The following is a 55,837-nucleotide window of genomic DNA, read 5'->3' as shown; positions in this document are numbered from 1 at the left end:
TCAGCGCCAGAAAGTTGCTGGGCGAGGCGGCGGCCACCCATTGCTCTACCGCAAAGCGCACGCGCTGGCGGCTTTTCTCGTCGCCCTCGGCCGCCTCGGCCATGGCCATCATCGTGCGGGCGTTGAGCAGGTAGGCGGCTGCGGTGAAGGCGGCCATGGGGTTGTCCGACCAGGCTTTCGACTTGAAGCGGCGGTCTTTCACCAGCGGGTTGGCCTGCAGCGTCTGGTTCCACAGCTCGCTGGCTTCGCGCACGTAGTTCTGTTGCAGCTCCAGCAGCTTTTCGGGGGGGAAGGTCAGCTGCGGCAGCTCGGCGCCGGGCGCGCCCTGAGCCATGGTGCTGAAGGCGCCCAGATCCATGTTCTGGAATTGCTCGAAAGCCTTCTTCCAGCCCTCGACCAGACCCATGTCCATGGCTGAAGGCATGCCTTGCGGCATCTTGCCCGCCATGCCTTGCCACAAAGAGGCGGCTTGCTCAGGTGTCATCGTTGTCTCCTGCGTTGTTATGGGCGCCCGTTGGCGCAGGGGGCTGGCTCGCCGCGGTAGCGTGGCGTCGTGGCGCGCCTTTCTTGACCCTGCACCGAAGTATGTTCAAACACCGTGACGGCGAACTGACATGGCGCCAATATACGCTGACTCTGACCGTGCCAACCCGCCCTGCGAGCACTTGGCCGCAGGGCATTCGCGCTGGCACGGGCCGCTTAGGCGCGGGAGTGGGTGCGAGCCGGCTGGTCCGTCAGCCACACGCAGGCGGCCATGCGGCCACTGCCCCCCAGCGCGGCCTGGTCGCGCCGGTAGGAGAAGAATCGGTCGGCACGTGCCACGGTGCACCAGTCGTCGCTGCTGTCGTTGCCGTAAATGGCGGCGACGCCCTGCGCGGCCAGCACCCGCCGCGCCAGCGCCGGCAGGTCGGCCAGGTATTTGCCAGCGCCGTGGGGCGCAAAGCAGGCAGCGGCGCCGCTGTCGGCGTCGACAAAGGCGGCGCGGACTTCGGCACCCACCTCAAAGGCGCGCGGGCCAATGCACGGGCCCAGCCACGCCAGCACGTCGTCTGCTGTATTTTTAATAGCGCCTGGCGCTGGTGCAGCGAGCGCCGCAGCCCGAAAAGACACCAAGGCGGCTTGCAGCACACCCGCCGCCAACCCCCGCCAGCCGGCGTGCGCCGCGCCAACAACGGTGCCGGCCCGGTTGGTGAAAAGCACGGGCAGGCAATCGGCCACCATCACGGTGCAGGCGCGGCCCGGGTGATTGCTGACGGCCGCGTCCGCCGTGGGCGCCGGCGCTGGCCCGGCGGCGCTGGGCTCGTTGCCAGGGCTGCAGCCGTCGCGCACCACAGTGCCATGCACCTGGTTGAGAAAGCCCGGCTGCGCCCCGCCCAGTGCGCGGGTCAGGTGCGCCCGGTTGGCCGCCACGGCCACCGGATCGTCACCCACGTGGTCGCCCAGATTGAAAAACCCGTAGGGCCCGCGCGAGGCGCCGTCGTGCTCAGACGCGCCGCGCGTGGTGAACAGCGCCCGCACGTGGCCGGGCGCCGGCCAGTCGGGGATCAGCCAGGGGGCGGCGCTGGCGGCGATGCTCATGGCTCGGCGTCCGGGCAGGCCGAGGGCTGCGCCTGCTGGAAAGCGGGCAACTGCATGCACGCCTGAAAAACGGCCATGGTGAGGGGGTATGGCGTCAGGTCGGAGTCAAAACGCTGGGCGTTGAAGATCTGCGGCACCAAGCAGCAGTCGGCCAGGGTGGGCGCGTCGCCGTGGCTGTAGATGCCACGGGTGCCCTCTGCCATGCGCGCTTCATAGGCTTGCAGGCCCACCGCGACCCAGTGGCGGTACCAGTCGGTCTTGGCGCCGTCGTCGGCTTTCAAGTCGTGCACCAGGTACTTGAGCACGCGCAGGTTGTTCAACGGGTGGATTTCACACGCCACGATTTGCGACAGCGCACGCACACGCGCGCGCCCGGGCGCGTCAGCGGGCAGCAGCGGGGGTGTGGGGTGGGTTTCGTCCAGGTATTCGATGATGGCCATCGACTGCGTCAGCCGAAGCCCGTCGCCCGTCTCCAGCATGGGCACCAGACCTTCCGGCGTCAGCGCAGCGAACTCGGGCTGCTTTTGTTCGCCTTTGGCCAGGTGCACCGGCACGTAGTCGTACTGCAGCCCTTTCAAAGCCAGGGCGATGCGCACCCTGAACGACGCGGAAGACCGGAAGTAGTTGTAAAGCTTCATGCCAAACCACTATACGTGAGCGGCCGGCCAGCAGGCCTGCGCGAAAAGGCGCGCTTCACAAAGCAAAACGCGCCACCTTTTGGGGTGGCGCGTAAGGGCGAAGACCACGCTGGTGCCGCACAGGCGGCGGCGCTTGGCCGATCAGCGCACGGGCTGGCCGCCCACGGGGGTGTTGTACGGCGCGTTGTAGGGCGCTGGCTGAGGGGCTGGGGCGGCGGGCGCCAGCTCGGCCAGGAAGATTTCCACGCGGCGGTTGTGCGCACGGCCCGCTTCGGTGCTGTTGCTGTCGACAGGTTCGCGCGAGCCACGGCCGTCGGTGCGGATGCGGCGCGTGTCCACGCCGCGCGTGGCGATGTAGTCGCGCACGCTGTTGGCGCGCGCCACGGACAGCGGGTTGTTGATGGCATCACTGCCGGTGGAATCGGTGTGGCCGATGATGGTCACTTCCAGATTGGGCTGCTGGCCCAGGCCCTGCGCGAACTGGTCCAGGATGGGGCGCAAGTTGGGCTTGATGTCGGCGCGGCCGGTGTCAAACGAGATATCGCTGGGGATGTTCAGCTTGAGCTGGTTGTCCGGCGTCTGCGTGACTTGCACGCCCGTGCCGGCGGTTGCAGCCTGCATCTGCTGGCGCTTGTTTTCCATGTAATGCGACCATGCGTAGCCGCCGGCTGCGCCCACCACGCCGCCAATGGCTGCGCCCTTGCCGTGGCCGATCAGGCCGCCGGCCGCCGCGCCCACACCGGCGCCAATGGCGGTATTGCGCTGCGCTTCGGTCATGTTGGCGCAACCGGTGGTCAGCACCGCTGCCGCCGTGGCCAGCACCAGCAGGCCGCGCCCGAAGATTTTTGAAGAGGGTCGTTGCATGAGAGATATTCCTTTAACGATGACGTTCAGTGGAACGCCGCAGCACGTTGGCATGGCGGCTTTCCCGAGGAGCAGGCGCCCCAAGGCGTCTACGAATCTAACGCTGCGGCGTGGCAGGCCGCTGTAGGACGCTTTCGCGTGCCCGATCAGTCAGGCGGCGCACTGCCGTGATGTGCGACCAATTTGGCAAGCAGGGCTCTCAACTGTTGCCGCTCCGCCGCATCCAGGCCGCCCAGCACGCGCGCCTGCACGTCGGGCATCAGCGCGGCGATACCCGCCAGCGCCTGCTCGCCTTCGGGCGTCAGCCAGAGCAATTTGCGGCGCCGGTCGCGCTCGGCGGGTTGGCGGTGCACCCAGCCCTTGGTGATGAGCCGCCCCACGACCGAGCCAATGGTGGCCGCGTCAAAAGCCGCGCGCTGCGCCAGCGTGATCTGGTCCACGCCCGGCGCATCGCTCAGCACGCTGAGCACGGCGAACTGCATGGGGGTGGCGTCGAAGCAGACGGTGTGCTCGGCAAACACCGCCACCGAGATCTGGTGCGCGCGCCGGATGAGGTAGCCAGGGGCCTGCTCTAGAACAAAAGCGTCGGGTTGCATGCCACCAGTTTAGAGGGCGCGGCGCACGTGGGCCGCCTGCGCGAGCCACTACACTGTTCAGCCCATGCAGCGCCGAACCATCAAGCACTGCCGCGAATGCGGAGCCGCGGTGGACTACCGCATCCCCGAAGGCGACACGCACGAGCGTGCCGTTTGCCCGGCCTGCGGCACCGTGCATTACGTCAACCCGCTGGTGGTGGTGGGCACCGTGCCCTACATCGGCGATCGCGTGCTGCTGTGCAAGCGGGCCATCGAGCCTCGCTGGGGCAAGTGGACGCTGCCAGCGGGCTTCATGGAGTTGGATGAGACCATGGCCGAGGGCGCGGCGCGCGAGACCGACGAGGAAGCGGGCGCGCAGATCGCCATAGGCCCGCTGTTCAGCACGCTGAGCATCCCGCGCGTGGGTCAGGTTCATGTGTTCTACCTGGCGGCGCTGCAAAGCGAGGCCTTCAACCCCGGCCCCGAAACGCTGGAAGCGCGTTTGTTCACCGAGGCCGAAGTCCCCTGGGACGAGCTGGCCTTTCTCACGGTGCGCGAAACGCTGCTGCGCTACTTTGAAGACCGGCGCCGGGGCCACTTCGGCATGCACGACATCGACATACCCTGGCCACCGCGATGAGCGAGCTTTCCCAGCTGGCCATCTTGGCACCCGGCGAGCCTTTCCCGCCGGTATCGCAGGCGTGGGGGCCCTCCAGCAGCGCGCCAGGTTTGTTGGCGGTGGGCGGCGAGCTGGATGTGCGTACGCTGCGCGCCGCCTACAGTGCCACCGTTTTCCCCTGGTTTAGCCACGGGGAACCCATTCTCTGGTGGAGCCCCGACCCCCGCATGGTGCTGCAGGTGGATGCGTTTCGCCTGCACCGCTCTTTGCGCAAGGTGATCGAACGCTTTCGCATCAGCCCGGCGTGCGAAATCCGCTTTGATACCGCGTTCGACGACGTGATGGCCGCCTGCGCCGCCTCGCCCCGGCCGGGCCAGGACGGCACCTGGATCGGCCCCGAGATGCGCCGCGCCTATGGCGAACTGCACCGCGCCGGCTATGCCCACAGCGTGGAAACCTGGGTGGCGGGCGAGTTGGTGGCGGGCCTGTACTGCGTAAGCATCGGCCGCGCGGTGTTCGGCGAATCCATGTTCACGCGCGTGACAGACGGCTCCAAACTGGCCCTGTCCGCACTGGTCGCCTGGTGCCGCTACCAAGGCCTGCCGCTGATCGATTGCCAGCAGAACACGGCGCACCTGGACTTCATGGGCGCGCGCGAAATGCCAAGGGCCGAATTCGCCCGCGCCGTGGCCGAATTGGCGCCCCAGCCCGCCCTCATTTGGAAATTCGATCCCGTATACTGGAACGCATTGCTGCCACCCCGCCCGGCCCAGCGTTGACCCACCTCAAGGACCTTCCCTTTCAGGCGCTGCAGTTCTACGCCACAGCGCCCTATCCTTGCAGCTATCTGCCCGGCAGGCAGGCCCGCTCACAGGTCGCCACGCCCAGCCACCTGGTCAACAGCGAGGCCTATTCCGATCTCGTGCAGCGCGGCTTTCGCCGCAGCGGCATGTTCACTTACCGCCCCTATTGCGACGGCTGCCAGGCCTGCGTACCGGTGCGCGTGTGCGTGAACCAGTTCCAGCCCGACCGCAGCCAGCGCCGCGCGCAGGCCAGGCATGGCGCGCTGGAAGTGCGCATACTCAAGCTCTGCTACGTGCCAGAGCACTACCAGCTGTACCTGCGCTACCAGACCGGCCGCCACACGGGCGGCGGCATGGACCAGGACAGCGTGGATCAATACACCCAGTTCCTGCTGCAAAGCAACGTCAATTCGCGCCTAGTTGAGTTTCGCGAACCTGCTGGCGCGCCCAGCGCCGGCGCGCTGCGCATCGTTTCCATCGTGGATGTGCTGAGCGACGGGCTGTCGGCCGTCTATACCTTCTACGACCCTGCTGACGTGCGTGCCAGCTACGGCACCTACAGCGTGCTGTGGCAGATTGAGCAGGCGCGCACGCTCGGCCTGCCTTACGTCTATCTGGGCTACTGGATCGACGGCAGCGCCAAGATGGCCTATAAAGCGCGCTTTCGCCCCTCCGAGCGTCGCATCGATGGCCAATGGCAAGCCGCACCCGCGGCGACCGCCAGCCCCCCTGCCCCTGCCGCCCCCCAGCCAACCTGAGTGCCCATGCGACGCCCCCATCCCGACGCCCACCCCACGCCCACCATCCAGGTGCTGGAGCGCATGTTCGCGCTGATCGACGTGCTGGCGTCGCGCGAAGAGCCGATTTCCCTCAAGGAAATCGCCGAGCAGACCGGCCTGCACCCGTCCACCACGCACCGCATCCTGAACGACCTGACCCTCGGCCGCTTTGTCGACCGGCCCGAGCCGGGCAGCTACCGGCTGGGCATGCGCCTGCTGGAGCTGGGCAATCTGGTCAAGGGCCGGCTGGACGTGCGCGACGCGGCCCTGGCGCCCATGCGCGACCTGCACCGCCTGATCCAACAGCCCGTCAACCTCAGCGTGCGCCAGGGCGACGAGATCGTCTACATCGAACGCACGTACAGCGAGCGCTCCGGCATGCAGGTGGTGCGTGCCATTGGCGGGCGCGCGCCTTTGCACCTGACATCGACGGGCAAGCTGTTTCTGGCGTCCGACGAATTACCGCGCGTGCGCGCTTACGCCACACGCACCGGCTTGGCCGGCCACACGCGCAACAGCATCACCCAACTGCCCGCGCTGGAGCGCGAACTGATCCGCGCACGCCAATCCGGCGTGGCGCACGACAACGAAGAGCTGGAAATGGGCGTTCGCTGCATGGCCGCCGGCATCTACGACGATCAGGACAAGCTGGTGGCGGGCCTGTCCATCTCCGCCCCGGCCGACCGGCTGGATGACAACTGGCTGCCCAAGCTGCAGCATACCGCGCAGGAAATCTCGGCGGCGCTGGGCCACACCGGGTCTTTGGCGCGCGGCTGACGCTCGGGGCTCGGCGCCCGGCCAGCAAGGCCAGCGCCCTCGGATTCAATACCCAATTGGCCTCTGGCGCCCGCTGTACCTGCGCTGGCAGCTATTCAATCAATAGCATTCAGGTGATGGCTACGGCCAACGGCGGGTGCTCCGGCAGGTCGCCGCGTTGGCTTGTCGCGTCGCCTTCACGCACCAAGGCGGTGCTGGCGGGCAGCCGGTCGGCCGCAACTGCCCAGCCAGGTCTATCAACAAAAACAGCTGCCAGCGCAGGTGCAACCTGCGCTGGCAGCTATCAAATTCATAGTCTTTGGTAGGCTTGGGATGCGCGGCACGCGGCCGTGGCGCTCACCGCCCCGCGCGCTCAGCCGGCGTAGCCGTTGCCTGCAAAGGTGGCGGCGGGACGCTCGTTCTCCACCCAGCGGCGCACGCGCTCGGCGTCGGCCAGGCGGCTGTATTTGCCGGTGGAATCCAGGAACACCATGATGACCTTGCGGCCCGCCACGCGCGCCTGCATCACCAGGCACTGGCCCGCCTCAGAGATATAGCCCGTCTTTTGCAGGCCGATCTGCCAGTCGGGCTTGTGCACCAGGCGGTTGGTGTTGTTGTACTGAAGCACGCGGCTGCCCACGGCCACTTCGTAGCCTTGCGACGTCGTCAGCTGGCGCATCAGCGGGTCTTGCGAAGCCGTGGCCACCAGCGTGGCCAGATCAACGGCGGAAGAACGGTTGGAGCTGGACAAGCCGGTGGGCTCCACATAGCGCGTGTCGCGCATGCCGAGGGTCGCGGCGCGGTTGTTCATCAGCGTGACGAAGCGCTGCAGGCCACCGGGGTAGCTGCGGCCGAGCGCGTGTGCGGCGCGGTTTTCGCTGGACATCAGCGCCAGGTGCATCAGCTCGCCGCGCGTCAGCGTGGTGCCCACGGCCAGGCGCGAACTGCTGCCTTTTTCATAGTCCACGTCTTCTTCGGTGATGGTCACCATCTCGTCCAGCGGCAAACGCGCTTCCGAGACCAGCAGGCCGGTCATCAGTTTGGTGATGGAGGCGATGGGCAACACCGCATGATCGTTCTTGCTGAACAGCACTTCACGGGTATCTTGATCGAGTACCAGTGCCACGCTGGATTTCAGGTCCAGTGGGTCGCCCGAATGGTGCAGGCCGGCCATCTGGGCCATGGACAGGCGCGGCGCGGGCGCCTCGCGCTGGGTGTGCACGGCGCTGCGCAGAGCGACGCGGTTTTCGCGTGCAGCCAGCCGTTCGGCACGTTGCTGCGCGCGGCTTTGGGCCTTGGTGCCGCCGACTGCGACCTTCAGGCGTTCGTTGCCTTTGGCACCGCTCTTGCCGCCCTTGGCATGGGCGGCCACTTTCTCGGCACCCTTGCCGGCGGCCACGGCGCGTTTGGAGTTGTTACGGCTGTCTTTGCGCGAATCGGCCTTGGCGACGGCGGCGGATTTGGCTGCGGGGGCTTTGGCAGCAGCAGATTTGGTGGCCGATTTGGCTGCCGGCTTGGCCGCAGCCTTGTGGGTTTCGGCGGACTTGGCGGCTTTCTTGGGCGCCGCGTGGGCGTACATCGCGGGGGTGGCGGCCAGCGCCAGTCCTATGGAAATGGCGCCAATGCCATCGCGCCACAGCCGAGTCCAACGATTTCCCAGTGCAGCCAGCGCCATCTTTTCACTCCAACCCATACTTCAGACAGGGCGCAAGTGTACTAAAACAAAAAAAGAGGCGCAATAACATAGACTTGCACCTCTTTTCTCATTTGTTTCTAGAGTTATACGGGTTAACCCTAGCCTTGTGCAGCCACCCTGTCAGCTTTGCTGTGTAACTTGTTGAGGGCACTCAGATAAGCCTTCGCGGAGGCGACCACGATGTCGGGGTCTGCGCCCACGCCGTTGACCACCCGGCCCGAGTTCTGCAGGCGCACCGTGACCTCGCCCTGGCTCTCGGTGGAGCCGCTGATCGCGTTCACCGAATACAGCACCATCTCGGCGCCGCTCTTGACGTGAGATTCGATCGCCTTGAGTGACGCGTCCACCGGGCCGTTGCCGTCGGACTTGCCGTGCACCTCTTGCCCCCCCACGGTGAAAACGACTTCGGCTTCGGGGCGCTCGCCGGTTTCGCTGCGCTGCGACAGCGACACAAAGCCGTACTGCTCTTTCTCGGTGGCCACGCTTTCGTCACCCACCAGCGCCAGGATGTCCTCGTCGAAGATCTCGCTCTTGCGGTCGGCCAGTTCCTTGAACTTGGCAAACGCCGCCATGATCTCGCCCTCGGACTCCAGCACCACGCCCAGCTCTTGCAGGCGCTGCTTGAAGGCGTTGCGCCCGCTCAGCTTGCCCAGCACGATCTTGTTGGCGCTCCAGCCCACGTCTTCCGCGCGCATGATTTCATAGGTGTCGCGCGCCTTCAGCACGCCGTCCTGGTGAATGCCGCTGGCGTGGGCAAAGGCGTTGGCGCCCACCACCGCCTTGTTGGGCTGCACGACGAAGCCGGTGGTCTGGCTGACCATGCGGCTGGCCTGCACGATCTGCGACGCATCCACGCCCACGTCCAGGCCGAAATAGTCGCGGCGCGTCTTGATGGCCATCACCACCTCTTCCAGCGAGCAGTTGCCCGCACGCTCGCCCAGGCCGTTGATGGTGCATTCGATCTGGCGCGCCCCGCCCAGCTTCACGCCCGCCAGGCTGTTGGCCACCGCCATGCCCAGGTCATTGTGGCAATGCACCGACCACACGGCCTGGTCGCTGTTGGGCACCTTTTCGCGCAGCGTCTTGATGAAGTTGCCATACAGCTCGGGGATGGCGTAGCCCACCGTATCCGGGATGTTGATGGTGCGTGCGCCTTCCTTGATCACCGCTTCGCACACGCGGGCGAGAAAGTCGATGTCGCTGCGGTAGCCGTCTTCAGCGCTGAACTCGATGTCGTCCATCAGGTTGCGGGCGAAGCGCACGGCCAGCTTGGACTGCTCGAACACCTCGTCGGGCGTCATGCGCAGCTTTTTCTCCATGTGCAGCGGGCTGGTGGCGATGAAGGTGTGAATGCGGCCGCTGGCCGCGCCCTTGAGCGCCTCGGCGGCGCGGGCAATGTCGCGGTCGTTCGCGCGCGACAGCGAGCAGATCGTCGAATCCTTGATGGCGTTGGCAATGGCCTGCACGCAGTCGAAATCGCCGTTGGAGCTGGCGGCAAAGCCCGCCTCGATGACGTCCACCTTCAGGCGCTCCAGCTGGCGGGCAATGCGCAGCTTTTCGTCCTTGGTCATGCTGGCGCCGGGCGACTGCTCGCCGTCACGCAAAGTGGTGTCAAAAATGATGAGCTTGTCGGTCATGGGTATCAACTCCTGTGTTTTTGGTATGTGGCGTTCATGGCTTAGGCTGCGCTCAGGCAACGACAACCGCGCATTGTGCGTCCTCAGGGGCCGACTCGGTCGCCCAACCGGCTGCGTGGGCACGGTGCAGGCCCGAGATCAAGGCCTGCATCGCCGCGGCAGAGGTGTCGCTGTCGGTGCCTACGCCGAAAAACGCGGGCGAATCGCCCAGGCGCAGCTCGACATACGCCATCGCGCGGGCATCAGCGCCTTCGCCGATGGCGTGTTGCTGGTAATCGATCACGCGCACCGGGCAGCCCACCGCCGCAGACAGCGCGCTGGCGAAAGCGTCGATGGGGCCGTTGCCCTGCCCTTGCACGGTGCAGGGCGCGCCTTGCCAGTCGATGTTGGCGCTCAGCTGCACGCGCCGCTGCCCGTCGTCGCCCGCGGCGGCTTCCCACACGCGGTGCTGGATCACGTTGCGCGCGTCCAGGCCGTACTCATGGCGAAACAGTTGCCACAGGTCGGCGGCGGTCAGCTCTTTACCGTCTCGATCCATCACGCGCTGCACGACCTGGCTGAATTCGATCTGCAGGCGGCGCGGCATGGCCAAGCCGTATTCGCTTTCGAGCAGATAACTCATGCCGCCCTTGCCCGATTGGCTGTTGACGCGAATCACCGCTTCGTAGCTGCGGCCCAGGTCTTTCGGGTCGATCGGCAGGTACGGGATTTCCCAGACATCGCCTTCGCGGCGCGCGGCAAAGGCTTTCTTGATCGCGTCTTGGTGCGAGCCGGAAAACGAGGTGTAGACCAACTCACCCACATACGGGTGGCGCGGGTGCACGGGCAGATGGTTGCAGTGCTCCACCGTGCGGCGCACCGCGTCGATGTCGGAGAAATCCAGCTGCGGGTCAACGCCCTGCGTATACAGGTTCAGCGCCACGTTGACCAAATCCAGGTTGCCGGTGCGCTCGCCATTGCCGAAGAGGCAACCTTCCACGCGGTGCGCGCCGGCCATCATGGCCAATTCAGCCGCCGCCACGCCAGTGCCGCGGTCGTTGTGCGGATGAACCGACAGAACCACTTCGGGCCGGTCGGCAAACTGCCGCACCATCCATTCGATCTGGTCGGCAAACACGTTGGGCGTGGCGTTTTCCACCGTCGTGGGCAGGTTCAGGATGATCGGCCGCCCGGCGCCCCAGGCGGTGATGGCGGTTTCGCAGGCCTGATGCGACACCTCCAGCTCAGCCAACGAAAAGGTCTCGGGCGAGTACTGCAAGATCCATTCGGTCTGCGGTTGTGCGTCGGTCAAGCGGCGCACCTGGCCGACGTGGCGCGCGATCAGCTCCATCACCTGCGGCACTTCCAGGCCGAACACCACGCGCCGCCACACGGGCGCAACGGCGTTGTAGACGTGAACAATCGCGCGGCGGGCGCCGGCCAGGGCTTGCACCGTGCGCTCGATCAACTCCTCTCGCGCCGGGGTCATGACCTGGATGGTCACGTCATCGGGAATGCGGCCTTCCTCGATGAGCTTGCGGACAAAATCGAATTCGGTCTGCGACGAGGCTGGAAAGCCGACTTCGATCTCTTTAAAACCCACCTGCACCAGCAGGTCGAACATGCGCAGCTTGCGAGCGGCGTCCATCGGCTCGATCAGCGCCTGGTTGCCGTCGCGCAGGTCGGTGGACAGCCAGACCGGCGCTTTCGTCAGCTGCGCGTCGGGCCAGCGGCGGCCTTCGAGTTGCACGGGCGGGAATGCGCGGTACTTGGTCTGCGGTTGCTTGAGCATGTCGATCTTTCGGTCAAAAGTGGATTCGACCAGCAACCCCCCAAAACACAACGGCCCGTTGCTGGTGCTAACGGGCCGTGGTTGGGTGCTATGGCTTTTTTTGCGCGCGCTACCGTCTCCGCCCGAAGGAGGTGGCTAGTAGGTTCAGAGCCATGCGTGTCATAGGAAGGCGCACTCTATCACAAAGCCACGCGCTTTCAGTCGTGCAGGCCGCGTTCGTCAGGCTCATCCGTCGACGTGCTGACGATGCTGACCGGCACACCCCGCCAGCGGCGCCAGGCATACAGCACGTAGCCGGACAAGCCGTAGCCCACGAACAAGATGAACAGCATCGTGGCCGGCTCGATGCTGATGACGGCAAACAGCAGCGCGATCAGCACCAGCACCACAAAGGGAACGCTGCGGCGCCCGCCAAAGTCCTTGAAGCTGTAGTACGGCAGGTTGGTGACCATGGTCAGGCCGGCGAACAAGGTCACGGCAAAGGTGATCCAGCCCAGATCGGCACGGCCAATGGGGTCGCTGCTCAGCAAGGAAATCACCGCGCGAAAGATCGGCACCTCACGGTGCGACACCAGCATGGCGCTGGTCAGCCAGATGAACCCCGCCACCAGCGCCGCGGCGGCAGGCGATGGCAGCCCCTGGAAGTAGCGCTTGTCCACCACCGCGGTGTTGACGTTGAACCGCGCCAGCCGCAGCGCCGCGCAGGCGCAATACACAAACGCCGCAATCCAGCCCCAGCGGCCCAGCGGGCGCAGCGCCCATTCGTAGGCCAGCAGTGCCGGTGCCGCGCCAAAGCTGACCATGTCGGCCAGCGAATCCATCTGTTCGCCAAACGCGCTTTGCGTGCCGGTCATGCGCGCCACGCGGCCGTCCAGGCTGTCGAGCACCATGGCCACGAAGATGCCGGTGGTGGCCAGGTCAAACCGCCCGTTCATCGCCATGACGATGCCGTAAAAGCCCCCGAACAGCGCCGCCAGCGTGAACAGGTTGGGCAGCACGTAAATGCCCTTGCGGCGCACGCGCTGCGACACGCCCAGTGGCGGCGCGGGCTGGCGCGGTTCAGGTTGGCGGTCGGGTGAATTCATGAATCAAATCGGTCGCTAGCGCAGGTGCAACCAGCGCTGGCAGCTATCAAATCTGTAGTATTGCGAGGCAGGCACGCCGCCCGGCCGCGCGCCGTGGCAGGTGCTGCGCGGCCATCTGTGAGCAAGTGTACGCCTGCGCGTGCGCCGCCCGGAATGACAAGGCCACCGCGCGGGTGGCCTTGTCGGGGTGCGGGCAAGCGCCAAGCAGGTGGCGCCGCCCACCGGCCTTTCGGCCGGGTGCGAACAACTTCGATCAGTTGCGCGACTGGTCCACCAGCTTGTTCTTGGCGATCCAGGGCATCATGGCGCGCAGCTTGGCACCCACCACTTCGATGCTGTGGTCGGCGGTGTTGCGGCGGCGTGCGGTCATGCTGGGGTAGCCGGTGCGGCCTTCCACAATGAACTGCTTGGCGTAGTCGCCGTTCTGGATGCGCTTGAGCGCGTGGCGCATGGCCTTGCGCGACTCTTCGTTGATCACCTCAGGGCCGGTCACGTACTCGCCGTACTCAGCATTGTTCGAGATCGAATAGTTCATGTTGGCGATGCCGCCTTCATAGATCAGGTCGACGATCAGCTTCAGCTCGTGCAGGCACTCGAAGTACGCCATTTCAGGGGCGTAGCCAGCTTCGGTCAGGGTTTCGTAGCCCATCTTGATCAGCTCAACCGCGCCGCCGCACAGCACGGCCTGCTCGCCGAACAGATCGGTCTCGGTCTCTTCCTTGAAGTTGGTCTCGATGATGCCGGCCTTGCCGCCACCGTTGGCCATGGCGTAAGACAGCGCCAGGTCACGCGCCTTGCCGGTTTTGTCTTGATGCACCGCCACCAGGTGGGGCACACCGCCGCCTTGGGTGTAGGTGTTGCGCACGGTGTGGCCGGGGGCCTTGGGCGCGACCATCCACACGTCCAGATCGGCGCGGGGCACCACCTGGTTGTAGTGCACGTTGAAGCCGTGGGCAAAGGCCAGCGAGGCGCCTTGCTTGATGTTGGGCTCGACGTTGTTCTTGTAGACCTCGGCGATCTGCTCGTCGGGCAGCAGGATCATGACCACGTCGGCGGCTTTCACCGCGTCGTTCACTTCCATCACGGTCAGGCCGGCCTTGCCGACCTTGTCCCAGCTGGCGCCGCCCTTGCGCAGGCCGACGACGACTTTCACGCCGCTGTCGTTCAGGTTCTGCGCGTGCGCATGGCCTTGGCTGCCGTAGCCGATGATGGCGACGGTCTTGCCTTTGATCAGGCTCAGGTCGCAGTCTTTGTCGTAGAACACTTTCACGTCGTATCTCCTTGGAATGACAGGGTGTAAATCAGGGAACTTGCTATTTAAAAAGTACCGGCCAGCGACCGCTGGTCGGGCGCTAGACGCTTAAACGCGCAACAGGCGCTCGCCCCGCCCGATGCCGCTGGCACCGGTGCGCACGGTCTCGAGGATGGCGGTCTTGTCGATCGAATTCAGGAAGGCGTCGTGCTTGGACTGGTCGCCCGTCAGCTCGATGGTGTAGCTCTTGTCGGTCACGTCGATGATGCGGCCGCGGAAGATGTCGCAGGTGCGCTTGATCTCCTCGCGCTCCTTGCCCACGGCGCGCACCTTCACCATCATGTGTTCGCGCTCGATGTAGCTGCCTTCGGTCAGGTCGACCACCTTCACCACCTCGATCAGGCGGTTCAGGTGCTTGGTGATCTGCTCGATGGTGTCGGCCGAGCCGCGCGTCTGGATGGTCATGCGCGAGAGGCTTTCGTCCTCGGTCGGCGCCACGATCAGCGATTCGATGTTGTAGCCACGGGCCGAGAACAGCCCCACCACGCGGGACAGGGCGCCCGCCTCGTTTTCAATCAGAACGGCAATGATGTGTTTCATGGTCGAGCCCTCTTCTTGCCAACGTGAAAGCCTGCGCTTTCACCGCCCTCCTCCGCAGCCGGTAAGCGGCGGACTCGGCGGGCAATAGATTCGTCAAATTACAAAAATGATAGCTGCTGGCGCACTGCTGACGGGCGCCAGAAGCCGATTTAACTTACAGGTCGTCGGCGCCCAGGAGCATCTCGGTGATGCCCTTGCCGGCCTGCACCATGGGGAACACGTTTTCGGTCGGGTCGGTGCGGAAGTCCATGAACACGGTGCGGTCCTTGAGCTTGCGCGCCTCGCGCAGCGCGCCTTCCACGTCCTGCGGGCGCTCGATCAGCATGCCGACGTGGCCATACGCCTCGGCCAGCTTCACGAAGTTGGGCAGCGCGTCCATGTAGCTGTGGCTGTAGCGGCCAGAGTATTCGATCTCTTGCCACTGGCGCACCATGCCCAGGTAGCGGTTGTTGAGCGCGAGGATCTTGATCGGCGTGTTGTACTGCAGGCAGGTGGACAGCTCTTGAATGCACATCTGCACCGAGCCTTCGCCCGTCACGCAGAACACTTCGCTCTCGGGCTTGGCCAGCTTGATGCCCATCGCGTAGGGAATGCCCACGCCCATGGTGCCCAGGCCACCGGAGTTGATCCAGCGGCGCGGCTCGTTGAACTTGTAGTACTGCGCGGCCCACATCTGGTGCTGGCCCACGTCGGAGGTGATGTAGGCGTCGGCGTCCTTGGTCATGTTCCACAGCGTCTCGATGACTTTCTGCGGCTTGATGACGTCGGTGTTGTCGCGGTCGTACTTCATGCAGTCGCGCGAACGCCAGCCTTCGATCTGCTGCCACCACGCGTCCAGCGCGGCCCGGTCGGGCTGGTGGCTGGCCTCGCGGATCATGCCCATCAGGTCGGTGAGGACGTCCTTGACGTCGCCCACGATCGGCACGTCGACCTTGACCCGCTTGGAGATGGACGAAGGGTCGATGTCGATGTGGATGATCTTGCGATCGACCGAGGCGAAATGCTTGGTGTTGCCGATGACCCGGTCGTCAAAGCGCGCGCCCACGGCCAGCAGCACGTCGCAGTTCTGCATCGCGTTGTTGGCTTCCCAGGTGCCGTGCATGCCCAGCATGCCCAGGAAGCGCCGGTCTTCGGCCGGGAACGCGCCCAGGCCCATCAGCGTGTTGGTGACGGGGTAATTCAGCATGTCCACCAGCTGGCGCAGCTCGGCCGAGGCGTTGGACAGCAACACACCGCCGCCGGTGTAGATGTAGGGGCGCTTGGCGTTCAGCAAAAGCTGCATCGCCTTGCGGATCTGGCCCGAGTGGCCCTTTTTGACGGGGTTGTACGAGCGCATCTCGATGCTCTCGGGGTACCCCTTGTAGGCAGCCTTGTTGAAAGACACGTCCTTCGGAATATCGACCACCACGGGGCCGGGGCGGCCGGTGCGGGCGATGTGGAACGCCTTCTTCATCACGTCGGCCATGTCGCGCGCATCCTTGACCAGGAAGTTGTGCTTGACGACGGGACGGGTGATGCCGACGGTGTCGCATTCCTGGAAGGCGTCCAGGCCGATGGCGGCGGTGGGCACCTGGCCGGAGATGATCACCATCGGGATCGAATCCATGTACGCCGTGGCGATGCCGGTGACCGCGTTGGTCAAGCCGGGGCCGGACGTGACCAGCGCCACGCCCACGTCGCCCGTGGCACGTGCGTAGCCGTCGGCGGCGTGCACGGCGGCCTGTTCGTGACGCACCAGCACGTGCTGGATGGTGTCTTGCTTGTAGAACGCGTCGTAAATGTGCAACACCGCGCCGCCTGGGTAGCCCCAGACGTACTTCACGTCTTCGGCCTGCAAGGCCTTGACCAGAATTTCAGCGCCGCGGAGTTCTTCGGAATCGCCGCGGGCAGAGGCTGCGGCGGCCGACTTGATTTCGGCTTTGGAGATTTCCATGATGAGATGAACCTTTCGAGAATTTCTCTGACGAAATACCTTGGGTGCCCCTTGCCAGCCCTCGTGAGGCCGCTTCAGGACTTGAGACCACGCGCCATGGACGACCCCACTTCTGTCGCCGGACGGTGACCCGTTTGCCTTGATGACTGCAACTGCCCATTATCGCATTGCAGCATGGCGCTCTGAAAGGGTCTGCCCGAAAATTCTTGGCTAGGCGCGGTGCCATAATCCGGCGCCTGCCGGCACAGTGCGGTCGCCGGCCAACACCCAACCCACGCAGTCGCAGTGCCCGGCGCCCCTCGCTGATCGAACGATTTGGCCACCGAACAAGAACTATCTGACTTCCTCAAAAGCGTGGAAAAACGGGCTTTCAAGCGCTCGATGTACCACGTACGAGACGAAGACGCGGCACTCGACATCGTGCAAGACAGCATGATGAAGCTGGCGGAGCACTATGGGGACAAGCCCGCGGGCGAGTTGCCCATGCTGTTCCAGCGCATCCTGTCCAACAGCACGCTCGACTGGTTCCGCCGCCAGAAAACGCGACGCGCTGTGTTTTCGAACATGAGCGACTTCGAGTCGCCCGACGGGGACGGCGACTTCGACTTGCTGGAAGCCTTCGCCGGCGCGTCGAACGCCGAGCAGATCGAGAGCGCGGAAGACGCCACCCGCCGCAGTGAAATCCTGGCAGCGATTGAGTTACAGATAAAGGCGCTGCCAGCCCGTCAACGAGAGGCGTTTTTAATGCGTTACTGGGAGGAGATGGATGTTGCAGAAACTGCGGCCGCCATGGGTTGCTCTGAAGGCAGTGTGAAAACGCACTGTTCCAGGGCGGTTCAGGCACTGGCCAAGGCGCTGCGCATCAAGGGAATCGCACCATGACCAAACCTTACCTCCCCCAGATGGCAGAAGTTGCGCAGAACCGCTTCGGCCTGCGCGTGGCCGCGCGATTGTCCGCCGGGGCCGAAGACCTGCCCTACGATATCAGCGAACGGCTGCGCGCCGCGCGCATGCAGGCCATGGCGCGGCGCAAGCAGCCCGTGGCGGTCACCCGGCTTCGCACCGCCAATGCGGTTGTCCGCCACGGAAACACCTTGACGCTGGGCTCGGGCGAAGATGGGCTGGGCTTTTGGGGGCGCCTCACGTCGCTGGCGCTCGTGTGCGCCTTGGTCATCGGCCTGGTTGCCGCCAATGTGGTTCAGGACGATGACCGTACGACGGAGGTGGCCGACCTGGACGCCTCTTTGCTGACGGACGATTTGCCGCCGGAGGCCTACTCCGATGCAGGTTTCGTGCAATTTCTGAAAACCAGCGGCCAGTCGACGACTGTCAGCCACTGATCGACAACTGCACACTCTGCGAATGCGTGCCACGGCCCCGCTTCTCCTGCTGCTCGTCGTTTTGGCCATCGCACCCGCGTTCGGCCAGACCTCGTCGTCGGGCGCCGGCACTCAGGCGGCTGTGGGCAGCCTGCCGTGGAGCAGCCTGAACGCCGAGCAAAAGCGTGCGCTGGCGCCGCTGGCCAACCACTGGCGTGGCTTGAGCTCTGATCAGCAGCGCAAGTGGGTGGCGGTTTCCCATAACTTCAACCGCATGTCGCCCGATGAGCAGACCACGCTGCAGGGCCGGATGGCCGAGTGGGCGCAGCTGACGGCAGCGCAGCGCACCCAGGCCCGCCTGAATTTTTACGAGGTGCGGCGCGTGCCTGCGGATGAGAAGCGCGCCAAGTGGGAGGAGTACCAGGCTCTACCCGCCGAAGAGCGTGAACGGCTTGCCGGCGATCGGCCCAAAGCCCCGGCGGGTGCGGCCCCGGCGCTGCGCCCTGCCCCACGCACCCGTGTGCTGCGCCCCGCAGAGGCCGCCGGGCCGGGCGCGGTGGCCAGTTCGCCCGCCGCCTTCCGGTCGGCGGCGCCGGTGAATCGCAATACACTCCTGCCTCAGCCACCGGCTTCGGTGGCCAGTACCACGACGCGCTGAGCGCCCGCTTGCAGGGCGCTGCGCTGTTTCACAAGCCCCTCGCCTTGCACCCAGCGGTCTGGCCGCCGCTTCCGGATATGCCCTCGCTCGACGCCCCCGCCGCGCGCCCTCTTGCCTCGCCCCCCTCGCAGTCTTCGCGGATGCGCGCGCCTTCGCTGCGTCGCCGCATGGCGTGCTGGATGTACGAAGGCATGCTGATGTTCGGCGTGGTGTTCGTGGCCGGCTACATCTTCAGCGCCAGCACGCAGACGCGCCACGCCCTGGACAATCGCCACGGGCTGCAGGCTTTTCTTTTTGCGGTGTCGGCGCTGTATTTCGTCTGGTTCTGGACCCGCGGCCAAACCTTGGCGATGAAGACCTGGCACATCAAGGTGGTGGATAAATCGGGCCACCCGCTGCGAGGCGGTCGCGCCTTGTTGCGTTACGTGTTCAGCTGGGTCTGGTTTCTGCCACCACTGGCGGCCATGGCGCCCTGGCCACTCAGCGGCGCGGAAGTCGCGTTGTTGATGGCCGGCTGGGTGGCTGTGTGGGCCCTTTTGAGCCGCTTCAACCGCGAGCAGCAGTTCTGGCACGACATCTGGGCCGGCACGCGCCTGATCGACGTGCAACCGGACGTGAGCCGCCGGCGTACCTGAGGCCGCCCGCCGCGTGAACGCCTTCCGATTACCTGCGCCCACCGCCGCTGCCTGCCCACCCTCAACTTCGCTTTGACCATGCCACCCGATGCCCGCCTCAACCCCGTGAATCCGCAGAAGGCGCGCACCGGCCTTTCGCGCGTCTGGCATGCCGGTTTGTATTCCCTGGCCGGGTTGCGCGCGGGGTGGCGCGAGCCCGCCTTTCGCCAGGAAGCCATCTTGGCCGTGGTGTTGGTGCCCCTGTCTTTCTGGCTGGGGCGCAGCTGGGTGGAAGTGGTCATGCTGGCCGGCTCCGTGCTGCTGGTGATGATCGTAGAGTTGCTCAACACCGGCATCGAAACCGTGGTGGACCGCATCGGCCCTGAATGGCACGCGCTGTCCAAACGGGCCAAGGACATGGGCTCGGCCGCGGTGCTGCTCAGCCTGCTGATCGCCGGCGGCGCCTGGGCGGCCGCCATCTACACCCGATTCTTCATCGTATGAACGATTCCGTGACCGCTCCTGAACCTGCGTTTTCGATCTGCGTGTATTGCGGCTCGCGCCCCGGGAGATTCGCCGCGTACGCAGAGACAGCCCGCGCCGTCGGCCAATGGATTGGCGCCCAAGGCGGGCAACTGGTCTACGGCGGCGGCCGCGCAGGGCTGATGGGCGAAGTGGCCAACGCCACCTTGGCCGCTGGCGGGCGTGTGGTCGGCGTCATTCCGCGCGCGCTGGTGGAACGAGAACACGCTCATCGCGGCTGCACCGAGTTGCACGTGGTCGAAAACATGCACGAGCGCAAGCGCTTGATGGCCGAACGCGCCGACGCATTTTTGGCGCTGCCCGGCGGCATCGGCACATTTGAAGAGCTGTTTGAAACATGGACCTGGCGCCAGCTGGGCTACCACAACAAGCCCATCGGTGTGCTCAACCAAGATGGCTACTACGACCACCTGCTCACCTTCATGCACCACAGCGTAGACGAAGGGTTCATGGATGGGCATCAGTGGGACTTGATCGCCACCGGCACAGCGGCAGAGCCCCTGCTGAAGGAGTTGGTCACCAGCGCCGGCTTTCCCAAGCTCGCCAAGCTGGACGGCATCTGACCGCTGGCGCTGAACCGGCGATCCGCGGGCATCCGCACGTATCCGCTGCTATCCGCGGGGCGCCAAACACCAAAACGCCGCGTTCAGCCTAAAGCTGACGCGGCGCACGTCGGATCAACTCGCGTTAGGTGGGGCGACTGACCCCACCTTCACGGCCCGGGCCTCAATCCCAGCGATAGCTCTCGCGGGTTTCCCAGTCCTTGACCTGCTTTTCGGCTTCGTCTTGCGCAATGCCCATGCGCTCTTGCAGCTTGCCGACCATCTGGTCGCGCTTGCCGGCGATCACATCCAGATCGTCGTCGGTGAGCTTGCCCCACTGCTCTTTGACTTTGCCTTTGAATTGCAGCCAGTTGCCTTTGACGGTGTTCTCGTTCATGTAGGGTCTCCTGACGCCGCTTCACCCTTCGTGACCGCTTCACGAATTCCAAGTGCTGCGTGCGATGGAGTCACTTTACGGGCGTATCCGCGCGGTGGCCGTCAGCCCACGCGCCCTACACGTGTCAGTGTCGGCCTACTCTAGGCAGTACGGCTGGGCGCCGCAGGCTCCGGCAGGAAAAGCTGCTGCACGTCGCTCAAGAAATCAAAGCCGCGCGGCGTGGGCCGCCACCAGGCACCGTCTTGCGCCAACCAGCCCTTTTGCTCTGCTTCTGATAGCTGCCGGCGCACACTGCTGGCGGGCAAGCCGGTTTTATCGCAAAAATCCTGCACCGTGAACCCATCGCGCAAGCGCAGCGCATTCACCATGTATTCAAACGGCAGATCGCGCCGCGCCACCTCGTGCGCCTCGGCCACGGCGTCGCCTGCCAGCGCCTTGTCCATGTACAGCTCGGGCTGTCGGTAACGCACCTGGCGCAGGATGCGGTGCGCGAAGCTGATCTTTCCGTGGGCCCCCGCGCCAATGCCCAGGTAATCGCCAAATTCCCAGTAGTTCTGGTTGTGCACGCTGCGGTGGCCGGCGCGCGCGTAGGCGGATACTTCATAGCGCTCCATGCCCGCCTCGGCCGTGCGCGCGATCAGGTGGTCCAGCATGTCCCAGGCGCTGTCGTCGTCGGGCACCTTGGGCGGAAACTTGGCGAAGACCGTGTTCGGCTCGATCGTCAGGTGGTAGAGCGACAAATGCGGCGGCGCGTACGACAGCGCGGCGTCCAGATCGGCCTTCAGCTCGTCCAGCGTCTGGCCGGGCAGCGCGTACATCAAGTCCAGATTGAAGGTGGTGAACGCCCGCGCGGCTTCTTCGACCGCTGCACGCGCCTGCGCGGCGTCGTGCACGCGGCCCAGCGCCTTCAGGTGCGCGTCGTTGAAGCTCTGCACGCCAATCGACAAACGCGTGACGCCCGCCGCACGGTAGGCGGCGAAGCGCTCGCGCTCAAACGTGCCGGGATTGGCTTCGAGCGTGATCTCGCACACGGGCGTCAGCGGCAGGCGCGCGCGCAGACCCGCAATCAGCTGGTCGATCGCCTCGGGCGAGAACAGGCTGGGCGTGCCGCCGCCAATGAAGATGCTGTGCACCGGCCGGCCCCAGATCAGCGGCAGGCTGGCTTCCAGGTCGGCCAGCAGCGCGGCCACGTAGCGCTGCTCTTGCGCGGCGGCGTCGGCCCCCGCGCGGCGCTCATGCGAGTTGAAGTCGCAGTACGGGCACTTCTTGAGGCACCAGGGGAGGTGCACATACACCGACAGCGGGGGCAGCGCCGGCAAATGCAGCGTGCCGGGGCGCATGTAATGCTGAATATCGTGCTGCATGGGGCGATTGTGGGTCGGCCGGCCCGGCTGTGCACGGCGTCGCACCGGATGACCGGCGCGGAGTCAGGCCAACCAGCGCTGGCGCATCAGCTCGATCATGGCGCGGGTGGCCTGCCCTCGGTGGCTGTGGGCGTGCTTCACCTCGGGCGGCAACTCGGCAAAGGTCTTGCCCAGCTCGGGAATGATCATCACGGGATCAAAGCCGAACCCGCCCTCGCCGCGCGGCGCGCGCGCGATCTCGCCCACCACGCGGCCGACGGCGATCAGCGGCTCGGGGTCGTCCGCGCTGCGCAGTGCCACCAGGGTGCTGACCATGGCGGCGCGGCGGTTGTCGATGTGCTGCATTTGCTCGAGCAGCGCGCGCACGTTGTTGGCGTCGCTCTTGTCGTACCCGAACTGCGTGGCGTAGTAGGCGGTGTCGACGCCGGGCAGGCCGCCGAAGGCGTCTACGCACAGGCCGGCGTCGTCGGCCAAGGAGGGCAGCCCGCTCTCGCGGGCCGCGTGGCGCGCCTTGGTCAAGGCGTTTTCGACGAAGGTGCGGTAAGGCTCGGGCGCCTCGCTGATGGCCAGGTCGGCCTGGCGCACCAGGCGCATGCCCAGCGGTTGCAGCAGGGTTTGCAACTCGGCCAGCTTGCCGGCGTTGTTGGAGGCGAGGACGATTTTCATAGTCAAATCAGGCTGTGGCCCAGTCTGCACCAGCGCTGGCAGCTATCAAACCAATAGTGCCTGCTGCTGCAGCGCGATGAGTTCGCCAATGCCTTTTTCGGCCAGGTCCAGCAGGCGGTTCATCTCGGTGCGCGAAAAGGCCGCGCCTTCGGCGGTGCCCTGCACTTCGACGAAGTGGCCGGCGCCGGTCATCACCACGTTCATGTCGGTGTCGCAGGACGAATCCTGCACGTAGTCCAGATCGAGCACGGGCGCGCCGCCGACAATGCCGACCGACACGGCCGCCACCGGGTGAAGAACGGGTGATTCGGTGATCAAGCCACGCGCCAGCAGCCAGCTGACGGCGTCTTGCGCCGCCACGTAAGCGCCGGTGATGCTGGCGCAGCGCGTGCCGCCGTCGGCCTGGATCACGTCGCAGTCGAGCTGGATGGTGCGCTCGCCCAGTTTCTTCAGGTCGAACACGGCGCGCAGGCTGCGGCCGATCAGCCGTTGAATCTCCTGCGTGCGCCCGCTTTGCTTGCCTTTGGCGGCCTCGCGGCTGCCCCGCGTGTTGGTGGCGCGCGGCAGCATGCCGTATTCAGCCGTCACCCAGCCTTCGCCGCTGCCGCGCTTGTGCGGCGGCACTTTCTCTTCGACCGAGGCGGTGCACAGCACCTGCGTGTTGCCCACCGAGATCAGCACCGAGCCCTCGGCGTGCATGGTGTAGCCGCGCTGGATGCGCACGTCGCGCAGCTGGTCGGGCGCGCGGGCAGAAACGATGAGGTTATGGGTGGTCGTCATGTGAGCTTGTTCCAAGGCAGCGCTGCGCTGGCCAAACGGGGCCGGTGCAGCGGCGCGGGCTAAAAAGGAAGAATCAGCGGTTGCGCGAGGCGGTGCGCTGAATCGCTTCGTTGATTTCGGCGATGGAGCGCTCGATGGCATCGTCGTCCAGGTCGTCCAGAGCCGGATCCAGCCCGCCCGACTGGATGGTGGAGGCGAAGACCTCATCGCTCATCATCTGCGTTTCGGTGAAGCCGCTGGGCTGGAAAGCCGATTCGGAAGGCGTTTCCCATTCCAACGCGATGACGGTGACGTTGTCGGAACGCTCGCCAGCGATGGCCAGCGCCCGCTCGACCAGCGCCGGCACGGCGTCGGCCACCGGCACGTCGGCCAGCATGCTGACGATCTCGTCGTCTTCCACGCTGCCCCACAGGCCGTCGGAGCACAGCAAAAGCTTGTCGCCTTCGCGCAGCTTGAGCGGCCCGGCCACGTCGAACATGGGCCGAACGGTGGAGCCCAGGCAGGTGAACAGCACGTTGCGGTTGACGCCCTCGGTGCTGGCGCCGGAGCTGGCTTGTGCCTCGATGTAGGAATGGTCGCGCGTGCGCGACAGCAGCGCGCCGTCACGCACGACGTACAGCCGGGAGTCGCCGCAGTGCGCCCAATGCAGTTCGCCGTCCTGGATCAGGCCGGCCACCAGCGTGGTGCGGGGCGTGTCCATCAGCGCCTGTTCGCTGGCGTAACGAATGATCTGGTGGTGCGCGGCCATCACGCCGGTGGCCAGAAAGCCCTGCACGGAAGGCAGCGACGGCTTGGCGTCGCGCTGGAACAGCGTGGAAAGCGTCTGCAGCGCGATCTGCGCGGCCATTTCGCCTTCAGGGTGGCCGCCCATGCCGTCGGCCAACAGAAACAGCACGGCATCCCTGGTGTAGGAATAGCCCATGCGGTCTTCATTTTTTTCGCGGCCGCCGCGGCGGCTGAGTTGGAACACCGAGAATTTCATCGAGCGATGCGCTTATTTTTGGTGCGTGCCCATGCGCGTGGCCCGCTTGAGATTCTTCTTGGTGTCGTTGAGCATGGTGTCGAACTGCAAGCGCACCTTTTCACCGACGCTGAGCTTGGTGTATTGGCGCTCGCCTTCGCGGCTCAGCTCTTTTTGCAACGCAAACACCGATTGCGGACGCGAAAGCGGGTCGAGCGACATGCACCACTCCACCACTTCGATCAGGTTGTCCGAATACACGCCGCGCAGGCGCGTCAACGACAGCGCGAGGCGGTCTTTCTCCAGCCGCTGCGGCGCATCGTTGGGCGGGTAGCCTTGCATGCACGAGTAAATGCACGCGCCGATGGCGTAGATGTCCGTCCACGGCCCCATGGTGGAGTCGCGGCGGTACATCTCGGGCGCGGCAAAGCCCGGTGTGTACATCGGGCGGGTGAAGTTGCCTTCCTTGTTCAGCACCTCGCGCGCGGCGCCAAAATCCAGCATCACCGCGCGGTTGTCGTCGGTGATCATGATGTTGGCGGGCTTCAAATCCAGGTGCAGCATCTTGTGCTGGTGCACGATGCGCAAGCCGCGCAGGATCTCGTCGTACAGCGAGCGGATCGTGGATTCGCGGAAGACCTTCTGCTTTTTCTGCTCGCGCGCGGTGACGATGAAATCCTGCAGGCTGGCCCCTTCCAGGTAGTTCATCACCATGTACACGGTTTCGTTCTGGCGGAAGAAGTTCAGCACGCTCACCACCGACGGATGGGAGATCTGCGCCAGCGAACGGCCTTCTTCGAAGAAACTCTTCAAGCCCAGGCGGTACAGCGACAGCTTTTCGGGTGCGACGTGCGGCACCAGCTCGCCGGGCTCGCGCATGGTCAGCGCCGAAGGCAGGTATTCCTTGACGGCGACCTGCTGGCCCTCGTTGTCCACCGCAAGGTAGACCACGCCGAAACCACCAGCCGAAAGCCGCCGGACCACGCGGTATCCACCGATCACCGTATCGGGCGGCAGAGGAGCGGGTTTGAGCTTTGACATAATTTGATGCGCAACACCGGCACGAAGCTGGTGTGCCTGGCGCCAAAGCCAACTCGCCCACCCTAGCCGCGTCAACACCGGGAAATATCACATGTCAGTTTACAGTATGACCGGCTTCGCCAGCGGCCAACAAGCCGTGGCCACCCCCGAGGGCGACGCCCCCGTGTGGAAGATTGCCGCCCCGCGCGTGGCCGTGGAGCTGCGTTCGGTCAACAGCCGCTTTCTGGACCTTGCCTTTCGCCTGCCCGATGAGCTGCGCCCGCATGAGCCGGCGCTGCGTGAGCTGCTCACACGCCAGCTCAAACGCGGCAAGGTCGAACTGCGCGCCTACGTCGAGGGCCGCGAAGACGCCGCCCTGACCGACCCGCCCCCGCGCGCACTGCAGCGCCTGGCATCGCTGCAAGACCAAGTGCGCGTGTGGCTGCCCGACGCCCGCCCCTTGAGCGTGACCGACGCACTGCGGCTGGCCGGCGGCGCCAGCGCCAGCCACACCGAAGACCTGGGCGAAACCCTGCTCACGCTGGCCGGCGCGGTGTTGAAAGACTTCGTCGCCGCCCGCGCCCGCGAGGGCGCCCGCCTGGCCGACCTGCTGCTGGCCCGCGTGGCCGAGCTGCGCCGCCTGGCCAAAGAGGCCGAGCCGCTGGTGCCCCAGGTGGTTCAGGCGCAGAAAGAGCGCTTTCTGGCGCGCTGGAACGAGGCCCTGACGGCGGGCGACACCCAAGTCAACGCCGAGGCCGGGCAAGAGCGCGCCCTGGCCGAGGCCACGGCCTACGCCATCCGCATCGACGTGGCCGAAGAGCTGGGACGCCTGGCGGCGCACCTGGACGAAATCGAATCCGTGCTGAAAAAGGGCGGCGACATCGGCAAGCGCCTGGATTTCTTGATTCAGGAGCTGCACCGCGAGGCGAACACGCTCGGCTCCAAATCGGCGGCGCTGGAGATGACGCGCATCTCGGTGGACATGAAGGTGTCGATCGAGCAGATGCGCGAGCAGGTGCAGAACATCGAGTGAGCGGCGCGACGCCCAGCGCCCGTGGACGCTGCGGCGTCCGGCCATCCGCTTCACTACTCAATTCATAGCGCCCGGCGCTGGCCACACCAGCGCCAGAGCCGGATTGGGCAACTAAACGAAACCGTCAGCGCGCCAGCAAGCCCACCGCCGCGGCCGCGCCTTGCACGCTGCGAGCGAACTGCTCATAGCCCTTGGCGTTGGCGTGCACGGTGTCTGAGCGCAGCTCGGGCTTGGACAGCACCTCGCCCCAGGCGCCGCGCACCAGCGGAATCTTCAGGTCTTTCGCCACTTCGGCGTACAAGGGGTGATCGGTCATCTGGCCCAGCGCGGCGGCCAGTGTGGCGCGCGGCACGGCCACCAGCAGCACCTGCGCGCCCGCATCCAGCGCCTGCCGGCAGATGGCGTGCACGTGGGTGCGCGTGTCGCTTTCGGGCAGCTTGCGCAGGAAGTCGTTGCCGCCAATGCTGACGATCACCAGCTTGGGTTGGTGCTCGGCCAGCAGAGCAGGTTCGCGCGCCAGCGCCTGCGCGCTGGTGTCGCCCGACACGCCGCCGTTCACCACGTTCCAGCCGGTCAACCGGGCCAGCACGGCGGGGTACGCCGTTTCGGCCGTGGCGCCCACGCCCGAGGTGAGCGAATCGCCCAGCGCCAGCACCTTGGCCCCGGCTGACACCGGTTGCGCCTTGGTCTTGTTGCGTCCGCAAGCGCTCAGCAGCGCCGTGGCGCCCAGAGCGACGGCCCCGCCCATCCATTGGCGGCGGCGCAGGGTTGGGGCGGTCTGTGGCTGTGTCGAAGTTGAGAAGCTGGAAATGCTCATGCAGGTGGAAATGGCGAAGAACGGGTAAGCCGTGGTGCGGAGGCAAACGCTATCGTTAACGTAGCTGCCAGCGCTGAATGGGCCTGCGCTGAAGGCCGAAAATGCTTAAGAAAGCAGCCGCCCCGCTGGGCGGGCTGCTGACGGCGGCTGAGGGTGCGGGCAAATCAGCGCGCAAGACGCCCGCCCTGCTCGCCCGCCTTCACTCAGGGCTGTCAGGGCGATTCGGCGCCGACCATCACCGCGCCGGGGCGCAGGCCAAGGCGCTCGGGCGAGACGTATTGGCGGCGGTATTCCTCGAACGGCATGGTGTCGCTGCGCTCGATGCGGCGCTGCTCTTCCATCGACGCGACGGCCATGTGGTCGTAGCGGTCGCGCAGCGCATCGGGGTACGGCTGCATCAGGAAGGCGTCTCGCGTGCTGTGCGACTGCTCGGCCACGAAGTTCTTGAAGCTCTGGCCCTGCGCAGCCTGCACCGCCTGCAGCACGCGGGCCGAGGGCAGTTGTTCGGGCGCAGACAGCGCAGCCCGCGCCGCGCGCCACGCTTCGGTGTACGCCGTGCCGCCCATGGCGTGGTCCATGGCGTGGGCGATGGGCTCGCACCCGGCCAGCACCTCGTGGCCCCAATCGGTCAGCTTGACCTGGGCGCCAGCGCGCTCCAGCAGCAGCGCCGGGTCGCGCCCGGTGGCGGCGGTGCGGTGCTGGTTGCGCGACAGGGCGGCGATTTCCTCGGGTGTGTCGGGCGGGCTTTCGGTCAGCAGGCAGTGCAGCAGAAACACGTCCAGGAAACGCGCGGTGGCGGCGCTGATGCCCAGGGTTTCAAACGGGTTCAGGTCCATCAGCCGCACTTCGACGTATTCCACGCCCCGCTCGCGCAGCGCATGCAGCGGCCGCTCGCCGGGGTGGATGACGCGTTTGGGGCGGATGGTGCCGTAGAACTCGTTCTCGATCTGCAGCAGGGACGTATCCAGCTGGTTGTAGTCGCCGCCGGGGTTGCGGATACCGACTTTCTCGTACGCGGGGTACGGCTCGGTCAAGGCCTTTTCCAGAGACGCGCCGTAGCCTTCCAGGTTGTTGTAGCTGACGGCCAGCGACGATTGTGCGTCGCTCTGGTAGCCCAGCCTGCCCATGCGCAGCGAGGTGGCATGGGGCAGGTACATGGTGTTGTCGCCCAGCGGCTGCAGCTCATGCGGGCGCCCTGCCACGAAGCACGAACACACCGCTGGCGATGCGCCAAACAGCACCAGCAGCAAGAAGGCGTGGCGGCGGAAGTTGCGGATCAGGCCAAAGTAGTCATCGCTGGTTACCCCTGGCAGCGACCAGTTGTAGTGGATGCCCGAGATGGTCTGCATGCGGCGGCCGTACCGGTGGCTCAAGCCCATGCGGTACACGCTCTTGGCGCGGCCGACGTTGGACGTGCCGTAGCGGCCAATGGGAATGTTCTCGTCCGACGGCAGGCCGCAGGGCATGCTGGATACCCATAGCATCTCGTCGCCCAACGAAGCCATCTCTTGGTAGACCACCTGGTGCACTTGGCCGAGCTCGGACAGCGCCGCCTCGACGCTGGGGTGCACGCCGGTCACCAGCTCCATCTGCGATTCGCTGAAGTCGGTGGTGATGTGCGGGTGGGTCAGCGGCGAGCCCAGCGCTGCCGGGTGCGGCGTGAGCGCCAGCGTGCCATCGGGCCGCGAACGCAGGCTTTCTTTCTCGATGCCGCGGCGGATGCCCCGCAACCGCTCCGGCCCAACACCGCTCAGTCGGTCCCTCAGGTTGTTCATGGTGTGTCCTTGTTTTGCTGGGCGCGAAGGTAGCACAGGCGGCGCGATCGCGTTGGGCCGCGCGCCCGGGGCGAGGCGGGCAGCCCGTTGACCTCAGCCAGGCACCGCCGCGCAACCTTTGCGCAGGCCGGCGCCGCATTGCGCGGCGCGCAGGGCCGGGCCGGCGTTCAGACCGACAGCGCCGCGACGCGGACGCGCGACATCTATGCCGGTATCCGCGGCGACGGCGCGCTGCGCTATCGCGAGCTGCGGGTGCTGCGCAGCGGCCGCTATGTGGGGTTGACCGTCCAGCGCAGCTTTGGCGGATAGGCATCCTTATCCGCGCGGCGCGGCGATCCGGGCGAAATCGTTCCAGCGACACGCGGTCACCTCGACCGAATCGCCGCACCCTGGAATGGGGAGATAGCGGCGGAACAGGGCATCGTCCGATCCCAGCGCTTCGAGGTTCCTCAACTGGTCCATCGTCTGCGCGCGATAGAAGGCGCGGACATAGCGGTCGCCGCCGGCCGTGCTGACCAGCTCGAACCCCAGCGCGCTGCCGGGTGGAACTTCGTCGGCGGGATAGCTCGGCACCTGCCAGTGCAAGTCGAAGAAGCCTCCGAGGTCGGCGACGTTGGTGTCGTGTCCGGCGAGCAATGTCAGCCGCGCCGCGCGCCGGTCGCCGAGCGCCGTGACGATCTCGTGCACGATCGGTGCGGCGGCGGCGGCGGCGATATAGCCGGGGCGATTCAAATAACGGAACTCGAGCGGGTGGAAGCGCAGCAATTGTTCGATCTCGGCGCGGCTCACGCGGCCCCAGCCGACCTCGGTCATCGGCTTGCCCTCCAGATATTCGAGCACCAGCGTCTGGCTCGCGGTCGATGCGATATCGAGCGGACCCTCGAGCTTGGGGCGATCGTGCGGCTGCGCAACCAGCCGGCTGGGTTCGGCGACGAGAGGACAGGCCGGCACGGCGCAATTCAGCACTTTCGCGAGCAGCGTCAGTTCGTCGCGGTGGCGTTCGGTCTCGGCGGCGAGGCCGCCTTCGGGCGCTTGCGCCAGGGCCGCGTCATAAGCGCGATTCCCGTCGAACGACGCCGGGCCGCTGTCGAGACCGTGAAAGATCGCGTCGTCGCCGGACCCGGCGGGGTGGGATATCGCCGCGGCGCAGCCGGGCATGAAACCCGCCGCCCAGCTTCGCGCCGTCTCGATCGTGCGCTCCTTGTAACTCGCCTTCAGGACGATCGTGCCGGGCGCTGGGCATCCGCCGGGAAATAAGCCGCGGGCGCCGAAATAGGCGCGATCGCTTTCGCCAAGAAGCCTGACGCCCGCCGCGCCCCGCGGCGTCAGCAGGCCGAAATCGACGGGCCAGCCGGGCCATGTCTCGGACGAATAGCCCGGCGGAACGACGACGGGCTTCGTCGGCGGACGGACGCCGTGCCGCATCAGCATCACGACCTTCTCGAGCTTCAGCGATGGCTGGCTGGCGACCGGGGTGTTGGCCCCCGGCCCGGGCGCGGCGCACGCCGCCAGCAGTGCAGTGGATAACAGCAGAATGCGCTTCACGTGCCTCTCCATTGTGGAATATATTTATCGACTCTATATAAATAGGAAAATTTATTTCATCAATGCCATTTGCCGATCAGCCCTTCGCCCGGTGATGTCAGCTTTCTACGACCTGTCGGGATCGATCCCGCTCTATCAATCCGACGCGGCGGCGTTCGACCCGTCCAATTATAAATTTGACGAAACAAGCTATGAGCATCGCCGCGCGCGCGAGGATCTTTATCAGGCGCGCGCCGATTTCCGCACCCCGATCGGCATCGGCGACGACAGCACGATCCAGGTCGGCGCCAAATATACAAGCCGGCGCAAGACCAATGATGCCGAATCGGTGATCTATGGCGGCTATGACGACGACTTCACGCTCGATCAGGTTCAGGACGGGTCGATCGACAGCATCTTCAAGGGCCGCTATCCGTTCGGCGCGACGATCAGCCGCCCGAGTGCCGACAGCTTCTTCCAGTCGAACCTCGCCGGGTTCGAGCTGGATGAGGAAGGCACCGTCGGCGACAGCCTTGCCGCCGACTATCTGATCCGCGAAAAGATCTTCGCCACCTATGCGATGGCGACGCTGAAATTCGGCACCTTTACCGCGATCCCCGGCGTCCGCATGGAAAAGACGAAGAGCAATTATGCGGCGAAGGACATCCTCGACACGACGACCGTCGCCGATCTCGGCAAGGATTACGACAGCTTCGGGTCGCAGAGCTACACCGACTTCTTCCCGGGCCTCAACCTGCGCTGGAACGCGACGCCGTCGCTCGTGCTGCGCGCCGCGGTGACGCGCGCGATCGGGCGGGCGAACTATGAACAGCTCGCGCCGACGACCGTCGTCAACGCCAGCGATAACGAGGTGACGAGGGGCAATCCCGCCCTGAGGCCGCTGACCTCGACCAACTACGACCTCGCGGGCGAATATTATATCGGGCGCAAGGGCATCCTCAGCATCGCCGGCTTCTACAAGACGATCGAGAATCCGATCTACACGGCGACCGTCGTGCAGAGCGGCACCTTTGCCGGGCAGGCGCTGGTCGATGCGCAGGTGACGATGCCGGTCAACGCCGACAGCGCCTTCGTCAAGGGCATCGAGATCAACGCGCAGACCGAACTCAGCTTCCTGCCTGCGCCGCTCGACGGCTTCAGCATCGGCGGAAGCATTACCTTCGTGAAGTCGCGTGCCAAGGGCATTCCGGGCCGCGGCAACGAGCGGCTCCCGCTCGCCAGCCAGTCGAACCGGGTGGCGTCCGCCTTCCTCTCCTATGAAAAGGGCGGGCTGTCGGCGCGCGTCGCCTATACATACCGCTCGGCCTATCTGCTCGAACCCGGCGAGGATACCGACACCGATCTTTATGTCGGCGCCTTCAACCAGTGGGACGCGCGCATCGGCTATGACATCGTCAAGAATGTGACGATCTTCCTCGAAGGATCGAACCTCAACGACGAACCCTATCGCGTCTTCCAGGGCATTTCGTCGCGGACCGACGAGGTTGAACGCTACGGCTACTCGGTCAAGACAGGTATACAGTTCAAATTCTGATCCTCTGCGGGGGTCGCACTGGGTCTGGGGCCGGGGAAACCTGGCCCCTTTCTTTGTGGGAGAAGGCGAAGCCGGCTCTGATGCGCGAGCCGATAAAACGACCATCGCCCCCGCGAAGGCGGGGGCCGACATCGGCCTTATCCTTCGCCGCTGCGTAAACCGCTGGCGGTCCCTGCCTTCGCGGGTGAAAGCTTTGTTCATGCGTCGATCATAGGTCGCCATGCCACAATGCGGCCCCGCGCCAGAGGGCTGTTTCGGCCCCCGCTGCGCCGGCCTGCCGCACGCCGATGGCGGCCGTCGCACGGCATCGCCGCACTCCTGTTTTCATAGCTTTCCGCGCTTTCTGCACGCCGGCCAGATGCGTTTTTCGTTCCCATTTCCGCCACAACCGGCGCCGCCCCGGCATGGTTGAAGGCCTGTTCACCCGCTGGCTGGGCGCCGAGCGGCGCCGGCGCTGGCTGCGCGTGGCGCTCAGCCACTACGTGCTGAACGGCGCCTCGTGCGCGCTCGGGCTGTTTCTGGTGTCGGGCTTCATGCACGCGGCCTTCGGCGCCGAGGCGGCGGCGGTCGCCACCGTCGGCGTCATTGCCGCGCTGGCCGCCGACATGGTCGGCCCGCGCCGCGGCAAGCTGGCGCACATGGTGGTCGAGCCGCTCATCGGCGTGCCCTTGTTCTGGGCCGTGCAGCGCCTGCACGGCCACCCGTTCGAGCTCGGCCTGCTGCTGGTGCCCGCGACCTTCGTGGTGTTCCTGGGCATGGCCTGGGGCAAGCGCGGCACGCCGGTGGCCATCGGCGTCATGCTGGCGGCGGTGTTTTCCATGTCCACCCCGGTGCCCGCCAGCCCCGAGGAAGCCCTGGTGCGTACCGCCTATTGCGGCATCGGTTCGCTGCTTTACGTGGGCTACGCGGTGCTGGCCAACCTGGTGCTCAACGGGCGCTACCGAACCCAGCTCGTGGCCGATCTTCTGCTGGCCGTGGCGGCGCTGCTGCGCGCGCACGCGCGCCGGGTGGCGGCCCTGCCCGGCAGCTGCCCGCAAGCCCAGAGCGACCCCGATGCGGCGGTGTACGCGCCGGGCGGCCTGGGCGAGCTGCTCAAGCGCCAGGCGGCGCTGGCCGACCAGTTGCAATCGACCCGCGACGTGGTGCTCGAGTCGCCCCGCACCGCGCGCCGCCAGCGCCTGGCCGGCATGTTGATGGTGGTGCTGGAGATGCGCGACCACCTGGTGGCGAGCGAGCTCGACCTGGACCGCGTGCGCCACGCCACCCAGAACACCAGCGCGCGTGAGGACCTCGCCGCCATCTACCGCGGCATGGCGGCCGATGTCGAGCAGCTGGCCGACGACCTGCTGCTGGGCCGGCGCCCGGCGCTGGCGGCCGACCACACCGCGCGCCTGGCCGGGCTGCACCTGGCCGCGCACGGGCCTGCCATGGCCGACGCCGACAGCCGCAACCGCGACAGCCTGCTGCGCGGCGTGGCCTACCGCGTGCGCCACCAGAACGACGCGGTGCGCCAGCTCACGCTGCTGGCGCGCGACGAGGCCGAGCCCGACCTGGCGGTCGTGCGCAACAGCTGGCGCCTGTTCGTCAGCCCCACCGACTGGTCGCCGCAACCCTTTCTGACGCTGTGGCACTGGAACCAGCCGGCGCTGCGCCAGGCGGTGCGCGCGGCGCTGGCGGTGGGCACCGGCTACACCATCGCCAGCCTGCTGCCCTGGGGCTCGCACGACTACTGGATCCTGCTGACCATCGTGGTGGTGCTGCGCGGCAGCCTGGCGCAGACGCTGGAGCGGCGCAACCAGCGCGTGGCCGGCACCCTGCTGGGCAGCCTGCTGGCCTCGGCCTTCCTCGGGCTGCACCCGCCGGCCCTGCTGATGGTGCTGGCCGTCACCATCGGCCAGGGCGTGGCGCACGGCTTTGCGCTGCGCCGCTACACCGTCACCGCGGTGGCCGCCTCCATCATGGGGCTGGTGCAGGCGCACATGCTGTTCACCACGCACAGCACGGCGTTCGCCTTTGTCGAGCGGGTGGCCGACACCTTGCTGGGCGCCGGCATCGCCTGGGCGTTTTCCTACGTGCTGCCCTCGTGGGAGCGCGGGCAGTTGCCGGCGCTGGTGCGGCGCGTGCTGCGCGCGCTCGAACAGCACGCGCGCCTGTCGCTGGCGCTGGCGCACCTGGACGACATCGACACCGAGCACGAGCTGATGTGGCGTCTGGCGCGGCGCGAAGCCTACGACGCGGTATCGGCCCTGGTGCAGGCCACCGGCCGCACGCTGGTCGAGCCGCGCGCGGTGCGCCCGCCGCTGGCCCTGCTGGAGCAGCTGCAGGGCCACAGCTACCAGCTCATGGGCCAGCTCAGTGCGGTCAAGTCGATGCTGCTGCTGCGGCGCGATCAGTTGCAGTTCGACCAGATCCAGGCGCCGATGAAGCTGGCCAGCAACCGCATTCAGGGCATCCTGACGCTGTCGGCGCCGCTGCCGCCAGGCAGCCAGCCGCCACCCGCGCAAAGCCCCGAGCCGGAGTCGGCCGGCGCGCTGCCAGCCGTGCCCGAGGTGCTGCCGGACCCGTTCGAGCACGATGTCAGCCCCTGGCTGCTGCGCCGCCTGCACCTGGCGATCGAGCTGGCCGAGCGCGTGCGCGGCAATGCGCAGGACGTGTTGGCGGCACTGGCGTCGGTGCCGGCCGACGCTGGCAAACCGCTGCTGCCGCAGCTGCGCTGATCGCAGCGGCGCAGGCCCGCAGCGCACCCTGCGCTAGACCGACTCGGAGTCTTCCATCACCGCGCTCTCGCCGCGCTCCAGGCGCCGGGGCGAAACATATTCGCGCCGGTAAATCTCGAACGGCATGCTGTCCATGCGCTCGATGCGTTTTTGCTCGGCCACCGAGGCGGCGGCGAGCGCGCCGTAGCGTTGGTGCAGGGCCTCGGGGTACGGCAGCGCCAGCAAGGCCTCGCGCGCCGCCAGCGATTGCTGGCGCACGAAGCCGACGAAGCCGTGTTCCGGCTGCTCGCCCACGGCCTTGAGCACGCGCGCCGACGGCAGCAGGCGCTCGTCGGCCAGCCGCGCCTTGGCCAGGGCCAGGGCCTCGGCATAGGCGCTGCCGCCCAGCGCGGCATCCACGGCGGCGGCCATGGGCGCCAGCTCGGCCACGATCTCGGCCGCCCAGTCCACCAGCACCACATCGTGCGCGCCGCGGCGCAGCAACAGGCCGGGCTCGCGCCCGCGCGCCGCCGTGAGGTGCTGGTTGGCCTTGAGCGCGGCAATCTCCTCGGGCGTGTCGGGCGGGCTGTCGGCCAGCAGGCAGTGCAGCAAAAACAGATCGATGAAATGCCCGACCTGGGCCTGGATGCCCACCGGCTCGAACGGGTCGAGGTCCATCAGCCGCACTTCGACGTACTCGACCCCGCGCTCGCGCAGTGCGTGCAGCGGCCGCTCGCCGGGGTAGATGACGCGCTTGGGGCGGATGGTGCCGTAGAACTCGTTCTCGATCTGCAGCAGCGTGGTGGCCAGCTGGTTGTAGTCGCCGCCGGGGTTCTGGATGCCAATTGCCTCGTAAGGCGGATAGGGCACCGTGAGCGCTTCTTCGAGCGAGGCGGCGTAGCTCTCCAGGCTGTTGTAGCTCACCGCCAGCGAGGCCTGCGCATCGCTCTGGTAGCCCAGGCGCCCCATGCGCAGCGAGGTGGCCCAGGGCAGGTACATGGCGCAGTCGCCCAGCGGCTGCAGCAGGTGCTCGCGCCCGGCGACGAAGCTCGAGCACACGGCCGGCGAGGCGCCGAACAGGTACAGCAGCAAGAAGGCCTGGCGGCGAAAGTTGCGGATCAGCCCGAAATACTGCTGGCTGGTCACGCCCGGCAGCGACCAGTTGTAGTGGATGCCCGAGATGGTCTGCATGCGCCGCCCGTAGCGGTGGCTCAGCCCCATGCGGTAGACGCTCTTGGCGCGTCCCACATTGGAGGTGCCGTAGCGCCCGAGCGGAATGGTTTCGTCCGTGGGCAGGCCGCAGGGCATGCTGGACACCCACAGCATCTCGTCGCGCAGCGCCTTCAGCTCGTGGTAGACGACCTGGTGCACCTCGGTCAGCTCGGCGATGACGGCCTCGACGCTGGCGTGCACACCGGTCACCAGCTCGACCTGCGACTCGCTGAAGTCGGTGGTGATGTGCGGGTGGGTCAGCGGCGAGCCCAGCGCCGTCGGGTGCGGGGTGAGTGCGAGCTTGCCGTCGGCCTGGGCGCGCAAGCTCTCTTTCTCGATGCCACGGCGGATGCCGCGCAGCTGATCGGGTGTCAGCGCCGCCAGCCGGTCCTTCAGGGTGTCCATGGCTTGTCCTTGTTGGGCGGGGAGGCGACGGTATCACAGGCGCCCGGCCGCCGTGCGGGCGGGCCTTTTGGCGCGCGCCGGGGCGGCGGCGGCCTCAGCGGCGCGCGGCCAGCGCCTGTGCCACCTCGTTGGTGCCCTGCGCGGCGCCGCTCTCGGGCACGGTCTCGCCCGCGCGCGCCGTCACCCCGGCCAGCGCGGCCAGCAGGCGCTCGGGCGTGTCGGGGCTCAGGCCCAGGTGTTCGCCGTGGGTGAGCGTGATGTGCGCCGCCTCGTAGGTGCCGGCGCCGGCGCACAGGATGGTGCGGCTGGGCGCCTGTTCGCTCACAGCCACCAGCATGGCGGGCACCACCGCCTCGGGGCGCAGCGCCTGCAGCACTTCGGGCGGCATCAGCCCCTCGGTCATGCGGGTGGCGGCGGTGGGCGCCAGGCTGTTCACGCGGATGTCGCTCTTGGCGCCTTCGATGCTCAGCGTTTGCATCAGGCCCACCAGCGCCATCTTGGCCGCGCCATAGTTGGACTGGCCGAAGTTGCCGTAGAGGCCGCTGGACGAGGTGGTCATCAGGATGCGGCCGTACTTTTGCGCCACCATGTGCGGCCACACCGCCTTGCACGTGTGCACGGCGCCCATCAGGTGCACGTCCACGACCTGGCGGAAGTCGGCGATTTCCATCTTGGCAAAGCTCTTGTCGCGCAGGATGCCCGCGTTGTTGACCAGGATGTCCACGCGGCCCCAGGCGTCGATGGCCTGCTGCACCATGGCTTGCACGGCGTCGAAATCGGTCACCGACGCGCCGTTGGCCATCGCCTCGCCGCCTGCGGCCTTGATCTCGTCCACCACTTTCTGCGCCGCCGTGGCAGAGCCGCCGCTGCCGTCCACCGCGCCACCCAGGTCGTTGACCAGCACCTTCGCGCCACGCGCGGCCAGGCCCAGCGCATGCAGCCGGCCCAGCCCGCCGCCAGCGCCCGTGACGATGGCCACGCGGCCGGTGAAATCGATCTTGTCCATGCGTTGCTTTCTTCAGGTTCGGTTGCGAAAGGCGATATTCACTACCGTCGGCGGCGAATGTAAAGCACGCCCCGCCGCGCGCGTGTAGCGCAGCGGACATGGCCCGGCCGCCCCTTGCCCCCACAATGCCCCGCCATGGAGCTGAACCACGAAACCATCGACACCCCGCCGCGCGATTCGGCCAGCGTGGTCATGCTGCGCGACGGCGCGCAGGGGCTGGAAGTGCTACTGATGCGCCGCCACGCCGATTCCGCCGTGCTGGGCGGCGCCTACGTCTTTCCGGGCGGCAAGGTAGACGCGGCCGACGCCAGCGCCGACATGCTGGCGCGGCTGGACCAGCCGCCCGCCTTGCTGCACGCGCGCCTGGGCGAGCCGGGGCTGACGGCGCAGCAGGCCGCCGCCTTCTTCGTGGCCGCAGCGCGCGAGGCCGCCGAGGAATCGGGCCTGCTGTTGCTGCAGCGCGGCGACGACGAAATCGCCCTGCACAGCGCCGACGCCTGCGCCCGCCTGCGCGCGGGCGAGCCCCTGGCCGCCTTGCTGGCCGCGCACGGTGCCCGGCTGGACACCGACGCGCTGGCGCCCTGGTCGCGCTGGATCACCCCGCGCCGCCCTTCGGTGATGAACAAGCGCTTTGACACGCGCTTTTTCCTGGCCGCCGCGCCGCCCGCGCAGCAAACCCAGATCGACGATTTTGAAGTGACCGAGGCGCGCTGGCTCACGCCCCGCGCGGCGCTGCAACAGTACCGCGCGCACGAGATCGACATGGCGCCACCGCAAATCGTCAGCCTGCTGCACCTGATGCAGTACCGCGACGTGGCCCAAGCGATGGCCGACGCACGCAGCCGCACCCCGCCGCTGATCGAGCCGCAGCCCGTGGAAACCCCCGAAACCCGCGTGCTGTGCTACCCCGGCGATGCGGATCACCCCGTGCCCCAGCGCGCCCTGCCCGCCCCCGTGCCCACGCGCCTGCTGTGGCGCAACAAGCGGTTTGAGCCACCGCAGGGGTTTGCAGAATTCATCGACTGAGGCAGCTCGCCGCCTTGGCAGGCACCTGCCGCTGATTGATTCCGCCACCGAACAGGCGCTGCTCTGCGGGCGATTCTTACCGCCGTGCAATGCAGGGCCAGTTGCTACAAACAACATAGCTTCCAGCGCAAGCCGTTCAAGCGCCAGAGGCACTTTTCACCCCTAGACAGGGCGGTGCGCCTCACGCCTCGGCGTGCTGAGCCTGCGCCACATCGCGCACCCCAACGCGCGGCGCCAAGGCCGCACGCGCGTCCTCGCGGATCATGTCCGCTGCCTTCTCGCCAATCATGATCGTCGGCGCGTTGGTGTTGCCCCCGATCAGCGTGGGCATGATGGACGCGTCCACCACCCGCAGGCCGTCGACGCCGTGCACGCGCAGGCGCGCATCCACCACCGCCAGGCGGTCGTTGCCCATGCGGCAGGTGCCCACCGGGTGGTACTGCGTGTCGGCGCGATTGCGGATGTCGGCGATCAGCCCCGCCACGTCGTCCGCGCGCGTGGGGTACATCTGCTTGCCGCGCACCGCGTCCAACGGCTTCGATTCCATGACGCGCTGCTGCAGCTGCGCGCCTTTGACCAGGATGGGCAGGTCACGCTCGTCGCTCAGAAAGCGCGGGTCGATCAGCGGAGCGGTGCGCGGGTCCTTGTCGGCCAGGCGCACCTCGCCCCGGCTGAAGGGCCGCAGCAGGTCCACATGGCACGACACGCCGTGGCCCCAATGCAGCTTGCGCGCGTGGTCGTCGGCCACGGCGATCACGAAGATCAGCTGCAGGTCGGGCACCTGCACCTCGGGGCCCGAGCAGAAGAACGCGCCCGCCTCTGCAAACGGGCTGCAAATCATGCCGGTGCGGCGCTGGCGCCATTCGCGGATGGCGCTGGCGATCTTGGCCGTGCCGCGCGCCGAAAAGCCAAACGTGGCCGTGTCGGCGGGCACCCGCCAGTTCTGCACGTAGTCGATGTGGTCCTGCAGGTTCTGCCCCACACCCGGCAGGTCGTGCACCACCGGAATGCCCAGCTGCCGCAGATGGTCGGCCGGGCCGATGCCCGACAGCATCAGCAGCTGCGGCGAGCCAAACGCACCGCCGCACACGATCACCTCGCGCCGCGCGCGCACCTGCTTGAGCTGGTCGCCTTTGCCTTCGTAGTAAGCCACGCCGGTGGCGCGCCGGTTTTCCGTCAGCACGCGAGCCGACACGGCGTGGGTGATCACCCGCAGGTTGGGCCGCGCCCGATGGGGCGTGAGGTAGGCCTTGGCCGCGCTGCAGCGCTCGCCGTTCTTGTGCGTCACTTGGTAGATGAAGGCGCCCTGCTGCGTGGCGCCATTGCAGTCGGCCGAGGCCTGAATGCCCTGGGTGGCCGCCGCCTGGATGAACAGCTCGCTGAGCGGGCTGCGGTGGTTGGGGTAGGTCACGTTCAGCGGCCCGCCCGTGCCGTGCAGCGGGTCGCTGCCCATCTGCTCGTTGTTTTCGCTGCGCTTGAAATACGGCAGCACCTCGTCAAACGACCAGCCAGGGTTGCCCAACGAAGCCCAGTGGTCGTAGTCCCACCGGTTGCCGCGCACGTAGAGCATGGCGTTGATCGAGCTGGAGCCGCCCAGCGTCTTGCCGCGCGGCTGGTAACCCCGGCGGCCGTTCAGGCCCGGCTGCGGCACGGTCTGGAAGGCGTAGTTGTTGATCTTGGTCGGAATCATCAACACCGCGCCGACGGGCGCGTGGACCAGCACGCTGGTGTCGGGCCCGCCCGCCTCCAACAAGCAGACGGATACGGCGGGGTCTTCGCTCAGGCGTGCGGCCAGCACGCAGCCGGCCGAGCCCGCACCGACGATGACGTAGTCGAATTCAGGGGTATCTGGGTGCATGTCAACCTCGTTCAAAGCACGCGCCGCGAGGCGGGGGTTTCAGGCGTTACCGCGGGATCGCCACCCCGGCCCAGGTAGAACCTGAGCGTGAGGCGCTGCGCCCAGTTGCCATAGGGCGGGTGAAACAGCTTGATCGGGAAGAAGCGATGGCGCTTGAAGACCGTGCGCGCGTGCGACAGCTCGCGAAAGCCCTCTTCGCCGTGGTACGAGCCCATGCCCGAGTTGCCCACGCCGCCAAACGGCGCGTCGTGGTTGATGGTCTGCCAGCCCCAGTCGTTCAGGGTGACGCCGCCGGAATGCGTGGCTTTCAGTACCTGGTCGCGCAGGGCGGCATCGTGGCTGAAGCAATACAGCGCCAGCGGGCGCGGCCCGGCGTTGATGTGACGCACGGCGTCTTCAAGCTGGTCATATGGGAGCACCGGCAGCACGGGGCCAAAGATTTCCTCTTGCATCAGCCGCATGTCGGGCGTCAGGCCCGTGACGATCTGCAGCGGCATGCGCCGCCCCGGCCCAGGCTGCGCGCAGGCCTCGATCTGCGCGCCTTTGGCGCGCGCGTCTTGCAGCAGCGCGTCGATGCGGGCGGCCTGGCGGTCGTTGACGATGGCGGTGTAGTCGGGCGACGCGGCCAAGTCGGTGCCAAACATTTCGATGAAGCTGGCTTTGGCCTGCGCCACGAAATCGGCCACGCTCTCGCGCGGCACCAGGGCGTAGTCGGGTGCCACGCAGATCTGGCCCGCATTGGTGCCCTTGCCGTGGGCGATGGAGCGCGCCGCCTCGGCCACCGGGTAGCCGCGCGCCACCAGCGCGGGCGATTTGCCGCCCAGCTCCAGCGTGACCGGCGTCAGGTTGTCGGCGGCGGTGCGCATGACCACGCGGCCCACGGCGGGCGAGCCGGTGAACACGATGTGATCGAAAGGCAGCGCGGTGAAGTCGTTGGGGTTGACCAGCTCTTCGCCCACCACGGCCACCTGGTCTTCGGCAAACACCTCCGCCAGCATGCGGCGCAGCACCGCGTTGGTCGCGGGCGTGACCTCGGCCATCTTGATCATCACGCGGTTGCCCGCCGCCAGCGCCGCCGTGAGTGGCCCCAGCGCCAGGTACACGGGGAAGTTCCACGGCACGATCACGCCGACCACGCCCTTGGGCTGGTAGGTGACGCGCAGGCTGTTGGTGGCAAACAGCAGCTCCGGCCGGCGGCGGCGCGGGCGCATCCAGCGGCTGAGGTGCGAGAGGGCGTGGTTGATCTCCAGCGTGGAGCTCAGCACATCCAGCATCTTGGATTCGGCGTGCGAGCGAAACCCGAAGTCGGTGCAGATCGCCTGCGCCAGCGCGTCCTGGTAGCGCAGCAACTGGCGCTTGAGCTGGCGCAGCGACGCCTTTCGCGCCTGGGCCGACGGATAGGGGTTCTGCGCGTACGCGGCCGATTGCGCGGCGAACACGTTCTGCAGGCGCGCGGCGGCCTCAAGGGGCGCCGGTGCCGGGCGGTCGTCGTTCATAAGATGCTGGCCTTTTTCGATCTTGCTGCGGTATTGAGCGGCCAGTTTGCGAGCCGCCATGGCGCTTGGGGAGGTGAAATTGCGCCAGCATGGGGTAAAAAGACGCCAAGCACCCCACCTTTCGGGAAAACCCCCATGCCCCTGAACCTGACCATTTCTGAAAGCGCCAGCCCCGCCGACCTGCACCCGGCAGCGCACACGCACAGCATGCTGGGCATGGGCGCCCTGCTGGCCGAATTGCAAGCGCAGGGCGTGCCCAGCCGGGCGGTGCTGGAGGGCTCTGGCCTGACTGAGCAGCACTTTGGCGATCAGCAGGTGCGTATGTCGCACGCGCAGAAAGTCGCCCTCTACCGCAACGCGCTGCGCCTGGCCGGCACGGGCGACGTGGGCCTGCGTGCCGGGCAGCGCCAGCGGCTGTGCGACTTTGGCGTGTACGGCTATGCGCTGGTCAGCAGCCCCACCTTTGGCGATGCGGTCGCGCTGGGGGTGCGGCACATCAAGCTGGCCGGGCCGGTGCTGGAAAAGCGCTTTCGCATCGAAGGCGACACCGCCATCTTTGAAGGGCGGGACGTGCTGCAGCTGGGCGAGCTGCTGCCGCTGTGCACCGAATACTGGTTTTCGTCCATCCACCGCCTCACAGCCTGCGTGCTGGAAGCGCCGCTGCCGTCGCGCGTGCTGATGCTGCCCTACGCGCGCCCTGCCCATGCCGAAGCCTACGAGGCCATTTTTGGCTGCCCGGTGCAATTCGGCGCCGGGCGGCTGGAATGGCACTTCGACGCGTCGATGCTGCAGTTTCCGCTGCCCCATGCCCAGCCGCGCACCGCCGAGCTGTGCGAACAGATGTGCCAGCGCCTGGCGCACGGCCTGCCGGCGCAGACCGAGCTGGAGCTCAGCATCCGCACGGCGTGCATCGAAAGCTGCGGCAGCTTTCCGAAGCTGGACGAGATGGCCTGCCAGCTGGGCCTGTCGGTGCGCACGCTGCAGCGCCGGCTGTCGGAGCTGGGCAGCCACTACCAGCAGATCATGGACGACCTGCGCTCGTCGCTGGCCATCGAGTTTCTGACCCACACCACGCTGTCGGTGGACGAGGTGGGCCAGCGGCTGGGCTTCTCGGAAGCCACCAACTTCCGCAAGGCGTTTCGCAAATGGACGGGCCAGTCGCCGGGCACCTTCCGCGGCGCGATTCAACAGGTGGCCTCGGGTGCGGGCGCGCTGCACGCCGCGCCCTCTGCGGGGCAAGGCGCGGCGCTGCTGGCCTAGTGGCTTGCCGCATACCCAAGCCATCGCACCTTTGTATGCTCGTGGTGCGCGCCAGCGTGCTGCACGTCAACGCGGTGGGCGCCGTACAACGGCCCCATCGTGCTCACGCAGCCTTGAAGCGCAGTGGGGCACAGTCAAGCGCCGCAGCCTTTTTGCTACACAACTCGTAGCTGCCGGCGCTGGCTGCGCCTGCGCCAGAGCCTGATTTCTATACCAATCATTACAACAAGCCGGAGACAAGCATGCACCCCATCATTCGCCGCCAGACCGTGGGCGACATCCTTCGCCGCACCGCCCAGCGCCTGCCGAACAAGCTGGCCATCCGCTGCGGCGACACGCAGTGGACGTACGCCGAATTCGACGCCCTGGTCACCCGCCTGGCCGCTGGCCTGGCCGGGCGCGGCGTGGGCCATGGCGACCGCGTGGCGGTGCTGGCGCGCAACTCGCACGGCTTTGCGGCGCTGCGCTTTGCGCTGGCGCGGCTGGGCGCGGTGCTGGTGCCCATCAACTTCATGCTGAAGGCGGACGAAGTCGCCTACATCCTGCGCCACGCCGGCGCCCGCACGCTGGCCACCGACAGCGGCCTGGCCGAGCTGGCGCGCGCCGCCGCCGCGCAGGGCACACCCGTGGCCGACTTCCTCTGGCTGCCTTCGGAAGACCCGAGCGAGCCCGCGCCCGGCATGGCCAGCTTCTTCGAGCTTGCCGCCTGCACCGCCGCCCTGCCCGAGCCGACGCTGCAAAGCACCGACCTGCTGCAGATCGTCTACACCAGCGGCACCGAAAGCGCGCCCAAGGGCGCCATGCTGACGCACGACGCCGTGCTGTGGCAGTACGTCAGCTGCTGCATCAACGCCGAGGTGGCCGAGCATGACGTGGCCCTGCACGCCCTGCCCCTGTACCACTGCGCGCAGCTGGACGTGTTCTTTGGCCCGGCGATCTACATCGGCTCTGAAAACCACATCACCAGCCAACCCACGCCCGACAACCTGCTGCGGCTGATGGCCGAGCGCGGCGTGACCAGCTTTTTCGCGCCGCCCACGGTGTGGATCGCGCTGCTGCGCTCACCCCTGTTCGACCAGACCGACCTGAGCCGGCTGGCCAAGGGCTACTACGGTGCCTCCATCATGCCGGTGGAGGTGATGAAGGAAATCGCCCGCCGCCTGCCCAACGTGCGGCTGTGGAACCTGTACGGCCAGACCGAGATCGCCCCGCTGGCCACCATGCTTGGCCCCGACGACCAGCTGCGCAAGCCGGGGTCGGCCGGGCGCGCGGTGCTGAACGTGGAAACCCGCGTGGTCGACGACGAGCTGCGCGACGTGGCCGTGGGCGAGGTCGGCGAGATCGTGCACCGCTCGCCGCACCTGATGCTGGGCTACCTCAACGACCCAGAGCGCACCGCCGCCGCCTTCACCGGCGACTGGTTCCATTCGGGCGACCTGGGCGTGATCGACGACGAGGGCTACATCAGCGTAGTCGACCGCAAGAAGGACATGATCAAGACCGGCGGCGAAAACGTGGCCAGCCGCGAGGTGGAAGAAATGATCTACCGCCTGCCGCAGGTCAGCGAAGTCGCCGTGGTCGGCTTGCCCGACCCGAAATGGGTGGAAGCCGTGACCGCCGTGGTGGTGCTGAAAGACGGCCACGAGCTGACCGAGGCCGAACTGATCGCCCACTGCACCGCGCACATGGCCCACTTTAAGGCGCCCAAGCGGGTGATCTTTACCGACGCGCTGCCCAAGAACCCCAGTGGCAAGCTGCTGAAGCGGCAGCTGCGGCAGGCCCACGCGGCTTGAACCCGGTAAGGCTGGCGGAGTTGGCGCGGTCGGTCGATTGAATTGCTATCGGATAGATAGCTTTCTGCGCTTATTCCGCCTGCGCTAGCGCTCAAAAGCGCATCGAACCGCGCTGCGGTATGCGATATCAAGCACTGCCGGCGACGATGTCGCGTGGCGGCTTGCCTGGCGTCACATTCGCGTCACACCACCGTCATGCCGTGCGGGCACTGTCGCGGGTTCTCTCATTCAGCCTTCATCGCTTTCATGTTTCGACGCTCTACCCTCTGCCTCGGCGCCGCTTTGGCGCTCGCCGCCAGCCTGCCTGTGCACGCGCAGACCGCCTTCCCCGCCACGCTGGACGGGCACGCCGTGCTGCCCGCGCGCACGATGATTCCGGCGCCCAAGGATGCGCCGCCCGACCTGCAGACCAGCGGCAAGTTCACCACGCCCCAGCGCGTGGACCAACTGGGCACGGTGGAGGGCCGATCCAACGGGCGGCCCACGGGCGTGTCGCTGCCGTTCAAAGGCCAGCCGGCGCAGGGCCACTCGGGCATCAAGCGCATGGCGGACGGCACCTTCTGGATCCTGACCGACAACGGCGCGGGCGCCAAAGCCAATTCGCCCGACTTCATGCTGTACCTGAACCACTACGGGGTGGATTTCAAGAGCGGCCAGTTCAAGCGCCTGAAAACCGTCTTCCTGCACGACCCGGACAAGAAAGTGCCCTTTCGCATCGCCGAGGAAGGCACGCAGCGGCGCTACCTGACGGGCGCCGACTTCGACCCCGAGAGCTTTCAGTTTGCGGGCGGCGCGCTGTGGATTGGCGAGGAGTTCGGCCCCTTTCTGATCAAGGCCGATCTGAACGGCCGCGTGCTCGGCGTGTTCGACACACTGGTGGATGGCAAGGTGGTGCGCTCGCCCGACCACCCGGCCGTCACCACCGCAGGCGCGCCGGACGCGAAGGCGCCCGCGTTTCAGGTCAAGCGATCCAAGGGCTTTGAAGGCATGGCCGCCAGCCCCGACGGCAGCAAGCTGTACGCGCTGCTCGAAGGCCCGCTGTGGCAAGAAGACGCCAAAACCTACGAAGCCGTGGACGGCAAGACCGCCCTGCGCGTGCTGGAGTTCGATGTGGCGCAGCAGCAATGGACGGGCCGCTCATGGAAATACCTGCTGGAGGCGCCCCAGCACGCCATCGGCGACTTCAACATGATCGACGCGACCACCGGCCTGATCATCGAGCGCGACAACAGCGAAGGCACGGCCGACAAAGCCTGCCCCGCCGGTCAGCCGCGCCCGGATTGCTTCAGCGACCCGGCCAAGTTCAAGCGCGTCTACAAGGTGGAACTGACCGACGCCAACGCCGGCGGGCCGCTGCGCAAGGTCGGCTACATCGACCTGCTGGCCATTCAAGACCCCAAGCACCTGGCCCGCAAGCCGTTGACCGACGGGGTGCTGAAGTTCCCCTTCTTCACCATCGAGAACGTGGACGTGGTGGACGCCACGCACATCGTGGTCGGCAACGACAACAACCTGCCGTTCAGCAGCAGCCGCGAGCCCAACCAGGCGGACGACAACGAGCTGGTGCTGCTGGAGGTGGGTGACTTTCTGCGGGCGCGTTGACTTTCATACGCAGCGCCGGTTCGCTATTCAATAGATAGCTGCTGGCGCTTGCTGTACCTGCGCCAGAGGCACAAAACGCTTGTCAATCAATGCGCCGCTGCCGGCTTCTTGCCGCGCAGCTTCTGGATCAGCGTGACCGCGCCGACCACGATGGCGCCGGTGACGATGCCGACGGCGGCGTTGGCCAGCATCTCCACCAGCCAGCCGATACCGCCCGCGCCCTGCGCCCAGCCTTGAATGAGGTGGTGCAGCGCGGGCACGCCGTGGGCGATGATGCCGCCGCCCACCAGGAACATGGCGGCGGTGCCGGCCACCGACAGGAACTTCATCAACCAAGGCGCCAGCCACAGAATGCCGCGCCCAATGGCCTGGGCCGTGCTGCTGGCTTTCTGGCTGAGCCACAGGCCCAGGTCGTCCAGCTTGACGATGCCGCCCACCAGGCCGTAGACGCCCACCGTCATGATGATGGCGATGCCCGTGAGCACCGTGAGCTGCGTCCAGAAATCCTGCCCGGCCACGGTGCCCAGGGTGATGGCGATGATTTCAGCCGACAGGATGAAATCGGTGCGCACGGCGCCTTTGACCTTGTCTTTTTCCAGCGCGGCCAGGTCGACGTTCGGGTCGGCCAGGGCGGCTTTCAGCTCGGCGTCGTGCGTGTCGGCCTCGGGCTGGTGCAGGAATTTGTGCGCCAGCTTTTCAAAGCCTTCAAAGCACAGAAATGCGCCCCCCACCATCAGCAGCGGCGTGACGGCCCAGGGGGCGAAGGCGCTGATGGCCAGCGCGGCGGGCACCAGGATGGCCTTGTTGACCAGCGAGCCCTTGGCCACGGCCCACACCACCGGGATTTCGCGGTTGGCGCTGACGCCGGTGACTTGCTGCGCGTTCAGCGCCAGATCGTCACCCAGCACGCCAGCGGTTTTCTTGGCCGACAGCTTGGTGAGCACGGCCACGTCGTCGGCCATGGCCGCGCTTTTGCGTGCGGCCACTTTGGTCATGACGGCCACGTCGTCCAGCACGGCGGCGATGTCGTCGATCAGCAGTAACAAACTGGATGCCACGGGCGCTTTCCCTCTCGTTGTTTGAATGGTTCTGAGGCGCGGGGCGCCTGGCGTTTACAGCACAAAATCGGCCTCTGGCGCCCGGCTATCCTGCGCCAGCCGCTCTTGAATAGATAGCAACCAGGCGCCGATCGCGTCGGCGTCGTTGACCAGGCGCAGCACGTCGAATGCCTGCTGCGCCTCGGGGTAGGCGTGGCGCAGGTAGTTCAGCCAGAGCTTCAGCCGACCGGCGCGGTGGCGGCGCTCTACGCGCGCGCTGACGTCCGCCCAGAAATCCACCAGCAGCGCCTCGATGCGGCGCCATGGTAGGGCCTGCACGGCCGGGTCGGTGTCAGACGACGGCGCGCCGTGGCTGGCGGGGCGCGCGTCCGCGATTCCACCCGCCTGCGCAATGGCCAGGGCCAGGCCGGGCCGGCGCACCATGCCGCGGCCCATCATCAGCGTGGTGCAGCCGGTCACAGCGCGGCAGCGCTGCGCGTCGGCCACGCTCCAGATATCGCCGTTGGCCACCATGGGCAGACGCACGGCCTGGCGCACGCGGGCAATCGATTCCCAATACGCCGGCGGCTTGTAGCCCTGCGCCTTGGTGCGCGCGTGCACCGTCAGCTCGCTGGCGCCGGCGCTCTCGATGGCGCGGGCGCAGTCCAGCAGGCGGCTGTCGTCCTCGTAGCCTAAGCGCATCTTGGCCGATACGGGCACGTGCGCTGGTACGGCGCGGCGCACGGCGGCGACGATGGCGTGCACCAGTTCGGGCTCATCCAGCAGCACGGCGCCGCCGCGGTGGCGGTTGACGGTTTTGGCGGGGCAGCCAAAGTTCAGGTCGATGCCGGGCGGGGCCAGTTCGGCCAGGCGCGCGGCGTTGTCGGCCAGGCAAACCGGGTCAGAGCCCAGCAGCTGAGGGCGCACCGGCACGCCGGCGCGCGTGCGCCCGCCGCGCAGCAGCTCTGGCACCACGCGGGTGAAGCTGCGCGTGGGCAGCAGCTGGTCGGTGATGCGGATGAATTCGGACACGCAGCGGTCTACCCCGCCAGCGCGTGTCAGCAGCTCGCGCAGGCCGTGGTCCAGCAGGCCTTCCATGGGGGCGAGGATCAGGGTCACTTGGGCAGTATCTTTCTTCGGGGCGGCGGGCGGCATGGTGTGGGGCGCGGGGGTTGGGCGCTCATTCCAGTGTTGCGCCAGATCAGGGCTTGTCAAGACCGCCGGGCGGCCGGGCCGCCAAACAGGCAGATTGTGGCCGCTGGTGCGCGCCTTCGGTACACCTTTGGCCTTGGGGGTGCGTTACCATCGTCTGGAACGATCCCGCCGTGGCATGCGCCTTGCCAAGACCTTGAACCCAAGAACAACAATGCCAATCCGAATGACCCCCGCGCACCTTGCCCTGAGCGCCCGCTGGATGGGCGCCGTCGCCTTGCTGGCCGGCTCCGCCGCCATGGCGCAAACACCGCCGGTTGCGGCCCCCGCACCCGAAGCCGCTGCACCGGCCGCCGTATTCGGCGACGCGCGGCAAGGCACATTCAAGACCGTGCAGGGCGAAGTCACGGTGGTGCGCGGCAACGTGCGCAGCGCCGCCGTGGTGGGCAGCCCACTGATGGCGGCCGACCGCGTGCTCACGGGCGCCAAAAGCGCCGCCGCCGTCACGCTGAAGGACGGCACAGTGCTGGCGCTGGGCCCGGACAGCTCGGTGGATCTGGCTTCCTTCCAGTTCGACCCCACCACGCAGGGCGGCAACATGCTGGTGAACCTGGCGCGTGGCACGCTGCGCGTGGTGACCGGCATCATCGCCAAGGTGCAGCCTGAGCAAGTCAAGGTCACCACGCCGACCACCGTGATTGGCGTGCGCGGCACCGACTTCATCGTGGAGGAAAACCTGTGAAGCTCACCGCTGCCCTCAGCTTGTTGCTGGCCCTGCTGGCCGGCTGCGCGCCCGCCACGCGTGTGGTGCTGCTGCCGCAGGAAGGGCGCCAGAGCGCCGTCGTGGTCGAAGCCGGTGGCGCCACCACCACCCTGGCCCAGCCGTATACCGAGGCGCTGGTGTACCCGCGCCAGCCCCTGGAGGTAGACCAGATTTCGCCCGAGAAGGTGCAGACCCGCTACCGCGAGCTGCTGGCTGCCCAACCCGCCCCGGAAGAGAAATTCACGCTGTACTTTGAGACGGGCGGCGCCCAGCTGACGCCCGAATCCATGGCCCAGCTGGCCGATTTGATTTCGCGCGCGCGGGCACGCCCGGGCGGCGAGATCATCGTGACCGGCCACACTGACAGCGTGGGCGCGGGCCCGGCCAACGACCAGCTTTCTCTGCAGCGCGCCAGCGCCATCCGCGACCTGCTCGTCGCGCGCGGGTTTGACGCTTCGCGCGTCGATGCCGTTGGCCGCGGCGAGCGCGAGCCCATCGTCGTCACCCCCGACAACACGCCCGAGCCGCGCAACCGCCGCGCCGAAATCACCATCCGCTAGAGGCCGCATGCGCTTGCCGTCCCGGTTCCAACACGCCGGGCGCTGGGCCCAGCGCTCGCTGTCGGTAGCCCTGCTGGTGCTGGCGCCCGCCGTGCTGGCCGCTCCGAAGTTCGAGGATTCCATTGCCCAGCGCACGCTGGCGTGCACCGCCTGCCACGGCGACCAGGGGCGCGCCGGGCCCGATGGCTATTACCCGCGCTTGGCGGGCAAGCCAGCGGGTTACCTGTACAACCAACTGCTCAACTTTCGCGACGGGCGGCGCCACTACGGCCTGATGGCGCGGCTGGTTGACCCGCTGTCTGACGCCTATCTTTACGAAATCGCCCAGCACTTTGCTTCGCTGAACGTGCCCTACCCGGCCCCAACGGCGGCTGCCCCGCGCCCGGCAGAGCCCGTGCTGGCCCGCGGGCGAGACCTGGCCTTGCAGGGCGATGCCGCCTTGCGCCTGCCCGCCTGCGTGCAGTGCCACGGCCAGGCACTGACCGGCACCCAGCCCGCCGTGCCGGGCTTGCTGGGCCTGCCGGTCGATTACCTGATGGCCCAGCTGGGCGGCTGGCGAACCGGCCAGCGCCGCGCCCACGCGCCCGACTGCATGGGCGACGTCGTGCGCCGCCTTTCCGACCAGGACGCCTACGCGGTGGTCAGCTGGCTGGCCGCCCAGTCCGTGCCGGCCGACGCGCGGCCTGCCGCCCAGCGCCCCGCAGCCCCGCCCGATACGCCCGACCTGAGATGCGGCAACGCGCCCATCCCCGAGGGGCGCCGATGAAGTTGCTGAAATGGTCCGCCGCCGCCTTGGTGGCGCTGCTCCTGCTGTTGTCGGCCTGGGTCGCCTGGTTCAACTACGGCATGACGCGCGTGGCGGACGACGCCATCGCGCCCGCCGCCAATGCCGAAATGGTGGCGCGCGGCGCCTACCTGGCCCGCGCGGGCAACTGCATCGCCTGCCACACGGTGCGCGGCGCCAGCACCGGCGCCGGTGGCCGGCCCATCGCCACGCCCTTCGGCACCTTGTTCACCAGCAACCTGACGCCCGACGCCGACACCGGCATCGGCCAATGGAGCGCCGCCGCCTTCTGGCGCGCGCTGCACTTTGGCCGCTCGGCCGATGGCCGCCTGCTGTACCCGGCCTTCCCCTACACGCACACCACCGCCTTGACGCGCGAGGATTCCGACGCGCTGTTCAGCTACTTCCGCAGCCTGCCGCCGGTGCGTGCGCAGGTGCCCGCGCACGAATTGCGCTGGCCCTATGGCACCCAGGCGGCCTTGGCGGTGTGGCGCACGCTGTACTTCCAGCCTGGCGCCAAGCCTCCGCTGCCCCCAGGTCCGGCCGACGCCGATGTGCAGCGGGGCGCCTACCTGACCTACGCGGTCGCGCATTGCTCGGCCTGCCACACCGCGCGCGATGCGCTGGGCGGGGGCGACTGGCAGAGTCTGCGCGGTGGCGTGTTGGCCAGCGAAGGCTGGTACGCGCCCTCGCTGGTCTCAGCGCGCGAGGCGGGCATGGCCGACTGGCCGGTGGACGACATCGTGCAGTTGCTGCGCACCGGCGTGGCGCCGCATGGCCAGGTCAGCGGGCCGATGACCGAAGTGGTCACCCAGGGCACGCAGTACCTGAACGAGCCCGACCTGCGCGCCATGGCCAGCTACCTGAAGGCGCTGCCATCCACCGAGGGCGCCGCGCCCCGCACCGCAGCGGCGCCGGACGTGCGCTCCAGCGCCGTGGTGCTGGGTGAAAAACTCTATCAGCAGCACTGCGCCGACTGCCACGGCAGCCAAGGCCAGGGCGTGCCCGGCGCCTATCCGCCCCTGGCAGGCAACCGCGCAGTGACCATGGCGCACACGCAGAACCTGCTGCAAACGGTGCTGTACGGCGGCTTTACACCCGATACCGCCGGCCACCCCCGGCCGTACGGCATGCCGCCGTTTGCGCTGACGCTGGGCGACACCGAAATCGCCGCGGTGCTCAGCTACCTGCGCACCAGCTGGGGCAACGCCGCGGCAGAGGTGTCGCCGCTGGACATCAACCGCATGCGCGCCAGCACGGCCGGCAACCTGCGCCAGTAAGGCGGCCACGCGGGGCGCCGCCTCACCGACGGGGTGACGTGCCCTGGCAGCACCCGTAGCGCGCCCTCGCCCCAGCACGCCGCACCCCAGCCGCGCAGGCTTCACGCCTATACTTTCGCCGAATAACCCAAGCCCGCGGGCGGCGCTGGCTTTGGCCAGCCGGCAGAGTGGGCGCATGCAAGGAGGCCGAGGATGGCGTTGAACTGGTTTTCACTGCGGCGAACGGGCGCCGACCGGCGCACCCCGGGCGCAGAGCCCGATGACGTCGCCGATCGTGGCCGAACCCCGGCAGGCCCAGGCGCCGACAGCCCTTCGGCCGATGGCCAACCCCTGTCCTGGCCCGAGATGGTTCGGGTGATGGGCCAAGAGGTGTCATCTTCCCTCGCCGCCGCCAGCGACCAGCTGGACCGCCTCAACCGTCTTGAACCCAGCCTGGTCAGCGGGCTGGGGCCGCTGCGCGACGCCATCGAACGCGCCCGTCAGGCCGGCCTGGCCGCCCAGCAGGTGCTGCGCCTGCACGAAGACCCGCCCGCCCAGCAACGCGAGGTGCTGAACCTGGCCGACGTGGCGCGCGCCGCGCTCACCGCCCGTGGCGAATGGTTCAAGCGCCGCCACGTCCATGTGCGCCAGGGCCTGGCGCAGGCGCAGGTGGTGGCCGATTCCAGCATGGCGTATTCGCTGATCGACGAGCTTTTGCAGTGGGCGGGCCAGCTGTCCAGCGAAGTCGTCATCGCGGTGGACAAATCGCAGCGCAGCGGCCGCGCACGCCTGCGCGTATCGGCGTGGTGCGACCCTGCCACCCTGCCCGAAGGCAGCTGGCGCAGCATGCGCTGGGTGCTGTGGCACCAACTGGCGCGCGCGATGGGCGCGCAGGCCCAGATGGAGATGCGCAACGACCATGTGCGCGTCACCCTCAGCCTGGCGGCGCCCACCGAGGCGCAGCTGTCCACCGCCATGGACGAATTGAACGGCCAATCCAGCGTGTCGGCCGTGATTCAAGGCTGTCGCGTGCTGATCGTGTCCACCCTCGCGCAGCGCCGCGCGCAGTGCCTGCAGGCGCTGGCCGGCTACGGCGTGCTGCTGGACCAGGCCGACAGCATGGGCCAAGCCATGCGCGTGGCCGAGCAGCATCTGCCCGACGCCCTGATCTACGACGCCGCCGTGGCCGGCCCTGCGATGGAGCAGCTGCGCGACCGCATCAGCGCACGGTCGGGCACGCAGCCCGCCGTGATCGAAATCAACGAGCAAGTGGGCGCCACCGAATTCCAGGCCTCCACCATCGGCACGCTCTCCACCGGCCGCGTGGCGGCAGGCTCGCTCAAGCAGGCGCTGGGCCCCGCGCTGGTGTTCGAGCTGTGCAAGGTGATCTAGGCCCCGCAGTGCGCCCCAGCGCGGCCATACTCAGGTTTTGATAGCTGCCAGCGCTTTCTGGATGGGCGCTGGCGATGGTTTTTTTTTGAAACTAACAGCGCCCGCGCGCCAGCCAACACCGCCATGTCCCCTCACCTGCCACGCCTGGGCCACGCCCTGCACGAGCTGCTGCGCACCCGGCGGACTGCCGCGCTGGGCACGCTGGACGCCAGCAGCGGCGCGCCCAGCGTGTCGATGGTGCCCTTTGCCATCGACGCGCACGAGCGCTGCATCGTCCTGCACCTGAGCGGCCTGGCCGCCCACACCACCAACCTGCTGGCCGACGCACGCGCGTCGCTGCTGATCGCGGCCCCCGAAGTGCCCGGCGCGCCCGTGCACGACCTGCCCCGCATCACGCTGGACGCGCTGGCCAGCACGCCCGCGCCCGATTCACCCGCAGGCCGCAGCGCCCACGCCGCCTACGTGCAACGCTTTCCTGAGGCCGCTTTCATGACCGGCCTGGGCGACTTTCGCTTTGTCACCCTCGTGCCCACCGGCGCGCGGCAGATCGCCGGCTTTGGCAGCGCGCGCAGCGTGCAGGCGGCTGAGATCGCGCAAGTGCTGGCCATGGGCACGGGCGACCAGCCGCCAGCGGGCGCTTGAGTGGCGCGCGCCGACAGCGTTGACCTGGGCTTTGGCCGTGACAGTCGCTCCTGATTCCATAGCTGCCAGCGCTTATGCAGCCTGCGCCAATGGCACTTTTGACTCATCACCCTCTTTGGTCGTCGTGCACGAAGACGCGCACCTGCTGGTGCTGGACAAGCCCAGCGGCCTGCTGGCCGTGCCCGGCCGCGGGCCAGACCGCGCCGATTGCCTGAGCGCCCGCGCCCAACAGCGCTGGCCCGACGCGCTCATCGTGCACCGGCTGGACCAGGCGACCAGCGGCCTGATCGTGCTGGCGCGCGGTATCGACGTGCAGCGCTGCCTGTCCGCCGCCTTTGCCGAGCGGCGCGTGCACAAGCGCTACGAGGCGCTGGTGCACGGGCAAATGGTGCTGCCCGCCGTGCCGGACGGCGATGCCACGCAGGCTACCTCCCCGGACATTGCCGATGACGACGACCGCGCCAGCGAGTGGGCGCTGATCGACCTGCCGCTGATCGTCGACTGGCCGCGCCGCCCGCGCAGCAAGGTCGATCCGCTGCTGGGCAAACCCAGCCGCACGCGCTGGCGCCCGCTGGCGTACGACGCCGCCACCCACACCACGCGCGTCGCGCTGGAACCCATCACCGGCAGGTCGCACCAGCTGCGCGTGCACCTGCTGGCGCAAGGCCACCCGATCGTGGGTGACGCGCTGTACGACGCGCCCGACCAGGCGCCGCGCCTGATGCTGCACGCCTGCACCCTGGCCTTGCGGCATCCGGTGACGGACGCGCCGCTGCGCTTTGCCAGCGCGGTGCCGTTCTAGGTCGGTGGCCTGCGTGGCGCGGCGGCAAAAGACATCCCCATCGCCGTTGGCCCGCAGCCCGCGCCGCAGCGCCCCGCCGCGTGAGGTCGCCACAGCCAGCGCCGCGCGGCAGCACACCCTGGTGGAATCGGCATGGGCGAGACCCCCAAGGCTTGCAGCTTGGACCCGCTTGCTTGACCAGATCAAGCCCGCATGTTCGGGCGTGAAAAACGGGTTGGCGCGCGACACGGCGGCAAGCATCTGTCCTACGCCTTTGGCCGGGGCGCGGGCCTAAAGTGGCGCCGTTGAATAAGCCTTTGTACAGAAAGAAAGAGGAACCATGAAAATGAACAAGCTCCAACTCCGCTCCATCGGTCTGGCCATTGCTGTGGGCCTGGGCAGCGTTGCCATGATCGGCTGCACGACCACGCCCGCCGGCTCTGAGGCCTCTGGCCCCAGCGAACGCGCCGCCATGGACAAAAACGTGGACGCCACGCTGTCGCGCCTGTACACCACGGTGCCGGGCTCGCGTGAAATGCTGCAGCGCGCCGCGGGCACGCTGGTGTTCCCGTCGGTGGTCGGCGGCTCGTTCGTCGTCGGCGCCGAATATGGTCGTGGCGCACTGCGCGAAGGTGGCCGCACCACCGGTTACTACAGCACGACTGCAGGTTCTATCGGCTTCCAGGCCGGTGGCCAATCCAAGGCTGTGATCTACGTGTTCAACACACGTGAAGCGCTGGAAAAATTCAAGAACAGCAAGGGCTGGACGGCCGGCGCTGACGCCACCGTGGCCGTGGGCAAGATCGGCGCCAATGGCTCCGTCGACACCGAAACCATGAAGCAGGCCGTGAGCAGCTTCATCCTGACCAACGTCGGCCTGGAAGCCGGCGCTGCCGTCGGCGCCGCCAAAATAACGCAGATCAGTCTGTAAGGCTGCGCCTGCCGCCCGGCGCGCCTTG

At 67.4% G+C, this 55,837-nt stretch carries 53 protein-coding genes (1 of these 53 running past the window's edge); 26 read left to right on the top strand and 27 right to left on the bottom strand.

The genetic code is table 11. The features are described 5' to 3' along the window. The 5 genes from C6570_RS10390 to C6570_RS10370 form a co-directional block, all read right to left on the bottom strand. A protein-coding gene (locus C6570_RS10390) for a PHA/PHB synthase family protein (RefSeq protein ID WP_106704640.1) crosses the window boundary here: on the bottom strand, positions 1–424 show its 5' portion. Its footprint begins 1,280 nt before the window's first position; the window shows 424 of its 1,704 coding nt (coding positions 1–424); the start codon lies at positions 422–424; its stop codon lies off the left edge, out of view. Between the two features lie 275 nt (positions 425–699). Continuing rightward, positions 700–1,578 carry a peptidoglycan editing factor PgeF gene (gene pgeF / locus C6570_RS10385; RefSeq protein ID WP_106703138.1) on the bottom strand — a complete coding sequence of 293 codons (879 nt, stop codon included), beginning with the start codon at positions 1,576–1,578 and terminating at the stop codon, positions 700–702. Beyond that, a complete protein-coding gene (gene maiA / locus C6570_RS10380) occupies positions 1,575–2,216 on the bottom strand; it encodes a maleylacetoacetate isomerase (protein ID WP_106703137.1) in 642 nt (213 codons plus the stop codon). The genes pgeF and maiA overlap by 4 nt, the downstream gene beginning before the upstream one ends. Before the next feature lie 141 nt (positions 2,217–2,357). Continuing rightward, positions 2,358–3,080 carry a YiaD family glycine zipper/OmpA-like lipoprotein gene (locus tag C6570_RS10375; RefSeq protein ID WP_106703136.1) on the bottom strand — a complete coding sequence of 241 codons (723 nt, stop codon included), beginning with the start codon at positions 3,078–3,080 and terminating at the stop codon, positions 2,358–2,360. A 146-nt stretch (positions 3,081–3,226) separates the two neighbouring features. Then, a complete protein-coding gene (locus tag C6570_RS10370; RefSeq protein ID WP_106703135.1) occupies positions 3,227–3,676 on the bottom strand; it encodes a MarR family winged helix-turn-helix transcriptional regulator in 450 nt (149 codons plus the stop codon). A 64-nt stretch (positions 3,677–3,740) separates the two neighbouring features. On the opposite strand from C6570_RS10370, the gene C6570_RS10365 reads away from it, so the two are divergent. Genes C6570_RS10365 through C6570_RS10350 form a run of 4 tightly spaced genes read left to right on the top strand, consistent with a single transcriptional unit; the run spans position 3,741 to position 6,633 of the window. Next, positions 3,741–4,295: an NUDIX hydrolase gene (locus C6570_RS10365; RefSeq protein ID WP_106703134.1), complete on the top strand. Its 555-nt coding sequence runs from the start codon at positions 3,741–3,743 to the stop codon at positions 4,293–4,295. Then, entirely contained in the window at positions 4,292–5,053 is a 762-nt protein-coding gene (gene aat / locus C6570_RS10360; RefSeq protein ID WP_106703133.1) for a leucyl/phenylalanyl-tRNA--protein transferase, read from the top strand. The genes C6570_RS10365 and aat overlap by 4 nt, the downstream gene beginning before the upstream one ends. Continuing rightward, positions 5,050–5,835 carry an arginyltransferase gene (locus C6570_RS10355; RefSeq protein ID WP_106703132.1) on the top strand — a complete coding sequence of 262 codons (786 nt, stop codon included), beginning with the start codon at positions 5,050–5,052 and terminating at the stop codon, positions 5,833–5,835. Before aat ends, C6570_RS10355 begins: the two co-directional genes overlap by 4 nt. Before the next feature lie 6 nt (positions 5,836–5,841). Continuing rightward, complete coding sequence (locus C6570_RS10350; RefSeq protein WP_106703131.1) at positions 5,842–6,633, top strand: IclR family transcriptional regulator; 792 nt, start codon at positions 5,842–5,844, stop codon at positions 6,631–6,633. A gap of 352 nt (positions 6,634–6,985) precedes the next feature. On the opposite strand, the gene C6570_RS10345 is transcribed toward C6570_RS10350, so the two are convergent. The 7 genes from C6570_RS10345 to C6570_RS10315 all read right to left on the bottom strand — a co-directional run bounded on the left by C6570_RS10345 (position 6,986) and on the right by C6570_RS10315 (position 16,586). Further along, positions 6,986–8,287 (bottom strand): serine hydrolase, encoded by a 1,302-nt coding sequence (locus tag C6570_RS10345; RefSeq protein WP_425437927.1) that lies wholly within the window; start codon positions 8,285–8,287, stop codon positions 6,986–6,988. 119 nt (positions 8,288–8,406) lie between these two features. Then, the gene (locus tag C6570_RS10340) at positions 8,407–9,945 is read right to left on the bottom strand and encodes a 2-isopropylmalate synthase (RefSeq protein ID WP_106703130.1); all 1,539 of its coding nucleotides are present in this window, start codon (positions 9,943–9,945) and stop codon (positions 8,407–8,409) included. A gap of 52 nt (positions 9,946–9,997) precedes the next feature. Continuing rightward, the gene (leuA, locus tag C6570_RS10335) at positions 9,998–11,716 is read right to left on the bottom strand and encodes a 2-isopropylmalate synthase (protein WP_106704638.1); all 1,719 of its coding nucleotides are present in this window, start codon (positions 11,714–11,716) and stop codon (positions 9,998–10,000) included. A gap of 197 nt (positions 11,717–11,913) precedes the next feature. Continuing rightward, positions 11,914–12,801, bottom strand: a complete 888-nt coding sequence (pssA, locus tag C6570_RS10330) for a CDP-diacylglycerol--serine O-phosphatidyltransferase (RefSeq protein WP_106703129.1) — start codon at positions 12,799–12,801, stop codon at positions 11,914–11,916. A gap of 253 nt (positions 12,802–13,054) precedes the next feature. Beyond that, complete coding sequence (gene ilvC / locus C6570_RS10325; RefSeq protein WP_106703128.1) at positions 13,055–14,071, bottom strand: ketol-acid reductoisomerase; 1,017 nt, start codon at positions 14,069–14,071, stop codon at positions 13,055–13,057. Positions 14,072–14,161: 90 nt separating this feature from the next. Beyond that, the gene (ilvN, locus tag C6570_RS10320; RefSeq protein WP_106703127.1) at positions 14,162–14,653 is read right to left on the bottom strand and encodes an acetolactate synthase small subunit; all 492 of its coding nucleotides are present in this window, start codon (positions 14,651–14,653) and stop codon (positions 14,162–14,164) included. Positions 14,654–14,807: 154 nt separating this feature from the next. Then, a complete protein-coding gene (locus tag C6570_RS10315; protein WP_106703126.1) occupies positions 14,808–16,586 on the bottom strand; it encodes an acetolactate synthase 3 catalytic subunit in 1,779 nt (592 codons plus the stop codon). A 315-nt stretch (positions 16,587–16,901) separates the two neighbouring features. Between C6570_RS10315 and C6570_RS10310 the strand changes: the two genes are divergently transcribed. The 6 genes from C6570_RS10310 (at position 16,902) to C6570_RS10285 (ending at position 20,283) form a co-directional block, all read left to right on the top strand. Next, on the top strand, positions 16,902–17,468 hold the full coding sequence (locus tag C6570_RS10310) for an RNA polymerase sigma factor (RefSeq protein WP_106703125.1): 567 nt from the start codon (positions 16,902–16,904) through the stop codon (positions 17,466–17,468). Further along, positions 17,465–17,926, top strand: coding sequence for a DUF3619 family protein (locus C6570_RS10305; protein ID WP_106703124.1), 462 nt, complete (start codon positions 17,465–17,467; stop codon positions 17,924–17,926). The genes C6570_RS10310 and C6570_RS10305 overlap by 4 nt, the downstream gene beginning before the upstream one ends. Before the next feature lie 22 nt (positions 17,927–17,948). Continuing rightward, a complete protein-coding gene (locus C6570_RS10300; RefSeq protein ID WP_106703123.1) occupies positions 17,949–18,563 on the top strand; it encodes a DUF3106 domain-containing protein in 615 nt (204 codons plus the stop codon). A gap of 77 nt (positions 18,564–18,640) precedes the next feature. Next, positions 18,641–19,198 (top strand): RDD family protein, encoded by a 558-nt coding sequence (locus tag C6570_RS10295; RefSeq protein ID WP_106703122.1) that lies wholly within the window; start codon positions 18,641–18,643, stop codon positions 19,196–19,198. A gap of 78 nt (positions 19,199–19,276) precedes the next feature. Then, positions 19,277–19,681, top strand: a complete 405-nt coding sequence (locus tag C6570_RS10290; RefSeq protein WP_106703121.1) for a diacylglycerol kinase — start codon at positions 19,277–19,279, stop codon at positions 19,679–19,681. Further along, positions 19,678–20,283, top strand: a complete 606-nt coding sequence (locus C6570_RS10285; protein ID WP_106703120.1) for an LOG family protein — start codon at positions 19,678–19,680, stop codon at positions 20,281–20,283. The genes C6570_RS10290 and C6570_RS10285 overlap by 4 nt, the downstream gene beginning before the upstream one ends. 163 nt (positions 20,284–20,446) lie before the next feature. On the opposite strand, the gene C6570_RS10280 is transcribed toward C6570_RS10285, so the two are convergent. The 6 genes from C6570_RS10280 to C6570_RS10255 form a co-directional block, all read right to left on the bottom strand. After that, positions 20,447–20,659, bottom strand: coding sequence for a CsbD family protein (locus C6570_RS10280; RefSeq protein WP_106703119.1), 213 nt, complete (start codon positions 20,657–20,659; stop codon positions 20,447–20,449). 140 nt (positions 20,660–20,799) lie between these two features. Next, the gene (hemW, locus tag C6570_RS10275) at positions 20,800–22,023 is read right to left on the bottom strand and encodes a radical SAM family heme chaperone HemW (RefSeq protein WP_106703118.1); all 1,224 of its coding nucleotides are present in this window, start codon (positions 22,021–22,023) and stop codon (positions 20,800–20,802) included. 63 nt (positions 22,024–22,086) lie between these two features. Further along, positions 22,087–22,689, bottom strand: a complete 603-nt coding sequence (rdgB, locus tag C6570_RS10270) for an RdgB/HAM1 family non-canonical purine NTP pyrophosphatase (RefSeq protein ID WP_106703117.1) — start codon at positions 22,687–22,689, stop codon at positions 22,087–22,089. Between the two features lie 45 nt (positions 22,690–22,734). Continuing rightward, positions 22,735–23,469, bottom strand: a complete 735-nt coding sequence (gene rph, locus C6570_RS10265; protein ID WP_106703116.1) for a ribonuclease PH — start codon at positions 23,467–23,469, stop codon at positions 22,735–22,737. 73 nt (positions 23,470–23,542) lie between these two features. Further along, positions 23,543–24,451: a PP2C family protein-serine/threonine phosphatase gene (locus tag C6570_RS10260; protein ID WP_106703115.1), complete on the bottom strand. Its 909-nt coding sequence runs from the start codon at positions 24,449–24,451 to the stop codon at positions 23,543–23,545. Positions 24,452–24,463: 12 nt separating this feature from the next. After that, the gene (locus tag C6570_RS10255; protein ID WP_106703114.1) at positions 24,464–25,471 is read right to left on the bottom strand and encodes a serine/threonine protein kinase; all 1,008 of its coding nucleotides are present in this window, start codon (positions 25,469–25,471) and stop codon (positions 24,464–24,466) included. A 91-nt stretch (positions 25,472–25,562) separates the two neighbouring features. Between C6570_RS10255 and C6570_RS10250 the strand changes: the two genes are divergently transcribed. Beyond that, complete coding sequence (locus C6570_RS10250; RefSeq protein ID WP_106703113.1) at positions 25,563–26,483, top strand: YicC/YloC family endoribonuclease; 921 nt, start codon at positions 25,563–25,565, stop codon at positions 26,481–26,483. A 124-nt stretch (positions 26,484–26,607) separates the two neighbouring features. Here the strand turns inward: C6570_RS10250 and C6570_RS10245 are convergent, their stop codons facing one another. Further along, on the bottom strand, positions 26,608–27,300 hold the full coding sequence (locus tag C6570_RS10245; protein WP_106703112.1) for a GDSL-type esterase/lipase family protein: 693 nt from the start codon (positions 27,298–27,300) through the stop codon (positions 26,608–26,610). Positions 27,301–27,512: 212 nt separating this feature from the next. After that, positions 27,513–29,075, bottom strand: a complete 1,563-nt coding sequence (gene gshA, locus C6570_RS10240; protein WP_106703111.1) for a glutamate--cysteine ligase — start codon at positions 29,073–29,075, stop codon at positions 27,513–27,515. Positions 29,076–29,162: 87 nt separating this feature from the next. Here gshA (C6570_RS10240) and C6570_RS17995 point away from each other — a divergent pair, with 87 nt between their 5' ends. Next, entirely contained in the window at positions 29,163–29,384 is a 222-nt protein-coding gene (locus tag C6570_RS17995; RefSeq protein WP_123812245.1) for a hypothetical protein, read from the top strand. A gap of 6 nt (positions 29,385–29,390) precedes the next feature. On the opposite strand, the gene C6570_RS10235 is transcribed toward C6570_RS17995, so the two are convergent. Then, complete coding sequence (locus tag C6570_RS10235; RefSeq protein WP_164675526.1) at positions 29,391–30,620, bottom strand: histidine-type phosphatase; 1,230 nt, start codon at positions 30,618–30,620, stop codon at positions 29,391–29,393. A 94-nt stretch (positions 30,621–30,714) separates the two neighbouring features. Between C6570_RS10235 and C6570_RS10230 the strand changes: the two genes are divergently transcribed. Both C6570_RS10230 and C6570_RS10225 read left to right on the top strand, forming a co-directional pair. Next, positions 30,715–32,154 (top strand): TonB-dependent receptor, encoded by a 1,440-nt coding sequence (locus tag C6570_RS10230; RefSeq protein WP_164675525.1) that lies wholly within the window; start codon positions 30,715–30,717, stop codon positions 32,152–32,154. Positions 32,155–32,558: 404 nt separating this feature from the next. After that, the gene (locus C6570_RS10225) at positions 32,559–34,871 is read left to right on the top strand and encodes an FUSC family protein (RefSeq protein WP_106703108.1); all 2,313 of its coding nucleotides are present in this window, start codon (positions 32,559–32,561) and stop codon (positions 34,869–34,871) included. 33 nt (positions 34,872–34,904) lie between these two features. Here the strand turns inward: C6570_RS10225 and gshA (C6570_RS10220) are convergent, their stop codons facing one another. Then, positions 34,905–36,467 carry a glutamate--cysteine ligase gene (gene gshA, locus C6570_RS10220; protein ID WP_106703107.1) on the bottom strand — a complete coding sequence of 521 codons (1,563 nt, stop codon included), beginning with the start codon at positions 36,465–36,467 and terminating at the stop codon, positions 34,905–34,907. A 94-nt stretch (positions 36,468–36,561) separates the two neighbouring features. Beyond that, positions 36,562–37,473: an SDR family NAD(P)-dependent oxidoreductase gene (locus C6570_RS10215; protein ID WP_106703106.1), complete on the bottom strand. Its 912-nt coding sequence runs from the start codon at positions 37,471–37,473 to the stop codon at positions 36,562–36,564. A 135-nt stretch (positions 37,474–37,608) separates the two neighbouring features. On the opposite strand from C6570_RS10215, the gene C6570_RS10210 reads away from it, so the two are divergent. Then, on the top strand, positions 37,609–38,499 hold the full coding sequence (locus tag C6570_RS10210; RefSeq protein ID WP_106703105.1) for an NUDIX hydrolase: 891 nt from the start codon (positions 37,609–37,611) through the stop codon (positions 38,497–38,499). Positions 38,500–38,680: 181 nt separating this feature from the next. On the opposite strand, the gene C6570_RS10205 is transcribed toward C6570_RS10210, so the two are convergent. Both C6570_RS10205 and C6570_RS10200 read right to left on the bottom strand, forming a co-directional pair. Then, on the bottom strand, positions 38,681–40,357 hold the full coding sequence (locus tag C6570_RS10205; RefSeq protein ID WP_106703104.1) for a GMC family oxidoreductase: 1,677 nt from the start codon (positions 40,355–40,357) through the stop codon (positions 38,681–38,683). A gap of 11 nt (positions 40,358–40,368) precedes the next feature. After that, positions 40,369–41,913 carry a coniferyl aldehyde dehydrogenase gene (locus C6570_RS10200; RefSeq protein WP_342747925.1) on the bottom strand — a complete coding sequence of 515 codons (1,545 nt, stop codon included), beginning with the start codon at positions 41,911–41,913 and terminating at the stop codon, positions 40,369–40,371. A 75-nt stretch (positions 41,914–41,988) separates the two neighbouring features. On the opposite strand from C6570_RS10200, the gene C6570_RS10195 reads away from it, so the two are divergent. The 3 genes from C6570_RS10195 to C6570_RS10185 all read left to right on the top strand — a co-directional run bounded on the left by C6570_RS10195 (position 41,989) and on the right by C6570_RS10185 (position 46,508). After that, on the top strand, positions 41,989–43,113 hold the full coding sequence (locus C6570_RS10195) for an AraC family transcriptional regulator (protein WP_164675524.1): 1,125 nt from the start codon (positions 41,989–41,991) through the stop codon (positions 43,111–43,113). Between the two features lie 242 nt (positions 43,114–43,355). Further along, complete coding sequence (locus C6570_RS10190) at positions 43,356–44,906, top strand: acyl-CoA synthetase (protein ID WP_106703101.1); 1,551 nt, start codon at positions 43,356–43,358, stop codon at positions 44,904–44,906. A gap of 246 nt (positions 44,907–45,152) precedes the next feature. Beyond that, positions 45,153–46,508 (top strand): esterase-like activity of phytase family protein, encoded by a 1,356-nt coding sequence (locus C6570_RS10185; protein WP_106703100.1) that lies wholly within the window; start codon positions 45,153–45,155, stop codon positions 46,506–46,508. An 86-nt stretch (positions 46,509–46,594) separates the two neighbouring features. Here C6570_RS10185 and C6570_RS10180 read toward each other — a convergent pair whose 3' ends face one another. Then, positions 46,595–47,566, bottom strand: coding sequence for a DUF808 domain-containing protein (locus C6570_RS10180; RefSeq protein WP_245896157.1), 972 nt, complete (start codon positions 47,564–47,566; stop codon positions 46,595–46,597). Between the two features lie 54 nt (positions 47,567–47,620). Beyond that, entirely contained in the window at positions 47,621–48,700 is a 1,080-nt protein-coding gene (locus tag C6570_RS10175) for a tRNA dihydrouridine synthase (RefSeq protein ID WP_106703099.1), read from the bottom strand. 223 nt (positions 48,701–48,923) lie between these two features. On the opposite strand from C6570_RS10175, the gene C6570_RS18150 reads away from it, so the two are divergent. The 8 genes from C6570_RS18150 (at position 48,924) to C6570_RS10135 (ending at position 55,809) form a co-directional block, all read left to right on the top strand. After that, positions 48,924–49,439, top strand: a complete 516-nt coding sequence (locus C6570_RS18150; protein WP_164675523.1) for a FecR family protein — start codon at positions 48,924–48,926, stop codon at positions 49,437–49,439. Next, a complete protein-coding gene (locus tag C6570_RS10165; protein WP_106703098.1) occupies positions 49,436–50,020 on the top strand; it encodes an OmpA family protein in 585 nt (194 codons plus the stop codon). The genes C6570_RS18150 and C6570_RS10165 overlap by 4 nt, the downstream gene beginning before the upstream one ends. 7 nt (positions 50,021–50,027) lie before the next feature. Then, positions 50,028–50,786, top strand: coding sequence for a c-type cytochrome (locus C6570_RS10160; protein WP_123812244.1), 759 nt, complete (start codon positions 50,028–50,030; stop codon positions 50,784–50,786). Continuing rightward, entirely contained in the window at positions 50,783–52,084 is a 1,302-nt protein-coding gene (locus C6570_RS10155; protein ID WP_106703097.1) for a cytochrome c, read from the top strand. Before C6570_RS10160 ends, C6570_RS10155 begins: the two co-directional genes overlap by 4 nt. 192 nt (positions 52,085–52,276) lie before the next feature. Further along, positions 52,277–53,455 (top strand): hypothetical protein, encoded by a 1,179-nt coding sequence (locus C6570_RS10150; RefSeq protein ID WP_106703096.1) that lies wholly within the window; start codon positions 52,277–52,279, stop codon positions 53,453–53,455. 123 nt (positions 53,456–53,578) lie between these two features. Next, entirely contained in the window at positions 53,579–54,097 is a 519-nt protein-coding gene (locus C6570_RS10145) for a HugZ family pyridoxamine 5'-phosphate oxidase (protein WP_106703095.1), read from the top strand. A 58-nt stretch (positions 54,098–54,155) separates the two neighbouring features. Then, the gene (locus tag C6570_RS10140; RefSeq protein WP_425437926.1) at positions 54,156–54,899 is read left to right on the top strand and encodes an RluA family pseudouridine synthase; all 744 of its coding nucleotides are present in this window, start codon (positions 54,156–54,158) and stop codon (positions 54,897–54,899) included. Positions 54,900–55,224: 325 nt separating this feature from the next. Next, positions 55,225–55,809 (top strand): BPSL1445 family SYLF domain-containing lipoprotein, encoded by a 585-nt coding sequence (locus C6570_RS10135; RefSeq protein WP_106704634.1) that lies wholly within the window; start codon positions 55,225–55,227, stop codon positions 55,807–55,809. Positions 55,810–55,837: the final 28 nt, after the last annotated feature.

The sequence above is a fragment of the Ottowia oryzae genome (genome assembly GCF_003008535.1).
Classification (GTDB): Bacteria; Pseudomonadota; Gammaproteobacteria; order Burkholderiales; family Burkholderiaceae_C; genus Ottowia; species Ottowia oryzae.
The sequence above is the reverse complement of the archived record's forward strand: the minus strand, read 5'-3'. Positions and strand labels throughout refer to the sequence as shown.

Excerpts from the sequence above, each read along its gene's own strand:
- pgeF (WP_106703138.1), bottom strand. The coding sequence starts at position 1,578 with ATGAGCATCGCCGCCAGCGCCGCCCCCTGGCTGATCCCCGACTGGCCG.
- maiA (WP_106703137.1), bottom strand. The coding sequence starts at position 2,216 with ATGAAGCTTTACAACTACTTCCGGTCTTCCGCGTCGTTCAGGGTGCGC.
- C6570_RS10375 (WP_106703136.1), bottom strand. The coding sequence starts at position 3,080 with ATGCAACGACCCTCTTCAAAAATCTTCGGGCGCGGCCTGCTGGTGCTG.
- C6570_RS10370 (WP_106703135.1), bottom strand. The coding sequence starts at position 3,676 with ATGCAACCCGACGCTTTTGTTCTAGAGCAGGCCCCTGGCTACCTCATC.
- C6570_RS10365 (WP_106703134.1), top strand. The coding sequence starts at position 3,741 with ATGCAGCGCCGAACCATCAAGCACTGCCGCGAATGCGGAGCCGCGGTG.
- aat (WP_106703133.1), top strand. The coding sequence starts at position 4,292 with ATGAGCGAGCTTTCCCAGCTGGCCATCTTGGCACCCGGCGAGCCTTTC.
- C6570_RS10350 (WP_106703131.1), top strand. The coding sequence starts at position 5,842 with ATGCGACGCCCCCATCCCGACGCCCACCCCACGCCCACCATCCAGGTG.
- C6570_RS10345 (WP_425437927.1), bottom strand. The coding sequence starts at position 8,287 with ATGGCGCTGGCTGCACTGGGAAATCGTTGGACTCGGCTGTGGCGCGAT.
- C6570_RS10340 (WP_106703130.1), bottom strand. The coding sequence starts at position 9,945 with ATGACCGACAAGCTCATCATTTTTGACACCACTTTGCGTGACGGCGAG.
- leuA (WP_106704638.1), bottom strand. The coding sequence starts at position 11,716 with ATGCTCAAGCAACCGCAGACCAAGTACCGCGCATTCCCGCCCGTGCAA.
- pssA (WP_106703129.1), bottom strand. The coding sequence starts at position 12,801 with ATGAATTCACCCGACCGCCAACCTGAACCGCGCCAGCCCGCGCCGCCA.
- ilvN (WP_106703127.1), bottom strand. The coding sequence starts at position 14,653 with ATGAAACACATCATTGCCGTTCTGATTGAAAACGAGGCGGGCGCCCTG.
- C6570_RS10315 (WP_106703126.1), bottom strand. The coding sequence starts at position 16,586 with ATGGAAATCTCCAAAGCCGAAATCAAGTCGGCCGCCGCAGCCTCTGCC.
- C6570_RS10305 (WP_106703124.1), top strand. The coding sequence starts at position 17,465 with ATGACCAAACCTTACCTCCCCCAGATGGCAGAAGTTGCGCAGAACCGC.
- C6570_RS10300 (WP_106703123.1), top strand. The coding sequence starts at position 17,949 with ATGCGTGCCACGGCCCCGCTTCTCCTGCTGCTCGTCGTTTTGGCCATC.
- C6570_RS10295 (WP_106703122.1), top strand. The coding sequence starts at position 18,641 with ATGCCCTCGCTCGACGCCCCCGCCGCGCGCCCTCTTGCCTCGCCCCCC.
- C6570_RS10290 (WP_106703121.1), top strand. The coding sequence starts at position 19,277 with ATGCCACCCGATGCCCGCCTCAACCCCGTGAATCCGCAGAAGGCGCGC.
- C6570_RS10285 (WP_106703120.1), top strand. The coding sequence starts at position 19,678 with ATGAACGATTCCGTGACCGCTCCTGAACCTGCGTTTTCGATCTGCGTG.
- C6570_RS10280 (WP_106703119.1), bottom strand. The coding sequence starts at position 20,659 with ATGAACGAGAACACCGTCAAAGGCAACTGGCTGCAATTCAAAGGCAAA.
- hemW (WP_106703118.1), bottom strand. The coding sequence starts at position 22,023 with ATGCAGCACGATATTCAGCATTACATGCGCCCCGGCACGCTGCATTTG.
- rdgB (WP_106703117.1), bottom strand. The coding sequence starts at position 22,689 with ATGAAAATCGTCCTCGCCTCCAACAACGCCGGCAAGCTGGCCGAGTTG.
- rph (WP_106703116.1), bottom strand. The coding sequence starts at position 23,469 with ATGACGACCACCCATAACCTCATCGTTTCTGCCCGCGCGCCCGACCAG.
- C6570_RS10260 (WP_106703115.1), bottom strand. The coding sequence starts at position 24,451 with ATGAAATTCTCGGTGTTCCAACTCAGCCGCCGCGGCGGCCGCGAAAAA.
- C6570_RS10255 (WP_106703114.1), bottom strand. The coding sequence starts at position 25,471 with ATGTCAAAGCTCAAACCCGCTCCTCTGCCGCCCGATACGGTGATCGGT.
- C6570_RS10250 (WP_106703113.1), top strand. The coding sequence starts at position 25,563 with ATGTCAGTTTACAGTATGACCGGCTTCGCCAGCGGCCAACAAGCCGTG.
- C6570_RS10245 (WP_106703112.1), bottom strand. The coding sequence starts at position 27,300 with ATGAGCATTTCCAGCTTCTCAACTTCGACACAGCCACAGACCGCCCCA.
- gshA (WP_106703111.1), bottom strand. The coding sequence starts at position 29,075 with ATGAACAACCTGAGGGACCGACTGAGCGGTGTTGGGCCGGAGCGGTTG.
- C6570_RS10230 (WP_164675525.1), top strand. The coding sequence starts at position 30,715 with ATGTCAGCTTTCTACGACCTGTCGGGATCGATCCCGCTCTATCAATCC.
- C6570_RS10225 (WP_106703108.1), top strand. The coding sequence starts at position 32,559 with ATGGTTGAAGGCCTGTTCACCCGCTGGCTGGGCGCCGAGCGGCGCCGG.
- gshA (WP_106703107.1), bottom strand. The coding sequence starts at position 36,467 with ATGGACACCCTGAAGGACCGGCTGGCGGCGCTGACACCCGATCAGCTG.
- C6570_RS10215 (WP_106703106.1), bottom strand. The coding sequence starts at position 37,473 with ATGGACAAGATCGATTTCACCGGCCGCGTGGCCATCGTCACGGGCGCT.
- C6570_RS10210 (WP_106703105.1), top strand. The coding sequence starts at position 37,609 with ATGGAGCTGAACCACGAAACCATCGACACCCCGCCGCGCGATTCGGCC.
- C6570_RS10205 (WP_106703104.1), bottom strand. The coding sequence starts at position 40,357 with ATGCACCCAGATACCCCTGAATTCGACTACGTCATCGTCGGTGCGGGC.
- C6570_RS10200 (WP_342747925.1), bottom strand. The coding sequence starts at position 41,913 with ATGGCGGCTCGCAAACTGGCCGCTCAATACCGCAGCAAGATCGAAAAA.
- C6570_RS10195 (WP_164675524.1), top strand. The coding sequence starts at position 41,989 with ATGCCCCTGAACCTGACCATTTCTGAAAGCGCCAGCCCCGCCGACCTG.
- C6570_RS10190 (WP_106703101.1), top strand. The coding sequence starts at position 43,356 with ATGCACCCCATCATTCGCCGCCAGACCGTGGGCGACATCCTTCGCCGC.
- C6570_RS10185 (WP_106703100.1), top strand. The coding sequence starts at position 45,153 with ATGTTTCGACGCTCTACCCTCTGCCTCGGCGCCGCTTTGGCGCTCGCC.
- C6570_RS10175 (WP_106703099.1), bottom strand. The coding sequence starts at position 48,700 with ATGCCGCCCGCCGCCCCGAAGAAAGATACTGCCCAAGTGACCCTGATC.
- C6570_RS18150 (WP_164675523.1), top strand. The coding sequence starts at position 48,924 with ATGACCCCCGCGCACCTTGCCCTGAGCGCCCGCTGGATGGGCGCCGTC.
- C6570_RS10160 (WP_123812244.1), top strand. The coding sequence starts at position 50,028 with ATGCGCTTGCCGTCCCGGTTCCAACACGCCGGGCGCTGGGCCCAGCGC.
- C6570_RS10155 (WP_106703097.1), top strand. The coding sequence starts at position 50,783 with ATGAAGTTGCTGAAATGGTCCGCCGCCGCCTTGGTGGCGCTGCTCCTG.
- C6570_RS10150 (WP_106703096.1), top strand. The coding sequence starts at position 52,277 with ATGGCGTTGAACTGGTTTTCACTGCGGCGAACGGGCGCCGACCGGCGC.
- C6570_RS10145 (WP_106703095.1), top strand. The coding sequence starts at position 53,579 with ATGTCCCCTCACCTGCCACGCCTGGGCCACGCCCTGCACGAGCTGCTG.
- C6570_RS10135 (WP_106704634.1), top strand. The coding sequence starts at position 55,225 with ATGAACAAGCTCCAACTCCGCTCCATCGGTCTGGCCATTGCTGTGGGC.